53 protein-coding genes and 2 tRNA genes (1 of these 55 only partly in view) are annotated in these 56,721 nt (G+C 66.7%); 15 read left to right on the forward strand and 40 right to left on the reverse strand.

Annotated features, from left to right (window positions below; genetic code table 11):
* On the reverse strand, window positions 1–212 hold a 212-nt coding region (locus WC815_22270), incomplete at its 3' end, for a CDP-alcohol phosphatidyltransferase family protein (GenBank protein ID MFA5911513.1).
* Window positions 213–246: 34 nt separating this feature from the next.
* Between WC815_22270 and WC815_22275 the strand changes: the two genes are divergently transcribed.
* The 3 genes from WC815_22275 to WC815_22285 all read left to right on the forward strand — a co-directional run bounded on the left by WC815_22275 (window position 247) and on the right by WC815_22285 (window position 2,816).
* Window positions 247–1,305: an NDP-sugar synthase gene (locus WC815_22275; protein MFA5911514.1), complete on the forward strand. Its 1,059-nt coding sequence runs from the start codon at window positions 247–249 to the stop codon at window positions 1,303–1,305.
* On the forward strand, window positions 1,302–2,654 hold the full coding sequence (locus WC815_22280; GenBank protein ID MFA5911515.1) for a phosphomannomutase/phosphoglucomutase: 1,353 nt from the start codon (window positions 1,302–1,304) through the stop codon (window positions 2,652–2,654). Before WC815_22275 ends, WC815_22280 begins: the two co-directional genes overlap by 4 nt.
* Before the next feature lie 87 nt (window positions 2,655–2,741).
* Window positions 2,742–2,816: transfer RNA gene (locus WC815_22285), tRNA-Gly, on the forward strand.
* A 7-nt stretch (window positions 2,817–2,823) separates the two neighbouring features.
* On the opposite strand, the gene WC815_22290 is transcribed toward WC815_22285, so the two are convergent.
* Genes WC815_22290 through WC815_22300 form a run of 3 tightly spaced genes read right to left on the reverse strand, consistent with a single transcriptional unit; the run spans window position 2,824 to window position 4,981 of the window.
* Window positions 2,824–3,489 carry a hypothetical protein gene (locus tag WC815_22290; protein MFA5911516.1) on the reverse strand — a complete coding sequence of 222 codons (666 nt, stop codon included), beginning with the start codon at window positions 3,487–3,489 and terminating at the stop codon, window positions 2,824–2,826.
* The gene (gene deoC / locus WC815_22295) at window positions 3,489–4,355 is read right to left on the reverse strand and encodes a deoxyribose-phosphate aldolase (GenBank protein ID MFA5911517.1); all 867 of its coding nucleotides are present in this window, start codon (window positions 4,353–4,355) and stop codon (window positions 3,489–3,491) included. Before deoC ends, WC815_22290 begins: the two co-directional genes overlap by 1 nt.
* Window positions 4,352–4,981 carry an RpiB/LacA/LacB family sugar-phosphate isomerase gene (locus WC815_22300; protein ID MFA5911518.1) on the reverse strand — a complete coding sequence of 210 codons (630 nt, stop codon included), beginning with the start codon at window positions 4,979–4,981 and terminating at the stop codon, window positions 4,352–4,354. The genes deoC and WC815_22300 overlap by 4 nt, the downstream gene beginning before the upstream one ends.
* Window positions 4,982–5,053: 72 nt before the next feature.
* Here WC815_22300 and hpt point away from each other — a divergent pair, with 72 nt between their 5' ends.
* Complete coding sequence (gene hpt / locus WC815_22305) at window positions 5,054–5,575, forward strand: hypoxanthine phosphoribosyltransferase (GenBank protein MFA5911519.1); 522 nt, start codon at window positions 5,054–5,056, stop codon at window positions 5,573–5,575.
* A gap of 4 nt (window positions 5,576–5,579) precedes the next feature.
* On the opposite strand, the gene WC815_22310 is transcribed toward hpt, so the two are convergent.
* Window positions 5,580–6,986 carry an amidohydrolase gene (locus WC815_22310; GenBank protein ID MFA5911520.1) on the reverse strand — a complete coding sequence of 469 codons (1,407 nt, stop codon included), beginning with the start codon at window positions 6,984–6,986 and terminating at the stop codon, window positions 5,580–5,582.
* A gap of 51 nt (window positions 6,987–7,037) precedes the next feature.
* On the opposite strand from WC815_22310, the gene upp reads away from it, so the two are divergent.
* The 3 genes from upp to WC815_22325 all read left to right on the forward strand — a co-directional run bounded on the left by upp (window position 7,038) and on the right by WC815_22325 (window position 9,009).
* Window positions 7,038–7,658 carry a uracil phosphoribosyltransferase gene (gene upp, locus WC815_22315; protein ID MFA5911521.1) on the forward strand — a complete coding sequence of 207 codons (621 nt, stop codon included), beginning with the start codon at window positions 7,038–7,040 and terminating at the stop codon, window positions 7,656–7,658.
* Between the two features lie 56 nt (window positions 7,659–7,714).
* Window positions 7,715–7,789, forward strand: a tRNA-Val gene (locus WC815_22320).
* Window positions 7,790–7,803: 14 nt separating this feature from the next.
* Window positions 7,804–9,009, forward strand: coding sequence for a glycosyltransferase family 39 protein (locus tag WC815_22325; GenBank protein ID MFA5911522.1), 1,206 nt, complete (start codon window positions 7,804–7,806; stop codon window positions 9,007–9,009).
* A gap of 131 nt (window positions 9,010–9,140) precedes the next feature.
* Here WC815_22325 and WC815_22330 read toward each other — a convergent pair whose 3' ends face one another.
* From WC815_22330 to WC815_22375, 10 genes are all read right to left on the reverse strand, one after another.
* The gene (locus WC815_22330) at window positions 9,141–10,682 is read right to left on the reverse strand and encodes a glycosyltransferase family 39 protein (protein MFA5911523.1); all 1,542 of its coding nucleotides are present in this window, start codon (window positions 10,680–10,682) and stop codon (window positions 9,141–9,143) included.
* A gap of 2 nt (window positions 10,683–10,684) precedes the next feature.
* Window positions 10,685–12,067, reverse strand: coding sequence for a sigma-54 dependent transcriptional regulator (locus tag WC815_22335; GenBank protein ID MFA5911524.1), 1,383 nt, complete (start codon window positions 12,065–12,067; stop codon window positions 10,685–10,687).
* A gap of 98 nt (window positions 12,068–12,165) precedes the next feature.
* Complete coding sequence (locus tag WC815_22340) at window positions 12,166–12,723, reverse strand: hypothetical protein (GenBank protein ID MFA5911525.1); 558 nt, start codon at window positions 12,721–12,723, stop codon at window positions 12,166–12,168.
* 17 nt (window positions 12,724–12,740) lie between these two features.
* Complete coding sequence (locus WC815_22345) at window positions 12,741–13,178, reverse strand: DUF948 domain-containing protein (protein ID MFA5911526.1); 438 nt, start codon at window positions 13,176–13,178, stop codon at window positions 12,741–12,743.
* On the reverse strand, window positions 13,175–13,447 hold the full coding sequence (locus WC815_22350) for a YtxH domain-containing protein (protein MFA5911527.1): 273 nt from the start codon (window positions 13,445–13,447) through the stop codon (window positions 13,175–13,177). Before WC815_22350 ends, WC815_22345 begins: the two co-directional genes overlap by 4 nt.
* A 9-nt stretch (window positions 13,448–13,456) precedes the next feature.
* The gene (locus WC815_22355) at window positions 13,457–14,497 is read right to left on the reverse strand and encodes an MlaD family protein (protein ID MFA5911528.1); all 1,041 of its coding nucleotides are present in this window, start codon (window positions 14,495–14,497) and stop codon (window positions 13,457–13,459) included.
* A 15-nt stretch (window positions 14,498–14,512) separates the two neighbouring features.
* The gene (locus WC815_22360) at window positions 14,513–15,364 is read right to left on the reverse strand and encodes an ATP-binding cassette domain-containing protein (protein MFA5911529.1); all 852 of its coding nucleotides are present in this window, start codon (window positions 15,362–15,364) and stop codon (window positions 14,513–14,515) included.
* On the reverse strand, window positions 15,364–16,152 hold the full coding sequence (locus WC815_22365; protein MFA5911530.1) for an ABC transporter permease: 789 nt from the start codon (window positions 16,150–16,152) through the stop codon (window positions 15,364–15,366). Before WC815_22365 ends, WC815_22360 begins: the two co-directional genes overlap by 1 nt.
* Window positions 16,149–18,167 (reverse strand): excinuclease ABC subunit UvrB, encoded by a 2,019-nt coding sequence (gene uvrB, locus WC815_22370; protein ID MFA5911531.1) that lies wholly within the window; start codon window positions 18,165–18,167, stop codon window positions 16,149–16,151. Before uvrB ends, WC815_22365 begins: the two co-directional genes overlap by 4 nt.
* A 31-nt stretch (window positions 18,168–18,198) precedes the next feature.
* Window positions 18,199–19,104: a VWA domain-containing protein gene (locus WC815_22375; GenBank protein ID MFA5911532.1), complete on the reverse strand. Its 906-nt coding sequence runs from the start codon at window positions 19,102–19,104 to the stop codon at window positions 18,199–18,201.
* 43 nt (window positions 19,105–19,147) lie between these two features.
* Between WC815_22375 and WC815_22380 the strand changes: the two genes are divergently transcribed.
* The gene (locus WC815_22380) at window positions 19,148–20,551 is read left to right on the forward strand and encodes a DHH family phosphoesterase (protein MFA5911533.1); all 1,404 of its coding nucleotides are present in this window, start codon (window positions 19,148–19,150) and stop codon (window positions 20,549–20,551) included.
* 112 nt (window positions 20,552–20,663) lie between these two features.
* Here WC815_22380 and WC815_22385 read toward each other — a convergent pair whose 3' ends face one another.
* From WC815_22385 to greA, 3 genes are all read right to left on the reverse strand, one after another.
* A complete protein-coding gene (locus tag WC815_22385) occupies window positions 20,664–21,827 on the reverse strand; it encodes an aminotransferase class I/II-fold pyridoxal phosphate-dependent enzyme (protein ID MFA5911534.1) in 1,164 nt (387 codons plus the stop codon).
* Between the two features lie 144 nt (window positions 21,828–21,971).
* Entirely contained in the window at window positions 21,972–23,396 is a 1,425-nt protein-coding gene (locus tag WC815_22390) for a patatin-like phospholipase family protein (GenBank protein ID MFA5911535.1), read from the reverse strand.
* A 12-nt stretch (window positions 23,397–23,408) separates the two neighbouring features.
* A complete protein-coding gene (gene greA / locus WC815_22395) occupies window positions 23,409–23,867 on the reverse strand; it encodes a transcription elongation factor GreA (protein MFA5911536.1) in 459 nt (152 codons plus the stop codon).
* A 55-nt stretch (window positions 23,868–23,922) separates the two neighbouring features.
* Here greA and WC815_22400 point away from each other — a divergent pair, with 55 nt between their 5' ends.
* Entirely contained in the window at window positions 23,923–24,705 is a 783-nt protein-coding gene (locus WC815_22400; protein MFA5911537.1) for an RNA methyltransferase, read from the forward strand.
* Window positions 24,706–24,709: 4 nt separating this feature from the next.
* Here WC815_22400 and WC815_22405 read toward each other — a convergent pair whose 3' ends face one another.
* Window positions 24,710–25,612 carry a dienelactone hydrolase family protein gene (locus tag WC815_22405; protein ID MFA5911538.1) on the reverse strand — a complete coding sequence of 301 codons (903 nt, stop codon included), beginning with the start codon at window positions 25,610–25,612 and terminating at the stop codon, window positions 24,710–24,712.
* 82 nt (window positions 25,613–25,694) lie between these two features.
* Between WC815_22405 and WC815_22410 the strand changes: the two genes are divergently transcribed.
* Entirely contained in the window at window positions 25,695–27,026 is a 1,332-nt protein-coding gene (locus WC815_22410; GenBank protein ID MFA5911539.1) for a replication-associated recombination protein A, read from the forward strand.
* Between the two features lie 75 nt (window positions 27,027–27,101).
* Here the strand turns inward: WC815_22410 and WC815_22415 are convergent, their stop codons facing one another.
* The 13 genes from WC815_22415 to WC815_22475 all read right to left on the reverse strand — a co-directional run bounded on the left by WC815_22415 (window position 27,102) and on the right by WC815_22475 (window position 43,901).
* Window positions 27,102–28,817: a PQQ-dependent dehydrogenase, methanol/ethanol family gene (locus WC815_22415; GenBank protein MFA5911540.1), complete on the reverse strand. Its 1,716-nt coding sequence runs from the start codon at window positions 28,815–28,817 to the stop codon at window positions 27,102–27,104.
* A 20-nt stretch (window positions 28,818–28,837) separates the two neighbouring features.
* Complete coding sequence (locus WC815_22420; protein MFA5911541.1) at window positions 28,838–29,572, reverse strand: alpha/beta fold hydrolase; 735 nt, start codon at window positions 29,570–29,572, stop codon at window positions 28,838–28,840.
* The gene (gene mutL / locus WC815_22425; GenBank protein MFA5911542.1) at window positions 29,572–31,350 is read right to left on the reverse strand and encodes a DNA mismatch repair endonuclease MutL; all 1,779 of its coding nucleotides are present in this window, start codon (window positions 31,348–31,350) and stop codon (window positions 29,572–29,574) included. The genes WC815_22420 and mutL overlap by 1 nt, the downstream gene beginning before the upstream one ends.
* Window positions 31,350–32,315, reverse strand: a complete 966-nt coding sequence (locus tag WC815_22430) for a magnesium transporter CorA family protein (GenBank protein MFA5911543.1) — start codon at window positions 32,313–32,315, stop codon at window positions 31,350–31,352. Before WC815_22430 ends, mutL begins: the two co-directional genes overlap by 1 nt.
* Entirely contained in the window at window positions 32,312–35,116 is a 2,805-nt protein-coding gene (gene ppdK / locus WC815_22435) for a pyruvate, phosphate dikinase (protein ID MFA5911544.1), read from the reverse strand. The genes WC815_22430 and ppdK overlap by 4 nt, the downstream gene beginning before the upstream one ends.
* A 16-nt stretch (window positions 35,117–35,132) precedes the next feature.
* A complete protein-coding gene (gene glyS / locus WC815_22440) occupies window positions 35,133–37,307 on the reverse strand; it encodes a glycine--tRNA ligase subunit beta (GenBank protein MFA5911545.1) in 2,175 nt (724 codons plus the stop codon).
* A 1-nt stretch (window position 37,308) separates the two neighbouring features.
* Window positions 37,309–38,205: a glycine--tRNA ligase subunit alpha gene (locus WC815_22445; protein MFA5911546.1), complete on the reverse strand. Its 897-nt coding sequence runs from the start codon at window positions 38,203–38,205 to the stop codon at window positions 37,309–37,311.
* Entirely contained in the window at window positions 38,202–38,846 is a 645-nt protein-coding gene (gene recO / locus WC815_22450) for a DNA repair protein RecO (GenBank protein MFA5911547.1), read from the reverse strand. The genes WC815_22445 and recO overlap by 4 nt, the downstream gene beginning before the upstream one ends.
* A 70-nt stretch (window positions 38,847–38,916) precedes the next feature.
* On the reverse strand, window positions 38,917–40,284 hold the full coding sequence (gene mgtE / locus WC815_22455; protein ID MFA5911548.1) for a magnesium transporter: 1,368 nt from the start codon (window positions 40,282–40,284) through the stop codon (window positions 38,917–38,919).
* A 57-nt stretch (window positions 40,285–40,341) separates the two neighbouring features.
* Window positions 40,342–41,241, reverse strand: coding sequence for a GTPase Era (gene era, locus WC815_22460; protein MFA5911549.1), 900 nt, complete (start codon window positions 41,239–41,241; stop codon window positions 40,342–40,344).
* Window positions 41,238–42,485, reverse strand: a complete 1,248-nt coding sequence (locus tag WC815_22465) for a hemolysin family protein (protein ID MFA5911550.1) — start codon at window positions 42,483–42,485, stop codon at window positions 41,238–41,240. The genes era and WC815_22465 overlap by 4 nt, the downstream gene beginning before the upstream one ends.
* Window positions 42,482–42,967 (reverse strand): rRNA maturation RNase YbeY, encoded by a 486-nt coding sequence (ybeY, locus tag WC815_22470; GenBank protein MFA5911551.1) that lies wholly within the window; start codon window positions 42,965–42,967, stop codon window positions 42,482–42,484. Before ybeY ends, WC815_22465 begins: the two co-directional genes overlap by 4 nt.
* The gene (locus WC815_22475) at window positions 42,942–43,901 is read right to left on the reverse strand and encodes a PhoH family protein (GenBank protein ID MFA5911552.1); all 960 of its coding nucleotides are present in this window, start codon (window positions 43,899–43,901) and stop codon (window positions 42,942–42,944) included. The genes ybeY and WC815_22475 overlap by 26 nt, the downstream gene beginning before the upstream one ends.
* 336 nt (window positions 43,902–44,237) lie before the next feature.
* On the opposite strand from WC815_22475, the gene WC815_22480 reads away from it, so the two are divergent.
* The gene (locus WC815_22480) at window positions 44,238–44,405 is read left to right on the forward strand and encodes a hypothetical protein (GenBank protein ID MFA5911553.1); all 168 of its coding nucleotides are present in this window, start codon (window positions 44,238–44,240) and stop codon (window positions 44,403–44,405) included.
* A 16-nt stretch (window positions 44,406–44,421) separates the two neighbouring features.
* A complete protein-coding gene (locus WC815_22485; protein MFA5911554.1) occupies window positions 44,422–47,037 on the forward strand; it encodes a protein kinase in 2,616 nt (871 codons plus the stop codon).
* A 51-nt stretch (window positions 47,038–47,088) separates the two neighbouring features.
* Here WC815_22485 and aspS read toward each other — a convergent pair whose 3' ends face one another.
* The 6 genes from aspS to WC815_22515 form a co-directional block, all read right to left on the reverse strand.
* Window positions 47,089–48,855, reverse strand: coding sequence for an aspartate--tRNA ligase (gene aspS / locus WC815_22490; GenBank protein MFA5911555.1), 1,767 nt, complete (start codon window positions 48,853–48,855; stop codon window positions 47,089–47,091).
* Between the two features lie 53 nt (window positions 48,856–48,908).
* On the reverse strand, window positions 48,909–50,288 hold the full coding sequence (hisS, locus tag WC815_22495) for a histidine--tRNA ligase (GenBank protein MFA5911556.1): 1,380 nt from the start codon (window positions 50,286–50,288) through the stop codon (window positions 48,909–48,911).
* On the reverse strand, window positions 50,285–50,791 hold the full coding sequence (locus WC815_22500; GenBank protein ID MFA5911557.1) for a gamma carbonic anhydrase family protein: 507 nt from the start codon (window positions 50,789–50,791) through the stop codon (window positions 50,285–50,287). Before WC815_22500 ends, hisS begins: the two co-directional genes overlap by 4 nt.
* A gap of 23 nt (window positions 50,792–50,814) precedes the next feature.
* Complete coding sequence (gene dcd, locus WC815_22505) at window positions 50,815–51,369, reverse strand: dCTP deaminase (protein MFA5911558.1); 555 nt, start codon at window positions 51,367–51,369, stop codon at window positions 50,815–50,817.
* Between the two features lie 31 nt (window positions 51,370–51,400).
* Window positions 51,401–51,811, reverse strand: coding sequence for a nucleoside-diphosphate kinase (ndk, locus tag WC815_22510; protein MFA5911559.1), 411 nt, complete (start codon window positions 51,809–51,811; stop codon window positions 51,401–51,403).
* A gap of 93 nt (window positions 51,812–51,904) precedes the next feature.
* The gene (locus WC815_22515; protein MFA5911560.1) at window positions 51,905–53,032 is read right to left on the reverse strand and encodes a bifunctional chorismate mutase/prephenate dehydratase; all 1,128 of its coding nucleotides are present in this window, start codon (window positions 53,030–53,032) and stop codon (window positions 51,905–51,907) included.
* Window positions 53,033–53,328: 296 nt separating this feature from the next.
* Between WC815_22515 and WC815_22520 the strand changes: the two genes are divergently transcribed.
* On the forward strand, window positions 53,329–53,853 hold the full coding sequence (locus tag WC815_22520; protein MFA5911561.1) for a hypothetical protein: 525 nt from the start codon (window positions 53,329–53,331) through the stop codon (window positions 53,851–53,853).
* Between the two features lie 2 nt (window positions 53,854–53,855).
* Here the strand turns inward: WC815_22520 and sucD are convergent, their stop codons facing one another.
* Complete coding sequence (sucD, locus tag WC815_22525) at window positions 53,856–54,731, reverse strand: succinate--CoA ligase subunit alpha (GenBank protein MFA5911562.1); 876 nt, start codon at window positions 54,729–54,731, stop codon at window positions 53,856–53,858.
* Complete coding sequence (gene sucC / locus WC815_22530; GenBank protein ID MFA5911563.1) at window positions 54,731–55,897, reverse strand: ADP-forming succinate--CoA ligase subunit beta; 1,167 nt, start codon at window positions 55,895–55,897, stop codon at window positions 54,731–54,733. The genes sucD and sucC overlap by 1 nt, the downstream gene beginning before the upstream one ends.
* 98 nt (window positions 55,898–55,995) lie before the next feature.
* Here sucC and WC815_22535 point away from each other — a divergent pair, with 98 nt between their 5' ends.
* Entirely contained in the window at window positions 55,996–56,670 is a 675-nt protein-coding gene (locus WC815_22535) for a succinate dehydrogenase cytochrome b subunit (GenBank protein MFA5911564.1), read from the forward strand.
* 1 nt (window position 56,671) lies between these two features.
* A protein-coding gene (locus WC815_22540; GenBank protein ID MFA5911565.1) for a fumarate reductase/succinate dehydrogenase flavoprotein subunit crosses the window boundary here: on the forward strand, window positions 56,672–56,721 show its 5' end (the start). 1,864 nt of this gene lie beyond the right edge of the window; the window shows 50 of its 1,914 coding nt (coding positions 1–50); the start codon lies at window positions 56,672–56,674; its stop codon lies off the right edge, out of view.

Raw genomic sequence — 56,721 nt, forward strand, 5'->3', positions numbered from 1 at the left:
GTCGTGACCTGCTTGCGGTGCCGGGCGAGGTAGCCGTCGAGCCAGTCGGTCAGCGAAGCCAGGCCGAAGATCGCGGCGGCGACCAGCTCCACCGGCAGCCCGGCAACCAGCCGGCCCTCGAATTTCGTCAGGAGGACCGACACCAGCACCGGCACCAGGAATATGCGTGCGATGGTCAGGCTGTTCGGCAGGTTCATGTCGGCCGCCGTCATTCTACCCCTCGGTCGTGTAAGATGGAAGTTTGTCATGAAGGCTATCCTTCTCGCCGGGGGCAAGGGCACGCGGCTCCGCCCGCTGACCCTCCACACGCCCAAACCCGTGGTCCCGATCTTCGACCGCGCCTTTCTTCACTACCAGATCGACCTGCTCAAGCAGGTTCCCGAGATCGACGAGGTCATTCTCAGCCTCAATTACCAGCCTCGCCGCATCGAAGAGGTGTTTGGTGATGGCGCGGGTACCGGCGTGCGGTTGCGCTACGTGGTCGAGCCGGCCCCGCTGGGCACCGGCGGCGCCATTCGCTACGCGGCCCAGGGCGCGACCGACACGATTGTGGTGTTCAACGGCGACGTGATGACCAGCGTGGACGTCAACGCGGTCGTCAAGCTCCACCGCGATCGCCAGGCCAAGGCCACCATCGTGCTGACGCCGGTGGACAACCCGACGGCCTACGGGCTGGTTGAAACCGAGCCGGACGGCCGCGTCCGCCGCTTCCTGGAGAAGCCGAACCCGGACGAGATCACCTGCGACACGATCAACGCCGGCATCTACGTGCTCGAGCCGGACACGTTCGATCGCATTCCCAAGGACGTCTCCTACTCCATCGAACGCTCGTACTTCCCGTCGCTGATCGAGCGGCAGGAGATGTTCGTGGCCTACGTGGAACGCGGCTACTGGATCGACATCGGCACGCCCGAGAAGTACATCCAGGTGCACCGCGACATGTTCGACGGCAAGTTCTCCGGCGGCGTGTTCGCGACCGCGGACCCGGGCAAGCCGGTGGTCTCGCCCGACGCCCGAATTGAAGACGGCGTGGAGTTGCATACGCCGTGCTTCATCGACGCCGGCGCGCACGTGAAGAGCGGCGCGCGCATCGGCCCCTACACCGTGCTGGGCCGTTCCGTGATCGTCGAGGAATCGGCCAACCTCGAGAACACGATTGTGTGGCCGAACACCCGCATCGGCCAGAGCGCCATCGTCCATGGCCCGATCATCGGCCGCAACTGCCACATCGGCCGTAACGCGGTGATGAAGTCGGCGTCGGTGATTGGCGACAAGACCCTGCTGACCGACTACACGACCCTATGATCAACCCATCCGTCTTCAAGGCCTACGACGTGCGGGGGCTCTACCCGTCCGAGATCACCGAGGAGCTGTTTCATCAGCTCGGCCGCGCCTTCATCGCTTACCTCGGCCCCGGCAAGTACGCCATCACGCGCGACATGCGCGTGTCGTCGCCGTCGCTGACCAAGGCCTTCATCGATGGCGCGACGCTGCAGGGTGGAACCCTGTACGACTACGGCCTGCTCGGTACCGACCAGATGTACTACGCGGTGGCGGCCGACAAGCTGGACGGCGGCGCCCAGGTGACCGCCTCGCACAACCCAGGCGAGTACAACGGCTGCAAGATGGTGCGCGCCGAAGCCTTTCCGCTGAGCGGCGAGGCCGGCATCAAGGAAATGAAGGAGATGATCCTGGCCGGCGCCATTCCCGCGCCGCCGTCATCGCCTGGCACGGTCGAGACGCGCGAGATCATGGACCGCTACGTCGAGCACGTGATGTCGTTCATCGACGCCGCGTCGATCACGCCGTTCAAGGTCGTGCTGGACGCCGGGAGCGGCGTGGCCGGCTTCGTCGCGCCTCGCCTGTTCGATCGGCTCCCCTGCCAGACGACGCGGCTGTGCTTCGAGGTGGACGGCACCTTCCCGAACCACGAGGCCAACCCCCTGATCGAAGAGAACCGCCGGGACATCACCGAGCGCGTGATCGCCGAGAAGGCCGACATCGGCATTGCCTGGGACGGCGACGCCGACCGCTGCTTCTTCATCGACGGTAGCGGCGAGTTCATTGCCGGCGACTTCATCACGGCGCTGCTGGCCGAGGCGTTCCTGCTCAAGTCGCCAGGCCAGACCGTGATCTACGACGTGCGCGCGAGCTACGCGGTGAAGGACGTGGTCGCGAAGTACCAGGGCAAGGCCCTGATGAACCGCGTCGGCCACGCCTTCATCAAGCGCCGCATGCGCGAGGAGGACGCGGTGTTCGGCGGCGAGGTCACCGGGCACTACTACTTCCGCGACAACTTCTACGCCGACAACGGGTTCATCCCGGCGCTGATGATCCTGGACCTGATGTCGAAGAAGGGCATGTCGCTGCGCGACCTGCTGACACCGCTGCGCGAGAAGTACTTCATCTCCGGCGAGATCAACACCAAGGTGGCCAACATGGCCATCGCCGACCAGAAGATCCAGGAACTGGCGAAGATCTACGCCACCGGCAATGTCTACATGCTCGACGGCGTGTCGGCCGAGTTCGCCGACTGGCATTTCAACGTGCGCCAGTCGAACACCGAGCCGCTGCTCCGCCTGAACCTCGAGGGGCTGACGCCGGAGATCATGGAGAAGCGCCGCGACGAAGTGTTGGGGATTATCCGAGGGTAGCGCCGGCTGCCGCCGCCAGCCCTGCCGGGCGCCTCTTGACGAGATGCCGGGTTTCGGGCTCGCCCTCTGCTAGAATGGCCTGACTGAGCGGGAGTAACTCAGTGGTAGAGTCACAGCTTCCCAAGCTGTTGGTCGCGGGTTCGATCCCCGTCTCCCGCTCCAGCTTTTCCTACTGAATCGAAATCCCCACGCTCAGCGTGATCATCTGCGTCCGCCTGGCGGACGGCAGGAGGTCGGTGGCCCCGCGCGAGCTGAGCTTCGTGAAGCGCACGTCGAAGCTGGCGCCGAGATGCGGCTTCATGAACCACCTGGCTCCCCCGCCGAAATTAAGGGCGGCGTTCCACGCCTCGGGCACGGTGATGGCCGCCAGGCTGCCGAAGGCTTCCGAACTGCTGGCAACCTTGGTGCGGCCATAGCCGGCGCTCAAGTAGCTCCACCCCAACTTGTGCCCGAAGTTGATCGACAACTGCGGCAGCACGCTCGTGATCTGCGTGGTGACCGACGTCGTGGTCTGGGTGGTCTTCTCGGTCGAGCCCGAGCCGGTGGTCGACGTCAGCGGGTCGCTGCTGCCCTTGCCCGTGGCCAGGGACACCCCAAGGCCAAAGGTCGCGACTCCGAGCTTGAGCGGGTAGACCGTGGCGCCGCCGGCGAGGCCCCAGCCGCGTCCTGGGAGGGGCGTGGTGGCCGAGAGAGGCGGAACCCAGCCTTCAGCCGTGGGCAGGCCCACCCACGCTCCGTGCAGATCGACGGCGAACCAGGGAAGCCGTTCGGAGGTTTGAGCCGAGACCGGCGCCGCCGCGAGCAGGGCCAACGCCACCATTGCCGCCAGGCGCATCAGTAGCCGCCCGTCTTTCCTGCCGCCGCCTCGCCCCGCGATTCCTTCACGATGCGCACGCCAGCGCTCGCGCCAATGCGCGTGGCGCCGGCCGCAACCATGGCCTTCATCTGCTCAAGGTCGCGCACGCCGCCGGAAGCCTTCACGCCCATCTCGTCGCCGACAATGCGGCGCATCAGGGCGACATCGGCGGCGGTGGCGCCGCCGGGCCCGAAGCCGGTCGAGGTCTTGACGAAATCGGCGCCGGCGGCCTTGGCCAGCGTGCAGGCGGTGATCTTCTCCTCGTCGGTCAGCAGCGCGGTCTCGATGATCACCTTGCTGCCGGCGCCCGCGGCGTGACACGCCGAGACGACGCCGCGGATGTCGTCGGTGACCAGCCGCACGTCGCCGGACTTGAGCGCGCCGACGTTGATCACCATATCGATCTCCGCCGCCCCGTCGAAAATCGCGCGGCGCGCCTCGAACTGCTTGACGTCAGGCGTGGTCGCCCCCAACGGGAAGCCGACGACCGAGCAGACCGCGACGCCGCTGCCACGCAGTTGCCGGGCCGCCAGCGCGACCCACGTCGGGTTCACGCACACGGTGGCGAACTTCCACTCCGCCGCTTCCTTGCACAGCTGCTCGATCTCTTTCGCCGTCGCGTCGGGCTTGAGCAGCGTGTGATCGATCAGGCCCGACAGGCCTTGTGCACCGCCGTCGGCGGCGTGCAGGCCCAGGCGCGTGGCGCCGGCGTCGAGCACGTGCTGCACCCGGTCTGGACAGCAGTCGAAGGTAAAGCCGTGGCACGCGCACCGGGTCGGCGCCACCGCGCCGGCCCGCGCCAGTTCCTCCAGGATCAACGCGATGACCCGACGATAGTCGCTCACTGCGTCTTCTCCAACGCGCGAATCTTCGCCAGGCGGCGAAGGTGGCGGGCCTCGCCCATGGGGGTGCCGAGCCAGGTGTCCACAATCGCCTTGGCGTCGCCCACCGAGAGCAACGTCGCGCCGAGCGCCAGCACGTTGGCGCCGTTGTGCTCGCGGGAGTAGCGGGCCAGGGTCTTGTCGGTGCACATCGCCGCGCGGGCCCCGTCGATCTTGTTGGCGGCGATCGCCGAACCGATGCCGGCGCCGTCAATAACGATGGCGGCGTCCACTTCCCTGCGCGCCACCAGCCGGGCGGCCTGCGCCGCGATGTCGGGATAGTCCACCGGGTCGGGGCCGTCGGTGCCCACGTCGAGCACGCTCAGGCCCTTCTGCCGCAGGTAATCACGCAAGGCCGCCTTGAGCGCCACGCCCGAATGATCGCTGCCAATGGCCAGCGAGCGGATATCGGCCACCGGCGCCAGGCCGTCGAGGCTGGCGTCGGCGACCCCGCGCAACACGGTCACACGGCGGGCCTTCAGCGTGTCGGCGGCCAGCGGCGTGACGTGCCCGCCGGTCTTCAGCGTGACGCTGGAGCCGATCTCCAGGATCCGCGCGTCGGCCTCCGTAATGATGTCGAACGTCTTCATTGAACTCCCGTCGAGTAGTTCCGCCCCGTCAAGCCGTGCCGCCCCGTCTGTATCGTGCTAGTCTTTTCCGCCATGTCTGCCGCGAAACCTACCGTGCTCATCGACCAGGAAGAACTCCAGGCCCGCATTGCGGACCTGGCGCGCGAGATCCGCCGGGACTTCCCCGAGGACCAGCTGCACTTCGTCTGCGTCCTCAAGGGCGCCTTCCTGTTTCTCGGCGACCTCATTCGCAACCTCGACGGCCACGTCACCATCGACTTCATGTCCCTTTCCAGCTACGGATCTGGCACGTCGTCGTCCGGCGAAGTCCGCCTGTCGAAGGACCTCGACTCCGGCCTCGAGGGCCGCGATGTCATCATCGTCGAAGACATCGTCGACACCGGGCTGACCTTGCATTACCTGCAGGACATTCTCATGGCCCGCGGACCCAAGTCGCTGCGGACCGCCTGCCTGCTCAGCAAGCCATCACGCCGGAAGATCGAGGTCAAGGTCGACTACATCGGCTTCACCATCGAAGACCGCTTCGTCGTCGGCTACGGCCTCGACTACGCCGAGCAGTACCGCAACCTGCCCTTCATCGGCGTGCTCGAGTAGCCGCCTACTGCGGCACGGCCTTTCGGACCAGGTCGGCTGCGGCCCGGGCCTCGCGCAGCACCGCCGCTTCGTCCAGCGTCAGCACCTTGCGGTCGCGCATCAGCACCTGGCCGTTCACCACGGTCGTCTCGACGTCGTCTCCGCGAGACACGTAGACGACCTGCGACACGGGATCGAACAGCGGCGTCTGCCGCGCCCGAGACATCCCCACCACGATGAGGTCGGCGCGCTTGCCCGCTTCCAGGGACCCGATGCGGGCCTGCTGGCCAAGGACGCGGGCGCCGCCGATAGTGGCGAGTTCCAGCGCCTCCGGTGCGCTGATCACGCGCGGATCCATCGACACCAGCTTCTGCTGGAATGCCGCCTGGCGCATCGCCTCGAACATGTCGAGGTCGTTGTTGCTGGCGGCGCCGTCGGTGCCCAGGCCGACATTCACGCCGGCCCGGCGATAGGCCACCACCGGCGCCGTTCCGCTCGCCAGCTTCATGTTGCTTTCGGGGTTGTTCGAAATGCCGACGTTGCGCTGTTTCAGTACGGCGATCTCTTCGGGCGTGATCCACACGCCGTGCGCGCCCACGGTGATCGGCGCCCAGAACTTGAGGCGGTCGAGCAGCGCCACGGGCCGCTGCTGGTGGCGTGCTTGCGACAGCCCGATCTCATCGGCCGTTTCGGCGAGGTGGATTTGGATCGGGATGTTGTACTTCTTCGCCAGGTCGCTCACCGCGGTCAGCGTGGCGGCATCGAGCGTGTACACCGAGTGCGGCGCGATCGACGGCGTGATCAGGTCGTCTTGCGCGAACTCCTTCGCGAACGCCTCGGTGCGCTTCAAGGCCTCCGCCGGGGTCCTGGCGTCGGCCACCGGGAACTCGATCACCGTTTGCCCCAGCACGCCGCGCAGGCCCGCTGCCTTGGTGACACGGGCGACCTCTTCCTCGAAGTAGTACATGTCCGCGTAGGTGGTGGTCCCGGACTGGATCATCTCCAGGGCCGCCAGCCGGGTGCCGACGCGCACGAATTCCGGCGACACGGTCTTGGCCTCGGCCGGAAAGATGTACTTCTGCAGCCAGTCCATCAACGCCAGGTCGTTGCCCAGGCCGCGAAACATGACCATGGCGGCGTGGGTGTGGGTGTTAATGAGGCCGGGCATCACCACCTTGCCGGTGGCGTCGATGGTGTCGGTGCTCCGGTAGCGCGCCGCGATCGCGGCCGGCGTATCGACCGCGACGATCAGGGTGCCGTTGACGGCCACCGAGCCCGGATTCAGGATCCGCCGGCTGCCATCCACTGTGATGACAATGCCGTTGGCGACGATCAACGAGACCTCGGTGACCTGCCGGGCCACCAGGGCGGGCCGAAACACGGGCGCGGCCAGGACCAGCGCCAGCCCGATCGCCAGAATGCGGAAGCGCATGCAGGCTGAATTGTACGTGAATCCGGAATTGCGGTGTAAGCTCTCTGCGCCGTGCTGCGCCTGGTCACTCACCCGCTGGTCCATGACTGCCTCGCGGAACTCCGCGACGCCCGCACCAATCCGGAACGCTTTCGCGCGCTCGCCAATCGCATCAGCGTCCTGCTCGGCGCCGAGGCGCTCCGCGACGTGCCGATGGCCGATGGCACCGTTGACACGCCGCTCGGGCCGTCACCTTGCCGCCGCCTGGCCGCCGACGTGGTGATGGCGCCGGTCCTGCGGGCCGGGCTCGGCATGCTGCCGGGCATGCTGGAATTGGTGCCGAACGCCCGCGTCGGTCACCTCGGGCTGCAACGCGACGAGCGCACGGCGGTGGCCTCGCAGTACTACGCCAAGCTGCCGCCCAACATCGAAAGCAGCTATGTGTTGCTGATCGACCCGATGCTGGCCACCGGCGGCAGCGCCGTGGCCGCCCTGGACGTGCTGACCCGGGCCGGAGCGAAGCACATCCGCCTGGTCTGCATCGTCGCGGCGCCCGAGGGCGTGGCGGTCGTCGAGAAGGCCTACCCGGCCGTCCCGATCTTTACGCCCATCGTGGACCGGGAACTCAACGCTCACAAGTTCATCGTGCCGGGCCTCGGCGACTTCGGCGATCGGCTGTTCGGCACCATCTAACGCACTACGGCCCTCGCCAAATTGGCACGCCTGATGCTATGATCCATGCTCTGACCGCGCGCTTGGCTCAGCGGTAGAGCACCGCCTTCACACGGCGGGGGTCGGAGGTTCGAATCCTCCAGCGCGCACCATCAATCTTCTTACCTTGAGTAATCGCCTTCGGCCGATTGCGACGGCAGCACTGCTGGGCGCACTAGCGTTCCTGCTTTACGTGGTGCCGGCCGCCCCCTCCCCTCTCTCAGTTGACGAAGTCGCCCTCATGCGTCAGGCGCAGTCGGTGGCGACCAGCGGCCGCGACACCGACGGCCGTGCGGCGCAACTGTACTTCCGCGCGAGCGAGGAGCACTGGCTTCAGCCGGTGCCGGTGTACGCAACGGCGCTGGTGTCGGCCCTGGTATCCGGTTCGATGGCGGCGCGGCTGGCGTCGGCCATCGTCGGCGCGCTCAACGTCGGGCTGATCTACCTGCTCATGCGGCGGCTGTGCCCCAATCGATGGGGCCCGGTGGCCACCGCGGCGTTGCTGGCGATCACGCCCGCGCACCTGGCCTTTGCCCGAACCGGGGTGGACGCCATCTACTCCTTGCCCTTTGTCCTGGTCTGGCTGATCGGGCTCCGGGACTTCCTCGACCGGGGCGACCGGTGGCACCTCACCGCCGGTGTGTTCGCACTGGGGGTGGGTACCTATACGCAGCCGTCGGCGCCGCTGACCATGGGCTTTCTCTTCGCCATCACCTGCGCCGCGTTGTGGATCACGGGGGCTCGCGGCATTCGGGCCTACGCGGGCATCGTCACCGCCTTTGCGCTGCCGCTCAGCATCGCGGGCCTGTGGTTCGCGGCCCATCCGTCGAGCTATCCGGACACGTTCGGCCGGTGGGTCATTCATGCCGCGCACCTGCGCTATCCCATGGACGGCATGCGCGCCTTCCTCAACTGGACCACGCTCGGCACGCGCACGTCGCTGTACTGGGGATTCTTCGACCCATCCTGGCTCTTCTTCAATGCCCCTTACCTACCGGGCACGGTCCTGCGGGGGGCGGCCCCGTTCCTCTTGCCGGCATCGCTCTTCTCGCTGATGGGCGTGGCGCGCTGCGCGCGAGTCGGTCCGCCCGCGTGGACGATCGCCCTGGTTGCCGGGGCCGCCGCGTCGCCGCTGGCCGCATCGACGTTCGGACAGCCGCATGCCATTGGAGCGGCCCTGGCGGTTGTGCCATTCGTGACGGTACTGGCCGGATGCGGATTGGTGGACTGGAGCGAGCGGAAGGGCGCGGCCTGGCGTTGGCTGGGGTGGGCGGCGATTGCCGCCATTCCGCTTCAGTTCTTCGGCGCCTACGCACGCTACTTCCGCGCCTGAGCCCTCTCACACACCTCGAAGGACGTCTTCCAGTCCGGCTCGATGCGGGCGGTGACCCGCCGCCAATCGGCCGCGCCGGCCAGCGTGTTGCAGACCGCACCGGGCACGAGGGGCGGTCATTAGTTTAGGGGCTACCGTTTCTCAAGCAGCGCGAAGGACGGAGTGCCATCAAGGTCATCGATCGAACGAACGTGGCGCCAGCCAGCGTCGTGTAGAAGCGCCCCGCATTCGGCCGCGGCGAGCGGACATACGAGCGCCGCTCCAGGTAACGCCCCTGCGGGTGGATCGGGGCCGTAATACACGGCCCTATCAATCATGTCCGGGCGTTGTCCCGCCAGCGCATAGAAGCGCCAATAGCGCCCGGCAAATGGAATCGCCCGACTCAAGTACACGCGCCGCTGCGGGTCTGCCACGGCCGCATCGATCACGGCCGTCAGCGCCTCCCGGGTATTCCCGCCAAACCAGCGACCGGCTTCGACGCGGTATCGGCCCATGTAGTCCTGGTAGAAACCGGCGAACTGCAGCGGGACGGCCGCAATGAGCAGAACGGCGATCGTGCGCCACCCTCGCGAGTGCGACTTAAGGAGGGCGTCGGCACCGTAGCACGCGGCCAGTACGCCAAAGGGGATCGCGAACAGGATCCGGTTCATCTCGAGCGCGCCCGTGACGATGGCTGCGAGGGGCGCTGTCGCCAGGCCGACGAGCACCAACGTTGCCGGTGTACTGCGCGCGATGACCAACCGGTAGGCGCCAAGCGGCATGAACACCGCGAAGCTCAACGGGAACAAGCCGGCCTGTCGTGTGGAGTTGATGAGGCTGGAATCACCTGACAGGAACAGAAAGGCGGGGTTGAAGAACGACCAGAACAAGCCAATCCGTGTTTGCAGGGCCGACGACACCGCCCCAGGAGCCGGCGCGGCCGTGGTCCCCGCACTATAGAGCTGGTAGGCTTCCAGGATCTGGCGATAGCGCTCCGGATGCGTGGCATACCACCACGCCATCGGAATAAGGGGCGCCACGAACGCCGCGCCCGCAATCATGGCCGCCCTCTTCCCCCCCCACCGATACCCGAGCGCCACGGTCAGTAACAGGTAGACCGGCACCATGACCACCCACGCCAGATAGGTGTACGCGCCGAAGCCCAACCACAACGCACCAATGGCCAGCCGTCGCTCGCTCGGGCGGTCCGAAAACGCCGCCATGCTCAGCAGCCACGCCAGGATGATCGGGATCGAGGACTGCGGGCTCAGCACCAGGCGGCTGCGAATGAACAAGGCTGGCGTCAACGCCAGGAAGCCTGCGGCGATGCCCGCCATGCTGTCGCGCCCGAAGAGGCGCCGCGCCAACAGGAACATCAACGTGACGTCGAGCACACCGAGCAGCGCGGTTGGCAGCCGGACGGATGCCTCGGAGAACGGAAGCCAGGCGAGTGCCGCAGCCGTGACATAGATAATGGCCGGGTCGCGCCCGGCCGGAAACTCGGGCTCGGTGAAGAACACCGGCAGGAAGCGTCCGCTCAGGTCACGACCAGTGGACGCAATCGCCTTCGCCTGCAGCGAGAACTGTAACTCGTCGTGCATCAGGAACGCCGGCGCGTAATCAAGCCGGGTCCCATAGAGAACGCCCGACGCTGCCGTCAGCGCTCCGAGCAGAAGCCAGGTGCGGGGCGACATCTCTATTCGCTGGCGGGCGACACTGCGTATTTGTCGATCAGGCGATACAACGCGCGCCGGCTGATGCCAAGGCGGCGCGCGGCCAGCGACTTGTTGCCGCCGGTGGCGTCGAGCGCGGCCTGCACGGCGTCCGCCGTCGGCGGCGGCCCCGATGGCTCGTCATCGACAGCGACCGGACCCGGGCCGGGACGGACGGGCAACGACCGGGCGAGGTCGCCCTCGGTCAACAGGTGCCCTTCACAGAGCAGGCAGGCCCGTTCGATCACGTTTCGCAGTTCGCGGACGTTGCCGGGCCACGGCCACTGCACGAGCCGCTCTTCGGCGGACTCGGTCAGGCCGGTGATGGGCCTGTCGAACTCCCTGGCGAACCGGCGCACGAAGGCCGCGGTCAGGTACGGGATGTCTTCGGGACGTTCCCTGAGCGGCGGCACCGCGATTTCAACCACGTTGAGCCGGTAGTACAGGTCGCTGCGGAAGCGGCCCGCGGCCATCTCGGCGTCCAGGCGCCGGTTGGTGGCGGCGATCACGCGCACGTCCACCTTCTTCAGGTCCACCGACCCGACACGCTGCAGTTCGCCGTTCTCGAGCGTGCGCAGGAGCTTGGCCTGCGCGCCCGGCGGCAGTTCCCCGACCTCGTCCAGGAACACGGTGCCGCCAGTGGCGGATTCGAAGACGCCAATCTTGTCGGCCGTCGCCCCGGTGAACGCTCCGCGCACGTGGCCAAACAACTCCGACTCGAACAGCGTCTCGACAACGGCGGAACAGTTCACGGTGACGAGCTTCTTCGCCTTGCGCGGGCCGAGCGCGTGCAGCGCCCGCGCCACCAATTCCTTGCCGGTCCCGGTCTCGCCGGTCACCAGCACGGTCCGCGCGTGCGGCGCCAGCCGGTTGATGACGCTGAACAACTCGCGCATCGCCGGCGAGCGGCCGATCATGCCGCATACCTCGAGGCGCTCGGCGAGGGCGGCATCGCTGTCGAGCACCGTGTTGCGGTCTTCGAACTGCCGCCGCATCGCCTGCATGAGCGCCCGCACCCTCGGCAGGTCGAGGGGTTTCGAGAAGTACTCGGTGGCGCCCAGCTTGATGGCCTCCACGGCGTCTTCAACGCTCGCCGCGCCGCTCATCAGCGCAATCTGCGAGCTGGTGCCACCCGCGCGCACGGCGCGCAGCACGCCGAGGCCGTTGACCCGGGGCATGTGCAGGTCGAGGAGCACCAGGTCCATGTGCCGGCGATGCAGCATTTCGAGCGCCGCGGCGCCGTCAGCCGCTTCGAGCACCTCGAAGCCTTCGCGCGCCCCGACCTCTCGCAGCAGTTGCCGGATTTGCGGATCGTCGTCCACGAGGAGCAGGAGTGGATGGGGAGCGGTTGAGGTATCTGCGAGCATATGCGCCGGGCGATGGACCTGAGCCAGACCGACCGGCACGTCGCCGGTCGTCGAAGCATGCGGAAACGGGGGCTGGCTCGTGCTGACCGAGCGGCCGGCTAGCCGGCCTTCTTGACCTCGGCGATCAGCGCCAGGATGGCGCGCGTGTAGGCGGCATCCGCTTCGGCGTGGGCCTTCATGTAGTCGGCTTCCGACATCTTGTCTTCACGCCAGTTGCCGTCGAAGCGCATGGTCTTCGCGCCGAGGTCGTGGCTGTCGGAAGGCCCCTGCCTGGTGGCGGGCTTGGCCTTCAGGCCGTCGGGGCCCAGGTCGGTCACGAAGTGGCGGCTCTCCACCACCGACGCGCTGTTCAGGTCCATGTAGACCTCGCGGTACTCCTTCCGGATCAGCTTTTCATTGACCACGGCCGGCGCCGTCGTGCGCGCCCACACCACCATCAGCTGCCCCGGGAAGGCAATCGCCCCGACGAACTCCTCACGGTCGTCCGGCATGCGCGCGGCGATGCTGTCGAGCTTCTTGCCCGCGAGCAGCTCGGCGAGTTCCTTGGCGGGCGCCGCGGACTTGGGGTCTTGGGCGGCAGCGACCGACGAGAAGGCCGTGACGAACAGGATTGGAACCAGAAGGGTGGTGAACGAGGCGGAGGTCACAAATTTCATGCCCTCATTTAACACATTCAGCCGATGAAAAGCGACTCTTCCTCGTCAACCACGTTCCGGCTGGCCTGCCGGCGGCGGCCGGCTTCACGCAGGCCGCGGAACGAATCGATGAGCGCCGCGACCCCGGCGAAGATGGCCATGCCCTGGCGCGCGGGGCCCGTCACGAACTCCTGGGCGGCCGCCACGGTCTGATCGACCCGCTGCGTCAGCTCCGCGAAGATGGCGTCGAACCGCTCGACCTGCTTGGCCGCCAGCGCCGCGGTTCGCGCCGCCTCGCTGGTAAGCGCGGTGATGTTGGCGAGCAGGGGCTTGATGTCCTGGTCCAGTTGAGTGGCAATCTGATCCACCCGACGGGCAAGACGGATCCCGGCGATGATGGCGCCCACCTGGATGAGGGCCATGACCAGCACCGCAAAGGCGATGACGCCGAGAAACAGCTCGCCGGTTGCACTCACGCCTGGTCGCCCCGCTCGCGCGCCTGCTGGAACGCCTCGCGGCCGCGATCAACCGCGGTGACCAGGTTCTCGCGCTGGCGCGCATAGTACTCACGGCCCTGATCCATGGCTTCGCGGGCCTTGTCCTTGCCCTCGCGGGCTTTCTGGCCCAGGAACTCGCGGGTCTCTTCGCCCGAGGCCGGCGCAAACAGGAGCGCCACGGCCGCGCCGGTCAGGGCGCCGACCACGAACGCAATCATGATGCCGCCGCCGTTGCTGTCCTTGGACATCGTGGCTCCTTAGAAAATGCTGACCTTCACGTTCAGGTACTTCTTCGGGTCTTTCCTGATTTCGGTGATGAGCGACTTGACCTCGGCCACCGCCTGATTCATGTTCTCATATAACTGCTTGTCGTGCAGCAGTTGCCCCGCGGTGCCCTGGCCGGCGTTGAGCTGTTGCAGAACCGTGTCGAGACGGGCAGTCATGGTGTCGATCCGCTGGTAGAGCGCGTCATCGGTCAGCAGCTTCCCGGCGGTGCCCTCACCGCGATTCAGCTTCGCGGTCATGGTCTCGAGGTTCGACGTGGTCTGGTTCAGGCTCCTGGAAAACGACGGGTCGTTCATCAACTGGCCGAGGCTGCCCTCGCCCTTCCGCAGGCCGGTCGTAATCGCATTGAGATTGGCGAGCGCCGCCTCGAGCTCGTTATACGCTCTCGGATTGTTCGCCAGCTTGCCCATCGTGCCCTTACCCTCCGACACGGAGCGCGCCACCCGTTCGGCCGCCTTCACGAAACCGTCGACTTCCCGGTAGATCGAATCGTCGGTGAAGAGCTTGCCGACGGTGCCCTTGCCCGCGCGGATGTCTTCGATGAGCTGCTTCGCCTCGGTGAGCCCGGCCGTGGCCTGCGTGGTGAGCTGGGCGATGCTGCCCTCGGCGATGCCCGACGGCACGTAGCCCCACTCGGGAATGGGGGTGCCCCCCGGCCCCGCGGTGATGTCCACGGCGCCTTCGCCGAGCAGTGAAATCGAGCCCAGCACGGCAAACGACTTGTCGGTGACGAGCGGCCGCATGTCGTCCTTGACGCCGAACCACACCTCCACGCCACCGGCGGAGAGCACCACCTTGTCCACCGAACCCACCTCGACGCCCGCCACCCGGACCGGGGAGCCGGCCATCAACCCGGCCACGTTGGCGAACCTCACCTTCAGCGTGTAGTTCTGCCAGAAGAACCCCCCGCCCCCGCCGACGGCGAAGATCAGCAGGCCGGCCATGACCAGCGCGAAAACCGAGATGATGCCGAACTTGAGTTCGGCCCATGCGAGTGAGTGTGTGCGCGGCATGGTGCTTGGGTCCTCTTACGAAAGAAACGTGTTCAGGTACGGGTCGGTCGAAGCCCGCAATTCGTCGGCCGATCCCTCGAAGTGAATGCTGCCGTCCTTCAGCATCACGAAGTCGGCCTGCTCGATCTTCGCCGCGACGGCGGCGGCAATCTCCGGCTCCCCGGCTGCGTTCCTGGTGGCGGAATGCGTCGCCACGTAGAACGCGTCGCGGAGCTGGTGCGTGACGATCACGGAAGTCACCGCCTCGAGGTCGCGCAACTTGATGATCTCGGCGTCGATGGTCAGCGACGTAATCGGGTCGAGGCCCGTGGTCGGCTCGTCGTACAGCAGCAGCGTGGGCTTGGCGGCCATGGCGCGGGCGATCGCCACCCGGCGGCGCTGCCCGCCCGACAGCTCCGACGGCTGCTTGTCGATGTGCTCGCTCAGACCGACGAAGCCGAGGACTTCCTCGACGCGCTGACGCACCTCGGGCAACGGCAGCGTGGTTTCCTCGTAGAGCTTGTAGCCGACGTTCTCGCCCACGGTGAACGAGTCGAACAGCGCGCCTTCCTGGAAGACCATGCCCATGTGGTGGCGCACGCCCATGATTTGCCGCTCGGTCATCTGGTCCACCCGGTGGCCGAGCACCCAGATGGTGCCGGAGTCCGCCTTGAGCAGGCCGAGCATCAGCTTGAGGATGGTGGACTTGCCGGCGCCGCTGGCGCCGAGGAAGATCTTCGTGTGTCCGGCGCGCACGACGAAGGTGACGTCCTTGAGGATCACCTTCTCGTCGAACGCCAGGCACACTTTGTCGAACAGCACCACCGGGGCGTGGGGCTCCGCAAGCTCAACGGGCAGGCCGAATTCGGCAAGGCTCTTGTGGCGCATCAGAAAAAGATCGAAATAAGCAACCGGGTCACGAAGAAGTCCACGATCAGCACGGTGACGGAAGCGGCGACCACGGCGTTGGTCGTCGCCCGGCCCACGCCCTGCGTGCCGCCCGACGTCCTGAGGCCGACGTGGCAGCCGATGGTGACGATGATAAAGCCCAGGAAGAACGGCTTGATCAGGCCCATCCAGACATCCTGGATGTAGAGTCCCTCAACCACCGCGCTCCAGTAAATCCCGGACGACACGCGCAGCTGCGTCAGGGCGATGAGCCATCCGCCGGTGAGGCCCACCGCGTTGGCCACCACCGTCAGGATCGGACACATGATGATGCCCGCCAGCACGCGCGGCACCACCAGCTTGCGGATGGGATCCGTGCCGAGGGCGCGCAGCGCGCTGATTTGCTCGGTCACCACCATCGACCCGAGCTCGGCGGCGATGCCCGACCCGACGCGGCCGGCCAGCATCAGGGCGGTGAGCACCGGCCCCAGCTCCTTGATCATCGACGCGCTGATCAGGCGGCCGACGAACGGGCGGGCGCCGAACTGGTCGAGCGTCATGCCCGACTGCAGCGCCAGCACGGCGCCGGTGAAGAAGCCGGTCAGCAGCACCACGGTGAGGGAGCCGAGACCGATGATCTCGATCTGCTCCATCACGTCGCGCGCGTAAAACGGACGCGAGACCGCGCCCTGCGCCGCCGCGAAGCACAGCTTCACGTACTCTTGAACTTCGAGCAGGCCCTTCTTGACGGCTTCAATCAGCCAGCCTCCCTGGGCGGGAGCGCTCATCGGCGATCCTCCGGCCCGAGACCGAGCTCACGCGCGCGGAGCGCTCGAATCTGGTCGCGCCAGGACGCCGCCTTCTCGAAGTCGAGGTTGGCCGCGGCGCCCTTCATCTGTTCCTCGAGGGTCGCGATGTGCGCGTCGAGCTCGGCCTGGGTCCGGAACACCTGCCGGCCCTCGCGCGGGTCGATGATCGAGGAGTAGTCGCGGTCATAAACACTGGATAAGACGTCATCGATAGCCTTGACGATACTGGTCGGGGTGATGCCGTGCTCGGCGTTATAGGCCGCCTGCCGCGTCCGGCGGCGCTCGGTTTCGCTGATCGCGGCGCGCATCGAGTCGGTGTGACGGTCCGCATACATGATCACACGGCCGTGGACGTTGCGCGCGGCGCGTCCGGACGTCTGGATGAGCGCCCCGGCCGAGCGCAGGAAGCCCTCCTTGTCGGCGTCGAGGATGGCCACCAGCGACACTTCGGGCAGGTCGAGGCCTTCGCGGAGCAGGTTGATGCCGACCAGCACGTCGAACACGCCGCGGCGCAGGTCGCGCAGGATCTCCACGCGCTCGAGCGTGTCGATGTCGGAATGGAGGTAGCGGACCTTCACGCCCAGTTCCTGGTAATACGTCGTCAGGTCCTCCGCCATGCGCTTGGTCAGCGTCGTGACCAGCACCCGTTCCCTGTTCGCCGCCCGGTCGCGGATTTCCTTGAGGAGGTCGTCAACCTGGCCCTTGACCGGACGGACCTCGACCGGCGGATCCATCAAGCCGGTCGGGCGAATCACCTGCTCGACGAACACCCCGCCGGACTTCTGCAGCTCGTATGGCCCCGGCGTTGCCGACACGTAGACCAGCTGGCCGACGCGGGCCTCCCATTCCGCGAAGTTGAGCGGGCGGTTGTCGAGGGCCGACGGCAGGCGGAAGCCGTACTCGACCAGCACTTCCTTGCGCGAGCGGTCGCCGTGATACATGCCGCGGATCTGGGGCACGGTCTGGTGGCTCTCGTCCACCACCACCAGCGAATCCGCCGGCAGGTAATCGAGCAACGTCGGGGGCGGCTGCCCCGCCGTCCGCTGGGTCAGGTGGCGCGAGTAGTTCTCGATGCCGTGGCAGTAGCCAATCTCGCGGATCATCTCGAGGTCGAACATGGTCCGCTGGTGCAGGCGCTGCGCCTCCAGGACCTTGCCCTCGCGTTCGAGGTCGCCGCGGCGTTCCTCGAGTTCGGCCTTGATGGTGACGACCGCCTCGCGCAGGCGATCGCGGCCGGTCACGAAATGCGACTTGGGAAAGACGGTCGTGCGGTCATGCCGGCGAAGCGCCTTGCCGGTGAGGGGATCGAACGAGGTCAGCTCGTCGATCTCATCGCCGAACAGGCCGATGCGCAGGGCGAACTCCTCGTAGGACGGGTAGACCTCGATGATGTCGCCGCGCACGCGGAAGGTGCCGCGGCCGAAGTCGTGGTCGTTCCGCTCATACTGGATTTCGACGAGCTTGCGGAGGATCTGGTCTCGATCGATCCGCTGGCCCTTTTCGAGCGGCATCACCAGGCCGTAGTAGGCGTCGGGCGAGCCGAGGCCATAGATACACGAGACGCTGGCCACGATGATGACGTCGCGGCGCTCGAAGAGCGACCGCGTCGCCGACAGGCGCATGCGATCGATCTCCTCGTTGATGGTCGATTCCTTCTCGATGTAGGTGTCGCTGGAGGGCATGTACGCCTCCGGCTGGTAGTAGTCGTAGTAGCTGACGAAGTACTCGACGGCGTTGCCGGGGAAGAACCGCCGGAATTCCTGAAACAGCTGCGCGGCGAGGGTCTTGTTATGGGCCATCACCAGCGTCGGGCGGTTCACGCGGGCGATCACCTGCGCCATGGTGTAGGTCTTGCCCGAGCCGGTCACGCCCAGCAGGACCTGGTGCTTGTCGCCGCGGTTCAGGCCGTCGACCAGTTCAGGTACAGCATGGACCTGGTCGCCGGCGAGCTCGAAGTCTGACGCGAGGGTGAAGCGATCGGAGACGGAAGGCATGGACACGTGTGCCAGAACACAGCATCGTACCCTACTTCCGGGAGGTCTTGTAGGGGGCGAAATAGCCTTGGCGCGCGCGCACGCGCAGGTCGGGGCGCTTCGGCTTGACCTCGACCTTGCGCCAGGCGCCGTCGGTGGTGGTGTTGGCCGACTGGTAGCCGAGGTGGTACTGCCCCTTGATCTCGGCCAGCACCTTCTCGTAGGTCGCCTCGACGTCCTTCATCGTGGTCGGGAAAAAGGCCTGGCCACCGGTGGTCTCGGCGATCTGGCGCAGCGTCATCTGGAGCTGCTGGCGGGCCGAGCCGGTGTTGTCCACCAGCCCGATCGCGTAAACGGTGACCTGGGAGGCCTTGAGCAGCGTCAGCGTGTCGGGGAGGTTGAGCGCCGACCGCGTGTCACCGCCGTCGGTGTACATCACCATCACCTTGCGGCCGTCCTGCTGATCGGCGCCGTCGAGAAAGGTGCCCAGCGCGTCGTAGAGGGCCGTCCAGCCATCCGGCTTCCGCTGGCGGATGCGCTCGATCAGCCGGGGAAAGTCGCGCTGGGGATAGCGGGTGATGCGCACCTGCGTGTCGAAGTCCACCAACGTGATGTCTTCGGCGGCCGGCAGCAGGTTCAGGAACTTGATGGCCGCGCCCTGCGCCAGCTTCATGTCGGACTGCATGCTGCCGCTGGCGTCGAGCAGCAGGCCGAGGTGCATGGCCGGTGCGGCGTCGCCGTCGCCGGCGGCGAAATAGAGGATGTCCTGCCGCTTGCCGTCTTCGAGCACCTCGAAATCGCCCGCGCCGAGACCGGTAACCAGGTTGCCCTTGCGATCGACCACCGTCACGCCCATGGTGACCAGATCCACGCCGGCGCGAAACGTCTGCTGACCGCCCGCCGCGGCGGCACCAGCCGCGGCCAGCAGGACGAACACGGCCGTCGTCGCCCGCCTCACCGGGCCATCCTACCAAAGGTGACGGGGATATAATCCGGGGATAGTGCGTTGCCTTGCGGTCTGTCACAGCGAGCTGGTAGTCCGGCTCCTGGAGGCGGTCCTCGCTCCAACTGCGGAGCTCGACGTGTTGGTAGAGAGCCCGGCGCTCGCCCGGCGCTTCGAAGACTCGGAACTGCCGGTCACCGTCGCCGATACGGCGAAGGTCGACAGCTACGTCCGGGCCGGCCTGTCCCCCGCCACTCCCGTGTTTGTCGAAGACAACGGCCGTCGCGGCCTGCGCAAGGTGCTCGAAGCGCTGCGCGGAGCCGGCGGCACGCTCATCTACGTGCTGGGTACCAGCCTGGCCGACGTGCGCCGCGCCGAAGCGCTACGCGACGACTTTCCGGAAGTCACCACGCTCACCCTCGCCGAGCTGACCGGGCCCCCGCTCCTCACCGAACTGGGGCGGTCGGTGACCCGGCAGCGCGTCCAGCAGTACCAGCGCTACATGGCCGACGCCGACCGCGTCCTGATCCTGACCCACAACGATCCGGATCCGGATGCGATGGCGAGCGGCCTGGCCCTGCGCACCATCCTCCGCCGCACGCGCCAGACCGCCGTGATCGGGTGCCTCGCGCCGGTGACGCGCCCCGAGAACCTGCGAATGGTGAAGCTGCTCGACCTGAAGATCGAGACGGTCACGGCGGACCACTTCAAGGACTTCGACAAGATCGCCCTGGTTGACGTGCAGCCGCACTACTTCCCCGGCCTGCTGCCCCACGTCGACCTGGTCATCGACCACCACCCCGCGCAGTCGGGCTACAACGCGATCTTCACCGACATCCGCCCCGACTACGGCTCCACCTCAACGATCCTCACCGAGCACCTGCGCGCCGTGGACATGGACATCTCCGAGCGCACCGCCACGGCGATGCTCTACGCGATCAAGTCCGACACGCTGTTCTTCAACCGCCACGCCAACCGCGCCGACCTCGATGCGTTCTCGCATCTGTATCCGCTGTCGGACGCGACCATGATCCGGAAGATGGAGGGCGCGGAAATCACCGCCGAGCGCCTCGACTACCTGATCAAGGGCTGGCAGCAGGGCCGCATGATGGAGCACGTCTTCTGCGCGTTCCTGGGCGAGCCGCCGCGCGACGACTTCATTCCCTATGTCGCCGACTTCTATCTGCAGCTCGAGAACGTGCAGTGGACCGTGATCAGCGGCGTCGTCAACGACACGTTCGTGGTATCGGTGCGCAACCTCGGCTACTCGCGCAATGCCGGCGACTTCGTCCGCCGCTGGTTCAACGACATCGGCAGCGCCGGCGGCCACCGCACCATGGCCAAGGCGGTGGTGCCGCTCGAGGCGTTTCAGAAGAAGTTCGGCACCTACGAAGGCAGCCGCATCAACCAGCGGATGCTTGATCTCGTGCTGGAGTTCCTGCACGAGACCCGCGACAAGTAGTGCCAGAAGGCCAGCACTTTAGTGCTGGCTAAGCGAGAGTGCCAGAAGGCCAGCACTTTAGTGCTGGCTAAGCGAGAGTGCCAGAAGCCCGGCACTTCAGTGCCGGGCCGTACTACGCCAACGCCTGTTCGAGATCCGCAATCAGGTCCGACGCGTCCTCGAGACCGATCGAAATCCTGATCATCCCTTTCGACACGCCGGCCGCCACCAACTCCTCGTCGGTCAGTCCGTACTGCGACGTCAGGATCGGCAGGCTGCAGATGCTCTCCACACCGCCGAGACTGGCGGCGCGCTTGATCACCTTCAGCTTGTCGAACACGCGGAACGCGCCGTCCTTGCCGCCGGTCACGTCAATCGTGACGACGCCGCCAAAGCCGCTCATCTGGCGCTTCGCGATCTCGTGGTCGGGGTGCGAGGCGAGCCCCGGGTAATACACCCGTTCGATGGCGCGGTGGTGCTCGAGGTGCTGCGCCACCGTCATCGCGTTGGCGTTGTGCTGCGCCACGCGCAGCGGCATGGTCTTCATGCCGCGCCCGAGCGCGAAGGCCGGGATCGGATCCATGATGCCGCCCAGCAGGCGTCGCGCTTTTGCCAGCGGGTTGATGACCGCCTTCGACCCCGACAGCGCGCCACCGGTCACGTCGCTGTGGCCGTTGAGGTACTTGGTGGCGCTCTGCATCGACAGGTCGATGCCCATCGCCAGCACCGGCTGGTTGATCGCGCTCGCGAAGGTATTGTCGATCACCGACAGCACGCCGGCCGCCGTGCAGGCCGCGGCCACCTTGCGGACGTCCACGCAGCGCAGCGTGGGATTGATCGGCGACTCGAACCACACCATCTTCGTCTTCGGCCCAATCACGCGCGCGAGGTCGGCCAGGTCGTCGAGCGTGATGAAGCGCCGCTCGACCCCGAACTTGGCCATCAGGTCTTCGATGATGTGGAAGGTCCCGCCGTAGATCGCCGCGCTGCAGAGAATCTCGTCGCCGGGCTTGAGCAGCGTCAGCAGGGCGGTCGAAATCGCCGCCATGCCCGAGCTGAAGAGAATCGCCGCCTCCGCGCCGTCCACCGCCGCCAGCTTCTGCTCCACCGCCACCACGGTCGGGTTCTCATACCGGGAGTAGAGATAGCCGTTGAGCTTCCCTTCCTGGTACTTGATGACGTCGGCGACCGAGTCGAAGATGAAGGTGCTGGTCTCGTAGATCGGAACCGTGAGCGAGGGCGTCGCGCCGGTATCGATCCGCTCGCCGGCGTGGATGAGTTCGGTGGCTGGCTTCATGCTGAGAATATTAGCCACAGAGGGCACAGAGGACACAGAGAATACTTATTTCAAATGCAAATACCGGCTGAGTCAGGCTTCTTGCATTTCGAAAGAACTACTCGGTGCCCTCGGTGTCCTCCGTGGCCAATGTTCGTAAGGGCCTCACTCGTCGAAGTCGCGCGTGACCTGCGTCATGCGGTCGCCGGAGGCGCCGACCACCGGCTCGATGAACTGGCGGTAGGCGTCTTCATAGCCACGTTCCATCAACTCGTCCAGCGTCTGCACGCGGTCCGACTTCTCGTCGTAGGCGCCGGTGAAATCGAGTGGGCGGGTCGGGTTGTGCGACGGGCGGATCAGGTAGACGCCCTGGAAGCGGTGATGCAGGTGGCGCACGGCGTCGTTGAGCACGGCGGTCTCCGCCGAGGCCAGCTGTTCGCCGATGCGCCCGAATCCATCGAGACGCGGCGGCCGCAGTTCGTGAGGGCCCGGCGGATCGGGCGTGGCGGCGATGATCACGACCTGCTCGGCTCCGGCGGCGGCCGCTTCCTCGAGCAGGCGCGCCAGGCACGCGGGCCGGTCCACCAGCCGGTGGGTTTCGCCGCGCCAGTAGCTGTCGGGCGCGAACTGGACCAGGCGCGGATCGCTCACCCCGGGCAGGCTCAGCGCCGCGGCCAGGACATCCGCGGTAAACGCCTGCGTGCCGCTCGAGAGATCGTGCGCCTCGGCCCGCCGCGACGACACGCCGCCCGGAGGGGGAAACAGCGCCTTGCGAAACGGATCCCGGACCAGGCCGAAGACCAGGTCCCGGTGCGCATCCATGTCGTGGACCACCAGCAGCAACTCGCGAAAGCCCGGCTGGCCGAGATTCTCGCCGAGCAGTTCCGCATAGCGGCGGCTGAGATCCTTGGCGTCAGGCGTCTTGATGGCCGCTCCGCCCTTGAGCAGGCGCCACACCGTTTCGGTGGCGTGCTGGATCGCCGCGCCGGCGTCGATCGGCGAGCCAAGCAGCGCCCAGGCACGTCCGCCGGCCGTCCGCCGATGCAGCGGCGCGCGCCACCAGGCCAGCCATGCCCCAACCGCGAGGGTGAGCACCGCGGCGCCCGACAGCAGCGCCGCCAGCCGCGGAATCCACGTCGGCAAGGCGCCCGGCGAAAAGGCCAGCGTCAGCGTTTCCAGAAACGATTGCACGAACCGCGCGCCGGCATCGAGGCCCGACATGCCGAGCACCAGCGCGATCGGATACACCACCAGGCCGAGCAGGATCACCGCGGCGGGAATGGCGAGCACGGCGATCAGGCCCAGGCCCAGCCATCGCAACAGGCGGAACGGCCAGCGCCAGCGATACAGCGTGGCCACCGGCTCGGCGCGCCAGAATCCGCCCGCCTCCCACAGTTGCGCGCTGCCGTCAACCGCCGCCAGCACGGCGGCGATCGCGCCAATGCCGCGGCCGCCGACGATGTCGAGCTTGACGCCGGCTTCCTGGAGGGCCCGCATGGCGCCGGCGTGGTACGCGCCATCGGCGCCCGTTCCGGTGAACAGGAGCGCGGTCCGGCGTTCTGGGGAATACGAGTCGCGGGGCTCGGTCACAGCCGTCGCCAGCTATTCGTGGATGGTGACGAGCTTGAGGATCTCGAACTTGCGCGTGCCACTGGGCGTGGACACGACGATCTCGTCGCCTTCCTCTTTGTTGAGGATGGCGCGGCCGATCGGAGACGACGTGGAGATGAGGCCCTTTTCGGCCTCCGCGTCTTCCGGCATCACGAGCTGATAGACCAGCTCCTGGTCCTTCTCGCGAATCGTCACGGTGGATCCGAACCCGGCCTTGCCGTGCGGGATGCGGTCCATGTTCATGAGCGCAATCTCGCTCATCCGGCGCTTGAGCATGGCGATGCGTGCGTTGACGTAGGTCTGGCGCTCTTTCGCGGCCTGGTACTCCGCGTTCTCGCGCAGGTCGCCGAGTTCGCGCGCGCGCTGGATCTCCTTGGGGAGTTCCTTGTGCAGCTCGCGCTCGAGGGCGTTCAGCTCGTCTTCAAAACGCTTAATGAGTCTTTCTTTCATCGCTCAAACATCGGAGTGTAGCACAATTGCCACGGGCGCCCGGGCGCGCTCGGCCATGACCACCATCACCAGCCGCCACCACGCCATCGTCAAGGAATTCCGCGAGCTGGCTCGCGGCGGCGGCCCCATGATGCTGCTCGACGGGTGGCACTTACTCACCGAGGCCGTCACTGCCGGCATGGTAATCGAGACGGTCGCCGTGTGCGGTCCGCCGACCGCTGACGAACAGAATGTGATCGATCGCGCCCGCCGCGCCGGCGCGCACGTCGTCGAGGTGTCGAGCGCCGCCCTCAACGCGATGTCGCCCGTCAACTCGCCCACCGGGGTCGTCGCGTCGGCGCGAAAGCCGGCGGCTGACGCCGCCGCCATGCTGGCGCCGCCGCCCGCGCTGGTGCTGGCGGCATTCGGCATCCAGGACCCGGGCAACGCCGGTGCGGTGATTCGTTCAGCGGCCGCGGCCGGCGCCACCGGGGTGCTCGTCAACGAGGCGACCGCCGATCCGTGGGGCTGGAAGGCGCTGCGCGCCTCGATGGGCAGCGTGTTTCACCTGCCGGTGATCCGGACCCGCGCCCCCATGGCGTCGATCGAGAGTTGGCAGGCGGCCGGCCTGACGGTGGCCGCCGCGGTTCCCCGCGGCGGCGTGTCGATGTACGACATGGACTTGAGTCAGCCAGTCGCGATCCTGATGGGTGGCGAAGGCCCCGGCCTGCCTGCCGACGTGATCGAGGCAGCCGACACCCGCGTCAGCATCCCCATGAGCGCGCCGATCGAATCACTCAACGTCGCCGTCGCCGCCGCGCTGTTGTTGTACGAAGCGCGACGGCAGCGGCGTCGATGACCGGTTACGCCAGCGCCGACTTGTAGAGCGCCAGCAGCTTCGCCCACGCCTTCTCGGCATCGGGCTTGTTGTAGATCGGGCTGCCGGCCTGGGCCGGCATGTCGGGCACGCACCACCCGTGCAACCCACCGTACACCTCAATCTCCGCGGGCACCTTGGCGTCGGCGAACGCCTGCTTCAACTGGTCTTTCGCATCCGGCTGCCGCGAGTCGTCGTTCGAGGCAATGCCGATGTAGAGCTGCGCCTGCATTTGCGGAATCAACATATGCGGGCTGGTGGGGCTGGTGGTGACGAGGCCGCCGCCATGGAAGGACGCGCCGGCGCCGATGCGAGCGGGAACCGCCGCCGCCGTCCTGAACACCAGCGGGCCGCCCATGCAGTAGCCCTGCGTGCCGACCTTCTTCGCCTTGTTGACCTGCGGCTGGGCGTCGAGGAAGCCGACCAGTGCCACGGCGTCGCGCTCCGCCGCGCCCGCGGCGTTGATGCCGCCCATGAAGCTCTGCAGCCGCGTCATGTCTTCCTTGCTCTGGAAGCTGAACGTCTTGGTGTCGAGGCCCGGTACTGGCGCCTTGGCCATGCGATAGAACGGGTTGGGCACCAACACCGAATACCCGTCGGCCGCCAGGCGCTTCGCCATGTCGCGCATGGCCGGCCGAAGGCCGAAGGCGTCGGGCCAGATGATCACGGCGGGATGCGAACCCGAGGCGGGATGAATGAACGCGGCGTCGCAGGTGCCGTCGGGGGTCTTGATCTCGACGTCCCTCTCCGTGATCGCCATCTGGGCGTGGGCGCCGGCGCCCGTGGCGGCGGCGAGGCCGGCCGCCAGGGACAACGCCACGAAGTCGCGGCGCGAGAGGTCATTGAGCGATGCGTCCTGCTTCCCGGGATTCTTCCTGTCGTCTGACATGCGGACTCCTCCGGCGCCATCCTACCTCAGAGCTCGCCACGCCGAGACCTTTGGCGGAGGCGGGGCCACGCTATGATCAGGCATGAGCTTGTTCGACGACGAGCCGGTGCCCGTCGATCCCAGGACGGTGCCGCTGGCCGAGCGGATGCGTCCCCGCACCATCGACGAAATCGTCGGCCAGGATGAGCTGGTGGCGCCCGGCCGCCCGCTGCGCGAGATGATCGATCGCGACCTGCTGCAGTCGATCATCCTGTGGGGCCCGCCCGGAACGGGCAAGACCACCGTGGCCCGGCTGATTGCCGACCTGACGAAGGCGGAATTCGTGGCCTTCAGTGCCGTGCTCGCCGGCATCAAGGAGGTCAAGGACGTGATGGCCACCGCCGTGCAGCGCCGGCGCCTGACCGGCAAGCGCACCATCGTGTTCATCGACGAGATCCACCGCTTCAACAAGGCGCAGCAGGACGCGTTTCTGCCGCGCGTCGAAAGCGGCGACATCGTGCTGATTGGCGCGACCACCGAGAACCCGTCGTTCGAAGTCAACGCGGCGCTGCTGTCGCGATCCAAGGTCTTCGTCCTCACGCCGCTGGACGAAGGCGCCATCGTCACCATCCTCCGCAAGGCGCTGACCGACGTGGAGCACGGGTTGGGGCGCCAGAAACCGGAGGCCGACGATGAGGCGCTGCGCGCGATTGCGAGGTTCGCGAACGGCGACGCGCGGTCGGCGCTGAACCTGCTGCAGCTCACCGTGTCGTCGGCGAACAACCCGGCTGGGCGTCCACGCATCGACAAGGCCCTGCTCGAGAAGACGCTGCAGAACCGGACGCTGCTCTACGACAAGAGCGGCGAGGAGCACTACAACCTGATGTCGGCCCTGCACAAGTCGATGCGCAACAGCGACGCCGACGCCTCCATCTACTGGCTGGCGCGCATGGTGGAGGCCGGCGAAGATCCCAAGTACATCGCGCGGCGGCTGATTCGGTTCGCGTCGGAGGACATCGGCAACGCCGATCCGCAGGCCATGACCATCGCCGTCTCGGCCAAGGATGCCGTGCACTTCATCGGCATGCCCGAGGGCAACACCGCGCTCGCGCAGTGCGTCCTGTACCTCGCCACGGCGCCGAAGAGCAACGCGGTCTACACCGCCTACGGCGCCGCCGCCGAGGCCGCGAAGAACGACGTCGCCTCCCCGGTGCCGCTGCACCTGCGGAACGCACCGACGAAGCTGATGAAGCAATTGGACTACGGCAAGGGCTACCAGTACGCCCACGACGAGCCGGACGCCGTGGCGAGCATGGATTGCCTGCCGGAGAACCTGAAGGGGCGGGAGTTCTACAAGCCGACGGACTACGGGTTTGAGAAAGAGATCAGGAAGCGCCTGGCCTGGTGGAAATCCAAGCGGACAGGGTCCGGCTAAAGCCGGACGCCACATCGATGTAGCATCCGGCTTCAGTAGCCACATCGACGTAGCATCCGGCTTTAGCCGGATTGATTACGGCAGGGCGAAGAAGTACACGCGCCCTTTGCTGATCCCCGACATCACGGCGATGTACTGCTTGCCATCCAGCTCGTAGCTGATCGGCGTGGCCACGCCCGGCAGCATCTGCGCTTCCCACAAGGTCTTGCCGGTCGTGGGCTCCATCGCGAACAGCTTGCCGGCGGAGTTGCCCGCGAAGATCAACTGCCCCGCCGTGGAGAGCGCACCGCCGCTCGCGAGGAACGGAATCTTCCACGCCGCCTTCTGCGCGACCGGGTCCCATGCCACGAAGAACCCGCCGGCTGGCGGCGCCTTCGGATCGGGCGGCGGGGGCGGCACCGGCTTGGTTCCCGGTGGTGTCCCGCGGCGAATCCCGAGGTTCCACTGCCCTTCCTTGAACTCGAACTTCTCTTCCATCGCGAACACCGAGCTGGTTTCCTGGCCCGGGTAATACACGAGGCCCGTGGCCGGGTTGAACGCCATGGGCGGCCAGTGATGGGCACCCACCGGTGACGGGGACAAGCGGACCGGGGTGTAGCGGTAGCGCGCGGCTTCGGTCTCGATCGGCCGTCCCGTCTGCTGGTCGATGCCGGTGGCCCACGAAGTGAACACGTAGGGCGCGCCGGAGATCAACTTGCCGGTCGCGCGATCGAGGACGTAGAAGAACCCGTTCTTCGGCGCCTGCATCAGCACCTTACGGACCTGGTTACCGATGGTGACGTCGGCGAGGATCATCGGCTGGGCCGAGTTGTAGTCCCAGTTGTCGCTGGGGGTCGTCTGGTAGTGCCACACGTACTTGCCGGTGTCGGCATTGAGCGCCACGATCGACGCCAGGTACAGGTTGTCGCCGCCGCCGGGGCTGCGGTGGTTGGCGTTCCACGGCGAGCCGTTGCCGGTGCCGACGTAGACCAGGTTCAGTTCAGGGTCGTAGGCAATGCCGTCCCACGGCGTGCCGCCGCCGCCGTACTTCCACCACTGGCCGTTCCAGGTCTTGGCCGCGCGCGCGAGGGCCTCGTCTTCAAATGGCTTCGAGGGGTCGCCGGGAATCACGTAGAACTTCCACGCCAGCTTGCCGGTGGCGGCATCAAAGGCGGCCAGGAAGCCGCGCACGCCGTATTCGGCGCCGCCCTGCCCAATCACGACCTTGCCCTTGACGATGCGCGGCGCGCCCGTGATCGTGTAGTCGGTCCCGGGAGGCGTGGTCTGCACCGACCACACCGGCACACCGGTCTCGGCGTCGAGCGCCAGCAGGCGGCCGTCGAGCAGGCCGACATAGACGCGGCCGTCATACAACGCCACGCCGCGGTTCACCGGACCGCAGCAGGGCCGCGGCCCCATGGCTTCGGTGCCGCCGCGCACCAGCGCCGGGTCGAACTGCCACTTCACCTTCTTCGTCCGCAGGTCAACGGCGTAGATCTCGCTCCAGGTGGAGGTGCCGTAGAGCACGCCGTCGAAGACCAGCGGCGTGGTTTCCAGCTTGCCGTCGGAGCCGACTTCCACCGACCACGCCTCGGCCAGCCGGCTGACGTTGCCCTGGTCGATCTGCTTGAGCGGGCTATGGTGCGTTTCCGCGTAGTCGCGTCCGTAGGTGACCCAGTCGCCGTCGGCCGGTTTCAGCAACGTCGCCTCGTCCACTTTGCGCGCGGCCTGCTGCCCGTTGAGGGCCACCACTGCGACGCATCCAACCAGGCCGGCTGCCACCCAGCCCGCCCAACGCCTTGTCACGATCATGAGGAAGTCTCCCGAGAGGATTATAGGGGTGAGAGCCCGATTTTCAAACGAGCCAGAAAGGTGTTCATCGCCTGGATGACAACGTCCGGAATGTCGTGTCCGCCATCGAAGGGGAACCACGTGACGTCCAGACCGGCCGCCCGGGTGCGCGCCTGGAACCGCTCCATGGCCGCAAACGACAGCACCCCGTCGTTTCGCCCGTGCGCAATGAAGATCGGCAGCTGCCGGCGGCCCGGGAACCGTTCCACCCACGCCGCTTCGTTCACGGGGGTTCCGGAAAGCAGAATGAGGGCGGCCAGCTTCTGGTCTGTTTGAAACGCAATCTCCGCACTCAGCATCGCGCCCTGGGAGAAACCGCCCAGCACGATGGGCTCATGCACGTCCTTCAGGAGGTTGCGCACGAGTTGTGACGCCACCTTGATCCCGGCGGGCCTGCTCGACGACAGGTCGGGCAGGCCGTCGCCATCGCGCGGCATATAGCCCTCGAGCTGCAGCCACCACCATCCCCGCTGGCCGGTGGGGCTGCGCAGGGGGCCTTGGGGAAACATCAGCCGGGCATGTGCGGGAGCCTGGATCTTCCCGACGAACTGCAGCCACTCCTCGGCCCGCGACCCGTAGCCGTGCAGCAAGACGAGCGACGGCGGCCCCGGCCCGCCGCGGACGATGGCCGAGAGGGCGAACACCTGGATCCACAGCCAGAACACGGCCAGCGCCATCAAGGTCACCAGGCCGGCGGTGAAGGTCCAGCGCTTCATCAGATGCGGTCGAAGTTCTTTTCGATTTCGCGCCGGGTGATGCGCAACATCACCGGACGGCCGTGCGGGCACACCGTGGAGTACGCGGTGGCGCGCAGCTCCTCGAGAATGTGGTGCATCTTCTCCAGGGTCAGCGGGTAGTTCGCCTTGACCGCGGCGTGGCAGGCGGTGGTGGCCGCGATCTGCTTGAGCGAGTCCTCGAGCCGCAGTCCGCGGTCGAGGCCTTCGAGATCGTCGGCGAGGGCGCGCAGCGCCGCGTCGCATTCATCGCGCGGGAGCAGCGCCGGCATCGCCGTCACCTTGATGCTGTCGCCGCCGAACTCTTCCACTTCGAACCCGAATTTCGCCAGCGCGTCGGCGCGCGAGATCAACGCGTTGCGCTCCGCCGACGGCAACTCGAGCACCATCGGCACCAGCATGCCTTGGCTCTCGAGAGACTGGGTGGTGAGCCGCTGCATGATCCGCTCGAACAGCACGCGCTCGTGGGCCACGTGCTGATCGATGATGCACAGCCCTTCATCGTCCATGGCAATGATGAAGGTGTCGCGAAACTGGCCGAGGGCAATCATCGGACGGACCGTCGGCAGTGTGTCCGCGGTGGGCGGCGCGACGGCCGCCACTGCTTCGGTCGAGGCCGGCGGCGGTTCGTAGCGAGGCACCGGGTTGTACGAGGGCGCCGGCCCCGGTGGTGCCCAGCGGCTCGTGAAACTGGCGCCGGCCAGCGCTCCGGGGATGGATGGCTGCAGCGGCCGGCCGGGCAACACGTCCGCCGTGTGCAGTGTCAACTCGGGCGCGGGTCCCTTGCCCAGCGCATCGCCAAGCGCGCGGCGGACCATCTCGTGCACGAGCGACTGCTCGCGGAACCGCACCTCCGCCTTGGTCGGGTGGACGTTCACGTCCACGCGGTCCGGCGGCACATCGAGGAACAGGTGCACCTCGGGGCTGCGCTCCTTGTTGGTCGCCACGCTGTAGGAATCGAGAATGGCGTGCGCGATGGTCTTGTCCTTGACGATGCGGCGGTTCACGAACACATGCTGCAGCCCGCGCACCGGGCCCTGTTCCGCCAGCGCGGCGATGAAGCCGTGCAGGCGCAGGCCGCCGAACTCGCGATCGACCGCCACCAGGTCCTGGCGATCGCCATAGAGCTGGTAGATGCGGTCCCACAGGCTCGCCACCGGCGGCACGGCCAGCACCTTGCGGCCGGTGCTGATCAGCGTGAATCCCACCTCGGGGTAACAGAGCGCCAGCTGGGTCACGAAGCGCGAGACCTGGGCGGCCTCGGCGGCGTCGGACTTCAGGAACTTCCTGCGGGCCGGCAGGTTGTAGAAGACGTCGGCCACTTCCACCATCGTGCCTTCGGGGCCGCCAGACTCGACCACCGACTCGATGATGCCGGCATTAACGCGGATCTCGGTGCCGCTGTCACTCCCCCGCGCCCGCGTGCGCAGCCGGAAGTGCGAGACCGACGCAATCGACGGCAGCGCTTCGCCGCGAAACCCCAGCGTGACGATGGCGCCGAGGTCGTCGGCGCGCTTGATCTTACTGGTGGCGTGGCGCTCCAGGCACAATCGCGCGTCATCGGGGTCCATCCCCATGCCGTCGTCTTCGACGCGGATCAACTTCTTGCCGCCGTACTCGACGGTGATGGTGACGCGCGTCGCCTTGGCGTCGATGGCGTTCTCGACCAGTTCCTTCACGACGGAGGCGGGACGTTCCACCACTTCGCCGGCGGCGATCTGGTTGGCGAGGTCGTCGGGCAGACGCGTGATGCGGCCCATTACCACCACCCCGACTTGCGAAACCAGACGAACAGGCCCAGGCTCGAGAGCACCATCACGGCAACGATTTCCCAGAACTGGTACGCGGGGTTGCCAACCAGGCTGGGGATCGGCACGTTCATGCCGAACAGGCCGGTGATCACCGTCATCGGGCCAAACAGGGTCGCGATGACGGCCAGCACCTTGGAGACGTCAGCGAGGCGGTTCGAGACGCTGGCCAGGTGCGCGTCGAGGATGCCGGTGACCCGATCGTGGAACATGATGCCATCGTCGGCCATGCGGGCGAACTGGTCGTAGACGTCGCGGAACCGGTACGCCATCTCCTGGTTGATGATGTCGAACTCGCGCCGGGCCAGGCGGCCCACCGCGTCGCGCTGCGGCACCAGGATGCGCCGGAGCATGGTGATGTCCCGCTTGACCGCGAGGATATCGCCGACCGTCGATTCCGCGGGGTCTTCAATCACGCGATCTTCGATGACGTCGAGCCGCTCCTCGACCTCGTCCACCTCGGGGCGGTAGTGGTCCACCATGGTGTCCACGATCCGGTGAAACAGCGCGATCGGGCCTTCGGCCAGGATGTGGTCGGTGCGCCCGCACAACTCGCTGACGTGGGCGATGCTGCGGCGCTGGCCGTCGTGAACCGTGACCAGGAAACCGGTGGACAGGAAGAAGTCGGTCTCCGTGGTCTCGAACTTATGCTCCTCGGCGTGGAAGTTGATGCCGTGCAGCACGACGTAGAGATACTTGCCGTAGCTCTCCACCTTCGGGTTGGCCTCGCGCTGCACCGCGGCTTCGACGGCCAGTTCGTGCAGGCCGAAGCCGTCTCGCAGGACGGCGGCGTCGGCCTCGGTCGGTTCCACCACGTCCGCCCACACCACGACCCCGCTGTCGGGCGACAGCCAGGCCGGGTCGAGGCGGTCCACCAACTCGGTGCGACCGCCCCTGTGGACGAAGTAGCGAATCAATCCCCGACCTTGACGCTCAGGGCCGCCTGCGCCGCCGCCAGCCGCGCCACCGGCACGCGATACGGCGAGCAGCTCACGTAGTCGAGCCCGACCTTGTGGAAGAAGTGCACCGACGCCGGATCGCCGCCGTGCTCTCCGCAGATACCGAGCTTGAGGTCGGGCCGCGCGACGCGCCCCTTCGCCACGGCCATCGCGACCAGCTGGCCGGTGCCCATGGCGTCGAAGGTCGCGAACGGATCGCGGTCGAGGATCTTCTTGTCCTGGTAGACGCGCAGGAACTTGCCGACGTCATCGCGGGAGAACCCGAACGTCATCTGCGTGAGGTCGTTGGTGCCGAAGGAGAAGAACTGCGCTTCCTTCGCCACTTCGTCGGCGGTCAGCGCCCCGCGCGGCACCTCGATCATGGTGCCGACGAGGTACTTGATCTTGATCCCCTGCTCCTTGATGACGGCGGCGGCCACCCGATCCACCACCACCTTCTGGTTGCGGAACTCGCGCACGTCGCCGACCAGCGGAATCATGATCTCGGGGACGACCTTGAGGCCTTCTTTGTTGAGCCGGCACGCGGCCTCCATGATCGCCCGCGTCTGCATCTCGGTGATCTCGGGATACGTGATCCCGAGCCGCACGCCGCGGTGGCCGAGCATGGGGTTGAACTCGTGGAGCTGCTCCACGCGCGCGAGCAGCGCCTTCTTGTCGTCGAGCGCCTGGCCCTTGACGCCCTTGGCCTCCATGACGGCCACTTCCACCATCAGGTCTTCGCGCTTGGGCAGGAACTCATGGAGCGGCGGATCGATGGTGCGGATCGTGACCGGGGTGCCCTTCATCCCCTTGAACACGCCGTAGAAGTCTTCGCGCTGAAGCGGCAGCAGCTCGTCGAGCGCCGCCCGGCGGTCGGCCTCGTTGTCGGCCAGGATCATGCGCTGGACGATGGGAATGCGGCCTTCGCCGAAGAACATGTGCTCGGTCCGGCACAGACCGATGCCGCGGGCGCCAAAGGCGTAGGCGAGCTCGGCCTGGTCCGGCTGGTCGGCGTTGGCGCGCACGCCCAGCCGGCGGAACCGGTCGGCCCATTCGAGAATGGTGTTGAAGCGCTGGTAAATCTGCGAGGCGGCCGGCTTCATCTTGCCGGCCACGACCTGCAGGATCTCGCTCGGCTGCGACGCCACCTTGGCCAGCTTGACCTCGCCGGTGAGGCCGTCGAAGGCGATGTAGTCGCCTTCCTTCACGGTGTGGCCGTTCACCGTGAAGGTCTTGCCGTGCTCGTCAATGCGCAGCTCGCCGGCGCCGACGATCGAGGGCTTGCCCATCTGGCGTCCGACCACCGCGGCGTGCGAAGTCATGCCGCCGGTGGCGGTGAGAATGCCCTGCGACACCCACATGCCGTGGATGTCGTCGGGCGCCGTCTCGCGGCGGACCAGGACGACCGCTTCGCCCTTGTCCGACCACGCCACCGCGGTCTCCGACGAGAACACCGCCTTGCCGCACGCCGCGCCGGGCGACGCCGGCAGGCCGCGGGTCACGGTCTCGATGCCCTTCCATTCCTTTTGGTCGAACCCGGGCGCCAGCAGTTGCGACAGCGCTTCGGGGTCCACGAGCAGGATCGCTTCCTTGGGCGTGACCAGCCGCTCCTTCGCCATGTCGGTCGCGATCACGACCGCGGCGTAGCCGGTGCGTTTGCCGCTGCGCGTCTGCAGCATGTAGAGCTTCTCGTCCTGGATGGTGAACTCGAAGTCCTGGATGTCCTTGTAGTGGCGCTCGAGCCGCGTCGTGATCTCGCGCAGCTGCTTGTAGGCCCTGGGCATCACCCGCTCGAGCTCCTTGATCGGCTGCGGCGTGCGGATGCCGGCCACCACGTCTTCGCCCTGCGCATTGATCAGGAACTCGCCGAAAAACTCCTTGACGCCGGTGGCCGGGTTGCGCGTGAAGCCGACGCCGGTGCCCGAGCGGTCGCCGGTGTTGCCGAACACCATCATCTGGATGTTGACGGCGGTGCCGATCGAATCCGGGATGTCGTAGATGCGGCGATATTCCCTGGCGCGGGCGTTATTCCACGAGCGGAACACGGCGTTGCGCGCCATCTTCAACTGGTCCATCGGATCCTGCGGGAACACCTTGTGGGTCTTCTTCTTGACGACGGCCTTGAACGCTTCGACGACTTCGCGCAGCGCGGCTTCGTCGAGGTCGGTGTCGAGCTGCGCGCCCCTGGCGTGCTTGATGGCCTCGAACTCGTGCTCGAACTCCGGCTTCGGGATCTCGAGCACCACGCTGCCGAACATCTGCATGAAGCGGCGGTAGCTGTCGAAGGCGAAGCGGCCGTTCTGGGTCCGCGCCTTCAAGCCCTCGACGGCGACATCGTTGAGGCCAAGGTTGAGGATGGTGTCCATCATACCGGGCATCGAGAACTTCGCGCCCGAGCGCACTGACACCAAGAGCGGGTTCTTCGGCGAGCCGAGCGTGGCGCCGGCGGCTTTCTCCAGCTTGCGGAGGTTGGCGACGATCTCCGCCTCGACGCGGTCGGGCAGCTTGTTGTGCTCCTGGTAGTAGATGTTGCAGGCGTCGGTGGAGATCGTGAAGCCCGCGGGCACCGGCAGGCCGGCGTTGGTCATCTCGGCGAGGCCGGAGCCCTTGCCGCCCAGCGTGTCCTTCATGTAGCGGTCGCCGTCGGCCTTCCCGTTGCCGAAGAAGTACACGAACTTCGTGGGCTTTGAAGCAGTGGTCTTCTTCGCCACCTTCGTGGTTCGCTTCTTGGTGGCCGTCTTGGTGGCCGTTGCCTTCTTCTTGCCGCTCTTCTTCGCCATTGCGCCTCTACTCCTGCTAGTCCGATTCGGAAACGAGTTCGGAAACATCCGCGAGCTGGAGGATCAATCCTTCCAGCCGTTTCAACAGCCGCAGCCGCGCGTCGCGCAGCGTCACGTCATCGGCCATCACCATCACATCATCGAAAAACTTCGCGACCGCCGGCCCGGCCTTGGCCGCCTCGGCAAACGCCTGGCGGTAGCCACTGCCCGACGCCACCGCCCGATCGATCACCGGTTGCAGGCGGTCGATCTCCACTGCCAGTGCGAGCTCGGAGGCGTCGGTCAGCGTGCCGCCGAGGTCTGGCGCCGCCTGGTCCAGGTTCCTGGCGATGTTCTTCACGCGCTTGAACAACACGGCGAGCTGCTTGAAGTCCGGTGACTCGGTGAACTCGGGCAGCGTTTCCAGCTTGCGCCGGGCCAGCAGCGGGCTGACCTGCGCCGGCGATCCGTGCGTGACTGCCCGCACGTTGCGGGTGTCGGACCCGCGCTGCTCGAGCACGAACCGGACGCGATCGATCATGAACGACCAGAAGGCATCGTCCAGGCCGCTGGCTGTGACCAGTTGCCCAAGCGTGAGCCGCAGGTCCAGTCCGGTGAACTCGGGCAGGTCCACGAGAATGCGGACAATGCCCTGCGCGGCACGGCGCAGCCCGTAGGGATCGCGGGAGCCGGTGGGACGCTCCCCCGCCGCGAACATGCCGGTCACGGTGTCGAGCTTGTCGGCCAGCGCGACGGCGGCCCAGGTAATCGCGGCCTTGCCGAGCTGGTCCTTCGTGGGCGGCGCGGTCGCTTCCACGCCGACCGGCAGGTAGTGGAAGTAGATGGCCTTCCACACCTCTTCGGGGCGGCCGTCTTCGCGGGCATAAATGCCGCCCATGGTGCCCTGCAGTTCGGTGAGCTCGCGCACCATGTCGGTGGCGAGATCGGCCTTGCAGAGGAGACCCGCCTCCGCGGCGTGGTCCGCCAGGTCGGCGCGGCCGAACACGTCGGCGCAAATCCATCGCGCGAGCTTCTGCACGCGAATGGCCTTCTCCTGGTAGCTGCCCAGCTTCTTGTGGAACAGCACGGTACCGAGCCGATCGATGTACGACGCGAGCGGCTTGTCGCGATCCGCGTCGAAAAAGAAACGGGCGTCGCGCAGCCGCGCGGTCAGTACGCGCTCCATGTTGCGCGCGATCACCTCCGGCTGCTCCGGCTCCATGTTGAGCACAGCCAGGAACACCGGCAGCAGCTGCCCGTGGTCGTTGTTCACCGGGAAGAAATGCTGATGGTGAATCATGGTCGTGGTCAGCACTTCTTTAGGCAGCGTGAGGAACTCGTCGGCGAACCCGCCCGAGACCACGACGGGGTACTCGACCAGGTCCGGCACCTCATCGAGGATGCCCTGCCCGACCAGCGCGCTGGCGATGCGGCCGCCGCGCCGCCGCGCCTCGGCGTCGAGTTCGCGGGCGATGCGATCGTGACGTTCGCCACGCTCGAGCACGACGAAGTTCTCGGCGAGGCGCTTGTGGTAGTCGTCGAAGTGCTTGACCCTGATGGCGCGGCCGGCCCGGCCGCTGGTCGTCAGGAAGCGATGGCCGTAGGTCGCGGGACCGGAATTCACCTCCAGCACGCGCGAGCTGCGGGCCGCCGCCGAGCGGCCGATGGTGACCGGGACGACGCGGCCGCCGTAGAGGCACAGCAGCCAGCGGATGGGGCGGCCAAACGGCAACTCGCCCTTGCCGTCGTCGAGCACCGCGTCCCAGCGCATCTGCTTCGGGAACGACATCGAGCGCAGGACCCCGGCCACCACGCCGGGCAGCACGTCCACCGCGGCCTTGCCGCGCTGGTGCTTCCGCACGCCGATGTATTCGCCCTTGGGCGTCGTGATGCGCTCGATCTGGCCTTCGGGCACGCCCTGCTTCTTGGCGAAGCCGGCGCCCGCGGGCGTCAGCTTGCCGTCGGCGCCAAAGGCCGCCGAGACCGGCGGGCCGGTGACGAGCTCTTCCAGGTCGGTCTGGCGCTCGCCGATCTTCCCGGCGTGCGCGACCAGGCGCCTCGGCGTGCTGTAGGTCTGCACGGGCTCATCGATCGACAGCCGCGCCTCCTTGAGCTTCGCTTCCAGCGCCTGCCCGATCTGCGTCGTCAGGCCCGGCAGCCAGCTGGCGGGGATCTCTTCGGTGCCAATTTCCAACAGCAGTTCGCGGTCCACGTCAGGCTCCGGGCTTCGCGTCCGCGGGCATCTGCTGTGCCGCGTACTCTTTGCAAATGGCAATGGCGAGCTGGCGCACCCGCAGGATGTAGGCGGTGCGCTCGGTAACGCCGACGCTGCCGCTGGAGTCGAGCAGGTTGAACAGGTGCGAGCACTTCAGGCAGTACTCGAGCGCCGGCAGCAACAGCCCGCCCTTGAACAGCTCCTCGCCGAACGTGTAGTTCTCGTCGAACTGGTGGCGATGGAAGGACGAGAAGCGCTCGCGCTCGATGCCGGTGTCCCGGTTGAACGCGTACTTCGACTGCTCGACCTCTTCGCGCAAGCGGACGTCGCCGTACGACTTGCCGCCGCCCCATTCCAGGTCGTACACGTTGTCGACCTTCTGCAGGAACATGGCGATGCGCTCGAGGCCGTAAGTAATCTCGGCCGCGATCGGCGACAGGTCCATGCCGCCCACCTGCTGGAAGTAGGTGAACTGCGTGATCTCCATGCCGTCGAGCATCACCTGCCAGCCGATGCCCCAGGCGCCGAGCGTCGGCGACTCCCAGTTGTCTTCCTCGAACCGGATGTCGTGCTGCCGCGGGTTGATGCCGACCGCCTCGAGGCTGTCGAGGTAGATCTGCTGGATCTCGTCGGGGGCCGGCTTGAGGATCACCTGCAGCTGGTGGTGCTTGAACAGCCGATTCGGGTTCTGGCCGAAGCGCCCGTCGTCGGGCCGCCGCGACGGCTGCACGTAGGCCACGTGCCATGGTGCCGGGCCCAGCACGCGCAGCAGCGTTTCGGGATGCGAGGTGCCCGCGCCCACTTCGAGGTCGAGCGGCTGCTGGATCAAGCAGCCCTGCGAGGCCCAGAAGTGCTGGAGCTTGAGGATGAGGTCCTGGAATGTCACGCGGTTCACGAACGCCGCAGTTCGTTCAGCACGCGAACGGACCGGGGCTCCCTGTCGAGGTGCATCGTAATCAGCTTCCGATGAATCAGTTCAATTTCCCGCAGTACCCGGCTGGAGGCGCCCAGCGACTCCACGTCGCGCGGCGCGGTGCGCCGCACCCCGTCGAGAAACAACGCGGCCCCGCTCGACAGCGTCAGGTCTTCCGGATACACACCCTGCAACCGCAACAACCAACACTCGAAGTACCGGGCCAACGCCTCCACCGGCGTCCCCGTGACCAAGGCCTCGAGCGCGGACGTGCCCAGCCGATACAACCGCTCGTCGACGTCGGCGTCAGCCGCCCACTCGTCGATCAACTCGGCAAAGTAGTGGCTGTAGCCGAGCGCTTCCGGGCTCGGCGCCGACAGCGGTGACCGCACCGGCTCGGCGTAGTTCAACCCCACCAACTCGCGCCGCTCCTTCTCGAAGTACGACACCCGCACTTCGGTCAGCGGCTCGAGCGCGGCGCCAAACCGTTTGCGCGACTTTCCCGCATTGGGTGCAACGCCCCGCTTCTTGCCGCGGTCGCGGGTCAAAAACACCACGATGCGGTCCGCTTCGCCCAGTTTGTAAGTGCGAAGAACGAGGGCTTCGGCCGTGTACAGCGGCATTCCGTAGGCGCCATTGTACTTGCTTGGCACCCCTAAAGGGGTGCCCTACCGACCTACCGAACGAGGTGCCCTACCGAACGAGGTAGCGCAGGAAGATCGTGGCCAGCCCGAGGAACGAGGCGAACCCCACCACGTCGGTAAACGTGGTGATGAATACCGAGGAGCCCAGCGCCGGGTCCACCTTCAGGGCCTTCAACCCGAGCGGCACCAGGGTGCCGGCGGTGGCCGCCACGAACATGTTGCAGACCATGGCCATGCCGAGCAGCAGGGCCAGCACCGGGTCGGCCTTGGTCGCCCACGCGACGCCGGCGGCGACCAGGCCCAGGGCAAAGCCGTTGGCGAGCCCGACCAGGGCCTCCTTGGCCAGCGCCTTCTTGCCGTTCGTCCAGCTCAACTCGCCGAGGGCCAGGCCGCGGACAATGACGGTCAGGGTCTGGGTGCCGGCGTTGCCGCCCATGCCGGCGACGATGGGCATGAAGATCGCCAGCGCCGTGACCTGCTGGATGGTGCCTTCAAACAGCGCCACCACCGACGCCGCGACGAAGGCCGTAACCAGGTTGGCCAGCAGCCACGGCAGGCGCTTGCGGAAGGCCTCGCCCGCCGGAGTCGTGACCCGTTCATCACCCGACACGCCGGCCAGGCGCAGCAGGTCTTCCGAGGCCTCGTCCTTGATGACGTCGATGACGTCGTCCACGGTGACGACGCCGACGAGCTTGTTCTCCTCGTCGACCACCGGCACGGCCAGCAGGTTGTACGACGCCACCTGGCGCGCCACTTCTTCCTGGTCGGTGTCGACGCGGACGCTGGTGACCTCCGCCGTCATGATCCGCTTGAGCGGCGTTTCAGGAGAGACGAGCAGCAACCGGCGCAACGAGGTGACGCCCACCAGGTGGCGGCGCGCGTCCACCACGTAGAGGTAGAACACCATCTCGACGTCGCGCGAGCCCTGCAGCGCCGTGATGGCCTCGCCCACCGTCAGGTCTTCGCTCAGGGCAAAGACCTGCGGGTTCATGATGCGGCCCGCCGTCTGCTCGCCGTACTCGAGCAGGCTCTCGACCTGGCCCGACTCGCGGCGCCGCATCAACTCCAGCACTTCGCTGGACAACTCGTCCGGCAGGTAATCGATCAGCGCGGCGGCGTCGTCTGATGGAATTTCCTGCAACAACCGGGCAATCTCTTCGGCCGACCGGCCGGTCAGCAGCTTGGCGCCCTCTTCGGGCCCCATCTCGCTGACGCTTTCCATCGCCAGGCGGCCGCTGCGTTCGACCAGCAGCGAAAACACCGCCTGCCGCTCGGTGTCGAGCAGCGATCCGAACACCGACGCCAGGTCCGCGGGGTGTTGTTTCTGGAGGAGGTTCAGCAGATTGGCCGTCGCGCCAATGCGGAGCAACCGCTTGACCGAGTCGAGGACGACGTCAATTCTGCGTGGCGGAGCCATGGTGACGGAGCAAGTTTACACGCGAGGTCGCAGATTTGGCCGCACTAAAGTGCGGCCCTACGATCGTTTCTTTCGTGATGGCAGCCCGAGTGAGTCGAGCATGCGCTCGTCCTCGCGCCAGCCCTCGCGCACCTTGACGTGCAGGTCGAGGAACACGCGCGCGTCGAAGAACTTTTCGAGCTCCTTCCGCGCCGCCGTGCCGATCTCCTTGATGCGCGAGCCCGCCCGCCCCACGAGGATCGGCTTCTGGCTGTCGCGGTCCACGAGGATGGTGCAGAAGAATCGCATCAGCCCCTTGGCGTCCGCCTCCTCGAACTTGTCCACGACCACGGCGGTGGAGAACGGCAGCTCGTCGCGCGTTTGTTGCAGGACCTGCTCGCGGACCAGTTCGGCGACAAAGAACCGCTCGGGCTGGTCGGTGAGGTAGTCCTCGGGATAGATGGGCTCGCCCTCCGGCAAGTGCGTCAGCAACACCTGTTCGAGCCGGTCAACATTCTCGCCGGTCAGTGCCGACACCGGCACCAGGTCTGCAAAGCCGACTTCTTTCTCGTATTCAGCCAGGCGCGGGAGCAGCGATCCTTTGTCGGCGATGTCAACCTTGTTGAGCACCAGGACCCGCGGCACCTTCGACTTGCGGATCACATCCATCAGATAGTCATCGCCGGCCCCACCCGGTTCGCTGCCATCGACGACGACGGCAATGACGTCAACTTCCTTGAGGGTCTCGAGCGCGGCGTCGACCATGCGAACATTCAGGCGATGGAGCGGCTTGTGCACGCCCGGTGTGTCGAGGAAGACAATCTGCCCTTCTGGATACTGGCGGACGCCGACGATCCGGTTCCGGGTGGTCTGGGGCTTGTCGGACACAATCGCGATCTTCTGGCCGACCAGGCGATTGAGCAGCGTGGACTTGCCGGCGTTGGGGCGGCCGATCAGGGCGACAAATCCGGCTTTCATCGTGGCCCCTGGCTGCCGTTGGCCGTCGCCTCGTCATGCCGGCTCATGCGGACCCGCGTGATGCGGCGCTGCTCGGTCTCAAGGATCTCCACGTCGAGGCCGTCCAGGTCGAAGCGCTCGCCCACCGCGGGCACGCGGCCCAGGCGTGAGAGCAGGTAGCCTCCGACCGTCTCGAAGCCGTGCCCTTCGATCGTCACTTTCAGCAGGTTGGCCATCTCTTCCACGTGCACGCTGCCGCTGAACACGAATCGCCCCTGCCCTTCGTCGATAATCCGCTCGACTTCCACGTCGTACTCATCCCGGATCTCGCCGACGATTTCCTCCAGCAGGTCCTCGACGGTGATGATGCCGGCGGTGCCGCCGTACTCATCCACGACGATGGCGCTCTGGATGCGCTTGCGCTGGAACTCCTTGAGCAGTTCCGGCACGCGCTTGGTCTCCGGCACGAAGTGCGCGGGCCGGATCAGCGGCGTGATCGGCCCCGAGGTGGGCGCCCCGCGCATGATCAGGTCTTTCACGAACACGAACCCCACCACGTTGTCGAGCGTCTCTTGGTAGACGGGGATGCGCGAGTACTGCTGCTCCCGGAACAACGCCTGGAGTTGTTCGATGGTGGAAGTCTGGTCGAGGCCGATGATGTCGGGCCGCGGCGTCATCACTTCACGGACCATGGTTTCGCGGAAGTCCGCCAGGTTGCGAAGCAGCTGGCGGGCCTGGCCGTCCTGCGCGGCTTCCACCTCGGCCTGGACCGGCGTCGTGTCCTCGCTCGGTGGCGGCGCGGCGTGTCCGTTGCCGTTGGTGGCCCGTTCCTTCCGCCGGCTGGTGCCCATGCGCAGGAAGGCCGCGGTCAGCGGACGCAGCGTCTTGGCGACCACGTCGAACGATGGCAGCAGCACGTCGAGCACGCGCTCGGGGTCGCGCCGCACGACCAGCAACGGGATGAAATGCTCGCAGGTCACCATGATGCCGATCACCGACAGCACCAGCACCGGGAAGCCGGCCGGGTCCACGCCGGTCAGGCGCGCCACCAGCGCCGTGGACAGCACCGTGATAATCGAGAAGAGGATGCGGACCGGGATGAACAGCCGGCGCGGGTCGTCCAGGTACCACCCGAGCGCGTCATCGCGATCGGTGCGTTCGGCGTGGATGCGCAGCGACAGCCGCATCAGCGCGTTGAAACCGGCCGATACCGTGCCCAGGTAGGTGGCGGCGCACCCCAGGAGAAACAGCAGCAGCGGTGTCATCGGGTCCTGGGCGCACGTCTCCCAGTCGAAGGGCGGCTCCGTTCGATCAGCCCTTCGCGCAGGCCGGCCTTCTGGCGCAGCCGCGTTTCGGCGCGCGCCATCTTGCCGGCATCGGTCTCGTGGTCGTAGCCCATCAGGTGCAACAGGCCGTGGAGCGCCAGGATCTTGAGTTCCGTGCTGAGCGGATGCCCCGCGTCACGGGCCTGGCGGGCGGCCACGCCCGCCGCAATCACGATGTCGCCGAGGAACGAAGTAACGCCCGGCATGTGCGTGGCCGGAAACGACAGCACGTCCGTGGCGATGTCTTTCCCGCGGAACTGCCGGTTAAGGGCGCGCATGCGGCGGTCCGAGACCACCGCGATGCTGACGTCGCCGCGCGCCACGGCCGGCGCCGCGCGCTGGAGCCAGGCGGCCAGCCCGCGCGTGGACGGAGCCGAGGTGTCGGGAGTCGCAACGCTAACGTGTAGACGGGCCGCTGCCATATGCGTCGTACGCTTTCACAATTGCCTGCACGAGCTTGTGCCGGACGACGTCGCGCTCGTCAAAGTAGATGAAGGAGATGCCGTCTACCTTCCCCACCACTTCCATCGCCTGCACCAGGCCGGAGGTCTTGCCCATTGGCAGGTCAATCTGCGTGACGTCGCCCGTGACGACGGCCTTCGAGCCGAAGCCGAGGCGGGTCAGGAACATCTTCATCTGCTCGCTCGTGGTGTTCTGGGCTTCATCCAGGATCACGAACGCGTCGTTGAGCGTGCGGCCGCGCATGAATGCCAGCGGCGCCACCTCAATGGTGCCCCGCTCGAGCATGCGCTCCGCCTTCTCGACGTCGAGCATGTCGTAGAGCGCGTCGTAGAGGGGGCGCAGGTACGGGTTGACCTTTTCCTGCAGGTCGCCAGGCAGGAACCCGAGCTTCTCGCCGGCCTCGACCGCCGGGCGGGCGAGCACGATGCGGCTGACCTTCTTCGCCAGCAGGTAGCTGACCGCCTGCGCCATCGCGAGATAGGTCTTGCCGGTGCCGGCGGGCCCGATGCCGAACACGATGTCGTGTTGTTCGATGGCGTCGAGATAGCGGCGCTGGTTGACCGACTTCGGCGCAATCCGCTTCTTGCCGGCCTGGCGGAGCTGGCCGTCCTTGAGAAAGTGGTCGCGCAGATCGACGGCGCCGTCGTCGACCAGCAGTTGCGACGCGGTCTTCACGTCGCGATCGGAAATGGAGTGGCCTTCGCTGATCAGGGCGCCCAGTTGCTCGACCAGGCGCGCCACCTTTGCAGTGTCCGCCGGCATGCCCTCGACCAGCAGTTCGTGGCCCTGGGTCCGGATGCGGACGTTGAGGAGGTCTTCGAGTTGCCGGAGGTTCACGTCGTAGGCCCCAAACAGGGTCGACATGCCCGCCTCGGGCACCGCTACCTTACGCATCGACGCGGTACTGATTCGCCTATCTCCTTGTGTAACAAATAGTTAACGGTGCGATGTCGAGCGTAGCACCGCCGCCGGAACGGGTCAAGGTTATCACTGTCGCTGTTGGCTCGGCGCGGAGCGGAGCTACCCGCCGTTCGTTGAGCCGGTGCTGCAGCATCGGCCCAGCGACGAGCCATCGCGACAATGTCGTCCCTGTACTACGGCCGATGCGCTGTTGGCTGCCGTCATCAAACCGGAGGGCCAACGTATACGGGCCGACGATCTCGAAGTGCTCGACGCAACGGCTCGATCTTGACGGGAGGCTTACCGGATTGCAAGTCCACGGAGAAGGGCGTGCGCAACGTAATCCGTGTGGAAGCCGAGGCCGACACCGTGAGCTTTCTGGTGAACGGCACGAAGGTGCTGGACGTGCCGCGCGCGGCGGCCGGCGCGCAAGCAGCCCTGACGAAAGCCAGAGGAATCGCCCCCTGCGGCGGTGACGAAGGGAGCCGGCGGCAGTAGAATGCGGGCTGACCGCATGAGCCTGCCGAAGGGAACCCGCCTCGGTCCGTACGAAATCCAGTCGTTGCTCGGTGCGGGCGGCATGGGACAGGTGTACCGCGCGCGCGATACACGGCTCGACCGCGCCGTGGCGGTGAAGGTGCTCCGCGCCGACGCGGCGCCGACGGCGGCCACGCGCGAACGCTTCGAGCGGGAGGCTCGCGCCATCTCGCGTCTCTCGCATCCCCGCGTCTGCGCGCTCTTCGACGTCGGAAATGCCGACGGCATCGAGTACCTCGTAATGGAACTGATCGAAGGCGAGACCTTGGCGGCGCACCTCGCCAAGGGGCCGCTGCCGCTGGACGAACTCCACCGCTACGGCGTTCAGATCGCCCAGGCGATTGCGGCCGCCCATCGCGAAGGCATCGTGCACCGGGACCTCAAGCCTGGCAACGTGATGCTCACGTCATCGGGCGTGAAGCTGCTGGATTTCGGCCTGGCCAAGGCCCTGCAGCCGGCGCCGACCGCCGCCGATGCCCCCACCGTCACCCCGCTCACCTCGCAGGGCACATGGCTCGGCACCGCGCCGTACATGGCGCCCGAGGTGCTCCAGGGCCGGCCCGCCGACACGCGCAGCGACCTGTTCGCGCTCGGCGCCGTGCTCCACGAAATGGCCACCGGCACGCGAGCCTTCACCGGCGACAACGCCGCCACCATCACCGGGGCCATCCTCCACCAGGACCCGCCACCGGTGTCGTCGATCAGGCCCGAGGTGGGGCCCGCCTTTGATCGCCTCGTGCGCGAGTGCCTGGCCAAGGACCCCGACACGCGCTGGCAGTCGGCGCACGACGTGGCGCTGCAACTGGCGGCGGACGATGTCGCCGCGCGGCCCGTCGATGCGCAGCCGCGCGGGGCGCGCAGCCCGTGGCTCGGCTGGACCCTGGCAGCCATCGCGATGGTCATCGCCGTCGCCAGCCTCCTCACGCGCGATTCGACACGGTCCGGCATCCCGGAGCGGCTCGACCTGCACGTCAACCCGCCGACCCGCGCCTTTGCGTACAACGCCGATATGGTCACGTTTGCCATCTCGCCCGATGGCCGCGACCTGGCGTTTGTCGCCACCGATGGCGACGGAGTCCGTCGCGCATGGCTGCGACGCCTGACGGCGGTCGACGCGAAGCCCCTGCCGGGCACGGAAGGAGCCGAGTCGGTGTTCTGGTCGCCCGATGGCAGCGCCCTCGCGTTCTTCGCCGGCGGGATGTTGAGGCGGCTCGACCTGACCACGGGCGTGGCACTTCCCCTCGCCGAGGTACCTCGGGGAAGCGGGCTTTCTGGCACCTGGGGCGCCAACGGAGAAATCCTCTTCGCCAGCTCGGAAGGCCAGGCCATCTACCGCGTGACCACCGCCGGCGGGCCCGCGACGGTGCTCGTCAAGCCAGATCCGGCTCGCGGCGAGACGAAGGTGCAGTTCCCGCACCACCTGCCGGATGGCCGGTCGTATCTGTACTTGCTGAACACGGCTGATGGCCGGTGGCTTCAACGGGCGGCGCCCGGCGAGGCGGCTGTGCGTGTCGGGCCGATTGAGTCAAACGTGGCGTATCTCGACAGCGGACACCTGGTGTTCGCCAAGCACGGCACGCTGATGGCCCAGCGGTTCGACGCAGCAACCGGCCAGCTGGCTGGCGAGCCGATCGCAATGGCCCCCCAGGTCCGCTTCTTCCTGACCACGGGCGCCGCCGCCTTTGCGGCCTCGCGAAGCGGGTCGATCGTGTACCAAGCCCAGCGTGACCGCTCGCGGCTGGCCTGGGTCGACCGGGCCGGGCACGAGGGCGGCTCGGTGGGATCACCGGGAGACGACATCAGCCTTCGCATCACACCGTCGGGCCAGGCGGCGCTGCTGAGCCGCGCCCTGCCAAGCACCGGGACCTTCGACGTGTGGTCGGTCGATCTCAGCCGCGGCACCGAATCGCGGCTCACGCCGGAAGATGTGCGCACGGAAGTGTATCCGGTCCCAGTGCCCGGGACCGACGACGTGATCTACGGCGTCCCCGTCGGGAACGCGCCGCGGCTCAACCGTCACAACCTGGCGACCAGCAAGACCGAGGTGCTGTTGCCGGGCACCCGATTTCAGATTGCCAGCGATGTATCTCCAGACGGAACGCGGCTGGCATACTCGGAGCGCGGGGACAACGGCAACTTCGTTCTCTGGACACTCCCGCTGGCGGAACCGTCGAAGGCCACGGTGCTGCGCCGCTCCAGGGCCAACGAAGGAAGCCTGCGCTACTCCCCTGACGGACGGCACTACACCTTCACCTCCACCGAGTCAGGCCGCCAGGAGATCTACGTAGCGGCGGTGGCGGGCGGCGCGGCCGTGCCCGTGTCGGTCGGCGGAGCCGTGATGGCGAGGTGGCCGCCCGACGGCCGGGAGATCATCTACCTGTCGCTTGATCGCCGGCTCGTCTCGGTACCGTTCCGATCGGCGCCGGCCATCACCCTGGGGGTGGCTGTCACGCTGTTCGGCGTTGGGGAGAAGGGCTGGATCGACTTCGACCTCGCCCCCGATGGCAAACGGTTCCTGGCCATCGTCCCTGACCTGGTGGCCGACGAGCAGCCGCTCACGGCGATCCTGAATTGGCGCGGCGCTCCGCGCTAGATCCTGAGTCCTTACGATCCTACCTATGAAGGCATTCCAGTAGGCACCCACTCAGGCGATGGGCTTGATATGCAGCTCACGCATCTGGCGCGGATCTACGGAGGACGGCGCGTCGCACATCAAATCCACGGCCTGCGTGGTCTTCGGGAACGGGATGACCTCGCGGATCGACGTCTCGCCCGCCAGCAGCGCGCAAATGCGGTCGAGGCCGAGGGCCAGGCCGCCGTGCGGCGGCGTGCCGTACTCCAGGGATTCGAGGAAGAAGCCGAACCGGTTCTTCGCATCCTCGTCCGACAGCCCCAGCAGGCGGAACACGTTGGCCTGGGTTTCGCGGTCGTGGATACGGATGCTGCCGCCCCCCAACTCCCATCCGTTGAGGATGACGTCGTAGGCCTTGGCCATCACCTTGCCGGGATCCGACTGCAGCAGGTGCAGGTCTTCCTCGCGCGGCGCGGTGAAAGGATGGTTTACCGAATCCCAGCGCTTCTCGCCGGCGTTCCAGTCGAACAGCGGGAAGTCCGTGACCCAGGTCAGCTCCCACTTGCCGGCCGGGATCAGGTTCTGTTTTTTCGCAACCTGCAGGCGGAGTTGGCCGAGCACCTTCGACGCCGCGTCGGGGGCGCCCGAGGCCAGCACCAGCAGGTCCTCCTTCGATGCGCCTGACGCCTCGAGCACCGTGCGCGTGCCCTCCTCGCCAATCGCCTTCGCCGACGCCTGCACGCCCTCGGCGGTGTGGCGCGCGTAAATGAGTCCGGCGGCGCCCAACTGCTTCGCCTGTTCGACCAGTTCATCGACCTCGCGCCGCGAGAACTTCGCCGCGCCGGGAATCACGAAGCCGCGGATGGTGCCGCCATGGGCGACGGCTTCGCGGAAGATGCCGAACGGCGACTCGGCGAAGAGCGGCCCGAAGTCCTGGATCTCGAGGCCGAACCGCAGGTCCGGCTTGTCGGAGCCGTACTTCGCCATGGCCTCGGCATACGCCATGCGACGGAAGGGGCGCGGGATGTCCACGCCGATCTCCTTGAAGCACGCCGCCAGCGCGCCCTCGACGATCTCGTACACCATCGGCGGCGTCGCGAACGACATCTCGAGGTCCACCTGCGTGAACTCGAGCTGCCGATCGGCACGCAGCGCCTCGTCGCGGAAACAGCGGGCGATCTGCACGTAGCGATCGAAGCCGGCGATCATCAGGATCTGCTTGAAGATCTGCGGCGACTGCGGCAGCGCGTAGAACTCGCCCGGGTGCACGCGGCTTGGCACCAGGAAGTCGCGCGCGCCCTCGGGCGTTGACTTGGTCAGGATCGGCGTTTCGATCTCGTAGAAGCCGTGTTCGTCGAAGTACTTGCGCAGCGCGATCGTGATGCGGTGCCGCAGGGCCAGGTTGTGCTGCAACTGCGGGCGCCGCAGGTCGAGATAGCGATACTTCAGCCGGGTCTCTTCCGAGACGTTCTGGTCTTCCGCAATCGAGAACGGCGGCGTCTTGGCCTCGTTGAGAATGCGCACTTCTTTCGCGCGCACCTCGACCTCGCCGGTGGGCAGCGACAGGTTGATGGTCTCGGGCGATCGCCGCTCGGCCTCGCCAAGAATCGCGACCACGAACTCGGAGCGGATGCGCTTGACGCGCTCGAGCAGCGCCTCGTCGCCTTCGACAATGACCTGGGTCAGGCCGTGGCGATCGCGCACGTCGAGAAACAACAGCGACCCGAGGTCGCGGACACGGTGCACCCACCCCAGCAGGACGACGTCCTGGCCGACGTCAACGGGGCGCAGGGCGCCACAAGTGTGCGTGCGAGCGAGCGATCCGAGCTGTTCAGCCATTGTCTCTTCTGTAGCCTCCGGCTTCCGCCGGCTTCGTAATGTAGCCTCCGGCTTTAGCCGGAGATCAAGGTCTTCAGATACGCGGCCACATCGGCCCGCGGTCGTTGTTCGTCCTGGCGCGTCGCGAGAGTGCGAACAGTCACAGTACCTGCTTCCAGCTCGGGTTTTCCAATGACCGCTGCAAATGGAATACCCCTCGCCTGCGCATACTGGAACTGCTTGACGATGACGCCCTTCTGATTATCTTCGGCCGGCGCCTCAGGATAGAGCTCGACGCGCAGGCCCGCCGCCCGCAGCTCGGTGGCCAGCGCCAGGTAGAGCTCGGTGCGCCCGGCGAACCACTGCACGACCATGACGTCAGCGGGCGTGGCCACCAGGGACGGCGGGAACATGTTGCGCTCCCCCATCACTACCAGGATGCGTTCGAGCCCCAGCGAAATGCCGCAGGCGGGCACGTCCTCGCCCGAGAACATGCCGATCAGGTTGTCGTAGCGGCCGCCGCCACCGAGGCTGCCGGCGAGGTCGGGCACGGCAATCTCGAAGATCGACCCGGTGTAGTACGACAGGCCACGGGCCAGGCTGGGATCGATCCGGATGCGGGAGGCCGCGCCCGTGGCGCCGCTCAACCGGACAATCTCCTGCAGCTCCGCCACGCCGGCGGCGCCGTCAGCCGAGACCAGGCCGGTCAGGCGCGCGAGGGTCTCGCGATTAAAGCGCGCCGGGTCCTGGTCGGCATCGGCCGCGGCCGCCTGGACGGCGGTGAAGAACTCGAGAATGAGCGAGGCGCCGCTGAACGGAATGCCACGGGCCTCGAACTCGGCGGCGACGCCGTCGCGCCCGATCTTGTCCAGCTTGTCGATGGCCACCAGCGCGTCGTTGTGCAGGTGCGACGGCACGCCGCCCGCGTCCAGCATGCCGGTGAGCACGCGCCGGTGATTCAGGCGGATGGTGAAGTTGGCAAAGCCCAGCCGCGTCAGCACATCGTTCGCCGCTGCCAGCAGTTCGGCTTCGACGACCATCGCCTTCGAGCCGATGGCGTCGACATCGCACTGATAGAACTCGCGGAAGCGGCCCTTCTGCGGGCGGTCGGCGCGCCACACCGGTTGCACTTGATAGCGCTTGAAGAACTTCGGCAGCCTGGCGCGATACTCCGCGACGACGCGGGCCAGTGGCACCGTCAGGTCGTAGCGCAGCGCCAGGTCGGCCTGCCCGGTTTCCGCGCCCTCGCCGCGCTTGAGAATCTTGAAGATGAGGCGGTCGCCCTCTTCGCCGTATTTCCCCTGGAGCGTTTCGAGGTTTTCGACCGACGGGGTCTCGAGCGGCTCGAACCCGTACTGCTGGTAGACGTCGGCGATCACGCCGATCACATGGCGGCGCTTGCGCACGTCTTCCGGCAGGAAGTCGCGCATGCCGCGGGCAGGTCCGGTGTTCATGCCAGGTAATCCAGGCGATAGTTCACGTAGTTGTCCGCATACCAGCGAATCTCGGCGACTTCTTCGTCGGTGAGCTGGCGCTTCACCTTCCCCGGCCGGCCCATCACCAGCGAGCGGGCGGGAATGCGCGTGCCCTCGGTCAGCAGCGTGCCGGCGGCGATCACGCAGTCCGACTCGACATGCACGCCGTTGAGCAGCACCGCCGCCATGCCCACCAGGACGCGATCCTCGATCGTGGTCCCGTGCACCACCGCCGAGTGCCCGATCGTCACCTCGTTGCCGATGATCGTCGGATGCGTGTCGCGCATCACGTGGATCATCGTCAGGTCCTGGATGTTGGTGCGGGCGCCGATGCGGATGCGGTTGACGTCGCCGCGAATGACGACGTTCATCCAGACCGAAGACTCGGCGCCAATCTCGACGTCGCCAATCACCTGGGCGCTCTGGTCAACGTAGCTGCCGGCCGCCACGAGCGGAGTCCGGCCCTTGAATGAACGAATCACGAGATCACCAGCTCACCAAATCACTAAATCTTGGGAAGCGTAACCCCGCGCTGCGCCTGGTACTTGCCCTTCTTGTCCTTGTAGGAGATCTCGCACGGCTCGTCACTCTGGAAGAACAGCACCTGCGCGATGCCCTCGTTGGCGTAGATCTTCGCCGGGAGCGGGGTCGTGTTCGAAATCTCGATCGTGACGTGCCCTTCCCACTCCGGCTCGAAGGGCGTGACGTTGACGATGATGCCGCAGCGCGCGTAGGTGGACTTGCCGAGGCAGATCGTCAGCACGTCACGGGGAATCCGGAAGTACTCCACCGTCGACGCCAGCGCGAAGGAATTCGGCGGGACGATGCATTCATCGCCGGTGATGTCGACAAACGACTTGGGGTCGAAGTTCTTCGGGTCCACCACCGTGTTGTAGACGTTGGTGAACACCTTGAACTCGTTGCCGACGCGGCAGTCGTAGCCGTACGACGAGACGCCGTACGACACCACGCCCGCGCGCACCTGCCGATCCTCGAACGGCTCGATCATGCCGTGCTCGAGGGCCATCTTGCGAATCCACCGGTCCGGCTTAATCGACATGCGCCTCACCCGGCACCCCTAAAGGGGTGCCCTACAGTTCCATTCCGCGGAAGAAATAGCCGAGTTCGAAGGCGGCGGTGTCCGGCGCGTCCGAGCCGTGCGTCGCGTTGTTGTCGATCGACGCGCCGAAGTCCTTGCGCATCGTGCCGGCCTCGGCCTTGGCCGGGTCGGTCGCGCCCATCAGGTCGCGCCACTTCTTGATCGCGTCCGGAGCCTCGCGGCACAGCACGACGCACCGGCCCGACGACATGAAGTCGGTGAGGCCGCCGAAGAACGGCCGCGCCTGGTGCACGTGGTAGAAGCCCTCGGCCTCGGCCTTGCTCATGTGGATCATGCGCATGCCGACAACGCGGAACCCGGCCCCTTCGATGCGAGCGAGAATCTGTCCGGCGACGCCCTTCTTGACGGCGTCCGGCTTAATGATGGCAAACGTTCTTTCCATATCCGCACAATTATATCCGCCTACGCTTGGGTTTGATCAGCCAAGCTTCGGCGAGACCTCGCCGTAGCGGCCGAAGGCCGCGGAGGCGGGTCTTCATCGCGGCAGCTCGCGGGACGGATAGCACCCCAACACCTTGAGAAACACCGTCCTCGCCGCCAGGCCGGCCAGGGCCGCCTGCACCCGGGGCTCGCCGAGGTGGCCTTCCACGTCGATGTAGAAGACGTACTCCCAGGGCGTGCCGGGCCGCGGCCGCGACTCGAGCTTGGTCAGGTTCAGGCCCTCGTTCGCGATGATGTTGAGGCAGCGGACCAGGGCGCCGTGCTCATGGCGGGTCGAGAACACCATCGACACCTTGGCGGCAATGCGCGGGTCGCAATCGATCGGGCTGGCGGCAACCACCACGAACCGGGTGTAGTTGACGGCCTGATTGGCGATGTCGCGCCGCAGGACGTGCAGCCCGAAGTGCGCCCCCGCCTCCTCGCTGGCAATGGCGGCCTCCGTCGGATCCTTCAGGTCCCGCACGTGCTGGGCCGCCAGGGCGGTGTTGCCGGCGGCGACGCCTTCGCAACCCGGCAGCCCGGCCAGGAACTCGCTGCACTGGGCCAGCGCCTGCGGATGCGAGTGAATGCGGCGGATCGACTCCACCGGGACGTCGGCGACGCCGAGCAGGCAGTGCCGGACGTCGACGATCTCCTCGCCCACCAGCGACAGGTTGTAGCGCAGGAGCAGGTCGTAGGCCTCGTAGACCGAGCCGGCCGTGGTGTTCTCAATCGGGAGCATCCCGCGATCGACGTGGCCTTCGATCACCGCCTCCAGCATCTCCTTGAACGTCGGATAGGCCTTGAGCCCGACGGCCCGGCTGGTGACGCCGAAGTGCTGCAGCGCCGCCTGGTGCCCGTAGGCGCCCTCGGTTCCCTGGAACGCCACGCGCAGCTCCGGCTGGGCGGTGTCGGGCGCCGTCTGCAGCATGTCGTGCTGCCGGCGCAGGGAGTCGTCCAGGATCTCGCGGAAGATACGCCGGACGAACGCCGGGTCGAGCCCGAGCCGCTCGCCAACCGCCGATCGGTGCTGCAGCAGCGCGGTTTCGCGATCGGCGTCGCGCACCGGGCCGTCGCCATCCGCCTTCACGCGGGCAATGTCGCGCGCCAACCGGGCGCGCTCGCCGAGCGCCGACACGAGCACGGCGTCGATGTCATCAAGGCTCTTCCGAAGCGAAGCCAAATCCTGACTGGTCATCACGTCCTCCACACCTTCCCCAAAAAAGAAAACCGCCGCCCCAGCGTGAACTGGGGCGGCGGCTTCAGGTCCTTGTGAATTGCCTAACTGGCTGCTTGCGGCCCGGACCCTACACGCCTCCCCTGGCGGCCGTAAAGCCGCCGGTGGTAAAGGACGTAAAGGACTGCGAGCCGCGAATCACTTGGCGCAGTATAGCCGAGGTCGGGGTGGCCATGCTTATGCAACTTGGTTCGGTGGCGCCGCCCGATGTTCGGGCTGTTTGCCAATAAATGAGGGTGAACATGACGAACTTTCGCTTTTCCGGTTGGGCCCTGGTGGTCGTTGGCCTGGCCGCCGGAGGGTCACACGTTTCCGCACAAGGGAACGTGGACGGCCATAAGTATGACAAGGGCGCCACGGTCACACTGCAGGGTTGCGTGATCGCCGGCCAGAAGAAAGACACCTACCTGCTCAGCCAGGTCAAGGAATGGCCGGCCGGTCTCTCCCGCATGGGCAAGCACGGCGCGCGCATGTACTGGATCGACAAGCGCGGCGACGACATGAAGGCCCACCTCGGCCACACCATCCAACTGACCGGCAAGATTACAGACGTGGAAAAATCAGAGATCGAGCTGGAACCGGGCGAGGACGGCACCGGTTTGCTGGTCGAGATCGAAGGCCCCGGCCGCGACGTGGTGACACCGGCCATCAATGCCGGTGTGAACCCGGCCACGTCGCCCAACGCCCACGACATCCCGATCACGCTGCTCAAGCTGAAGGTCGAGGAGCTCAAGATGATCTCGAGCTCCTGCCCCAGCACGAGGTAGCGCTACTTCTTCATTACGTCGACAAGCGCCTGGCCCATGTCGGCCGGGCTCTTGACGACGCGGACGCCCGCGGCGGTGAGGGCCGCCATCTTCTCGGCTGCCGTGCCCTTGCCGCCCGCGATAATCGCGCCGGCGTGGCCCATGCGGCGGCCTTCAGGCGCGGTCTGGCCGGCAATGAAGGCCACGATCGGCTTCGTGAAGTGGTCCTTGATCCAGGCCGCCGCTTCTTCCTCGGCCGAGCCGCCGATCTCGCCAATCATGATCACCGCGTCGGTTTCCGGATCGTCCTGGAACAGCCCCAACGCGTCGATGTGCGTCGTCCCGATCATCGGGTCGCCGCCGATGCCAATGCAGGTGCTCTGCCCCAACCCCTGGCGCGTCAGCTGATCGATCGCCTCGTAGGTGAGCGTGCCGCTCTTCGAGACGATGCCGATGCGGCCTTCCTTGCAGATATTGGCGGGAATGATGCCGGCCTTGCCCTTGCCCGGCGAGATGATGCCCGGGCAGTTCGGACCAATCAGGCGGGTGCCGGGATAGTCCTTCAGGAACGTCATGGCCTTCAGCATGTCCATGACCGGAATACCCTCGGTGATGCAGACCACGAGGCCCACGCCTGACTCGGCCGCCTCCATGATCGCGTCGGCGGCAAACGGCGGCGGCACGAAGATCACCGACGCGTTGGCGCCGGTCTCCTTCACCGCATCGGCGACGGTGTTGAACACCGGCCAGCCTTCGTGGGTGGTGCCGCCCTTGCCGGGCGTCACGCCGCCGACGACCTTGGTGTGATACGCGGCGGCGGCCTTGGCGTGGAACGTGCCCTCGCGCCCCGTGATGCCTTGCACGATCAGCCGCGTGTTCTTGTCGAGCAGAACTGCCATTAACGACCCCCCGCGAGTGCAACGACCTTGTCGGCCGCCTCGCCCATCGTGTCGGCGGTCGCAAAGTTCAGCCCGCTCTCGGCAAGCATCTTCTTTCCTTCCTCGACGTTGGTTCCCTTCATGCGAATCACGATCGGCACCGGCACGCCGAGTTCCTTCACCGCCGCAATCACGCCGGCGGCGAGCACGTCACAGCGCAGGATGCCGCCGAAGATGTTGATCAGCACGGCCTTCACGTTCTTGTCGGACATCAGGATCTTGAACGCGTTGCGGATCTGCTCGGCGTTGGCGCCGCCGCCCACGTCGAGGAAGTTGGCGGGCGACCCGCCGGCCAGCTTGATGATGTCCATGGTCGCCATGGCCAGGCCGGCACCGTTGACCATGCAGCCGATGGTGCCGTCGAGGCGGATGTAGTTGAGCGAGAACTTCGAGGCCTCGACCTCCAGCGGGTCCTCTTCGCTGACGTCGCGCAGCTCGCGAATGTCCGGGTGGCGGTACATCGCGTTGTCGTCGAAGTTCATCTTGGCGTCGAGCGCCAGCAGGTCGCCGCTCTTGGTCACAATCAGCGGGTTGATTTCGAGGATCGACGCGTCGGTCGCGATGAAGGCCTGGTAGAGGGCCATCATCATCTTGACGCCCTTCTTGAGGGAGTCGCCCGTGAGGCCCAGCGCAAACCCGAGTTGCTGCGCCTGGAACGGCTGCAGGCCGACGCCCGGGTGGATGAACACTTTGTGAATCTTCTCCGGCGACTCCTCGGCGATCTTCTCAATCTCAACGCCGCCCTCACGGCTGACCATGAGGACGATGCGCTGGGTGGAGCGATCGACCACCAGGCCGAGGTAGAGCTCGCGGTCAATGGCGAGGCCCTCTTCGACGAGCAGCCGCGAGATCTTCTGGCCGTCGGGGCCGGTCTGGTAGGTCACGAGCGTCTTGCCCAGCAGCTCGCGCGCCACGGCCTCGGCTTCTTCGGCCGACTTGGTGAGCTTGACGCCGCCGGCCTTGCCGCGGCCGCCGGCGTGAATCTGTGCCTTCACCACCGCGATGGGGCCGCCGAGGCGCTTGGCGATGTCGTGCACTTCTTCGGGCGTGAACGCCACTTCCCCGCGGGGAACCGGCACGCCGTACTTGGAGAGGACAGCTTTGGCTTGGTACTCGTGAATTTTCATGTGGAGGCGATTAGTTTATTACACGGCGCCCCATAAAGGGGGACGACCAGCGTCACGCGCCTTCGGGATGATAATATCAACCGTTGAGCACCTCCTTAATGACACCGCTGAAAGCGTTTTCCTCATCCATCGGCTCCAAGTTCCTCATCGCGTTCACCGGGCTATCTCTGTTCGTCTTCCTGATTGCCCACCTGGCGGGCAACCTGCTGTTCATCGCCGGACCGGACGCGTTCAATCACTACTCGCACTCGCTGATCAGCAACCCGCTGATTCTCGGCGCCGAAGCCGGCCTGGTGGCCATCTTCGCGCTCCACATCTTCAAGACGGTCGGGATGGTCGTGGCCAACCGCGGCGCCCGGCCCGAGCGGTACGCGACGCACAAGTGGGCCAAGGGCAAGAACGACCGCAGCCGCAAGAGCCTGTCGTCCACCACGATGATCCTGACCGGGACGATCACGCTCTTGTTCGTCGTGACGCACCTGATCACCTTCAAGTACGGGCCCTATTACGAGACCGCGGAAGGCATTCGCGACCTGTATCGGCTGCAACTGGCGGTGTTTAGCGATCCGACCTACGTCGCCTTCTATCTGGTGTGCATGAGCGTGATTGGCTTTCACCTCTGGCACGGCATTTCGAGCGCCGCGCAGTCGTTCGGCGTGGACAGCCCGCAGTGGACGCCGCGTATTGTCTGGACCGGCCGGCTGCTGACCGCCGTGATTACCGCGGGCTTCGCCCTGCTGCCGGTGTTTACCTTCGTCGTGGGGCGTAACTGACATGACTCTCGATTCACGAACGCCCAGCGGCCCGATTGGCGACAAGTGGGA

The sequence above is a fragment of the Vicinamibacterales bacterium genome (genome assembly GCA_041659285.1).
Taxonomy (GTDB): Bacteria; Acidobacteriota; Vicinamibacteria; order Vicinamibacterales; family UBA2999; genus 12-FULL-67-14b.

Excerpts from the sequence above, each read along its gene's own strand:
- WC815_22275 (MFA5911514.1), top strand. The coding sequence starts at position 247 with ATGAAGGCTATCCTTCTCGCCGGGGGCAAGGGCACGCGGCTCCGCCCG.
- WC815_22280 (MFA5911515.1), top strand. The coding sequence starts at position 1,302 with ATGATCAACCCATCCGTCTTCAAGGCCTACGACGTGCGGGGGCTCTAC.
- WC815_22290 (MFA5911516.1), bottom strand. The coding sequence starts at position 3,489 with ATGCGCCTGGCGGCAATGGTGGCGTTGGCCCTGCTCGCGGCGGCGCCG.
- WC815_22300 (MFA5911518.1), bottom strand. The coding sequence starts at position 4,981 with ATGAAGACGTTCGACATCATTACGGAGGCCGACGCGCGGATCCTGGAG.
- hpt (MFA5911519.1), top strand. The coding sequence starts at position 5,054 with ATGTCTGCCGCGAAACCTACCGTGCTCATCGACCAGGAAGAACTCCAG.
- WC815_22310 (MFA5911520.1), bottom strand. The coding sequence starts at position 6,986 with ATGCGCTTCCGCATTCTGGCGATCGGGCTGGCGCTGGTCCTGGCCGCG.
- WC815_22330 (MFA5911523.1), bottom strand. The coding sequence starts at position 10,682 with ATGTCGCCCCGCACCTGGCTTCTGCTCGGAGCGCTGACGGCAGCGTCG.
- WC815_22335 (MFA5911524.1), bottom strand. The coding sequence starts at position 12,067 with ATGCTCGCAGATACCTCAACCGCTCCCCATCCACTCCTGCTCCTCGTG.
- WC815_22340 (MFA5911525.1), bottom strand. The coding sequence starts at position 12,723 with ATGAAATTTGTGACCTCCGCCTCGTTCACCACCCTTCTGGTTCCAATC.
- WC815_22350 (MFA5911527.1), bottom strand. The coding sequence starts at position 13,447 with ATGTCCAAGGACAGCAACGGCGGCGGCATCATGATTGCGTTCGTGGTC.
- WC815_22355 (MFA5911528.1), bottom strand. The coding sequence starts at position 14,497 with ATGCCGCGCACACACTCACTCGCATGGGCCGAACTCAAGTTCGGCATC.
- WC815_22360 (MFA5911529.1), bottom strand. The coding sequence starts at position 15,364 with ATGCGCCACAAGAGCCTTGCCGAATTCGGCCTGCCCGTTGAGCTTGCG.
- WC815_22365 (MFA5911530.1), bottom strand. The coding sequence starts at position 16,152 with ATGAGCGCTCCCGCCCAGGGAGGCTGGCTGATTGAAGCCGTCAAGAAG.
- uvrB (MFA5911531.1), bottom strand. The coding sequence starts at position 18,167 with ATGCCTTCCGTCTCCGATCGCTTCACCCTCGCGTCAGACTTCGAGCTC.
- WC815_22385 (MFA5911534.1), bottom strand. The coding sequence starts at position 21,827 with ATGAAGCCAGCCACCGAACTCATCCACGCCGGCGAGCGGATCGATACC.
- greA (MFA5911536.1), bottom strand. The coding sequence starts at position 23,867 with ATGAAAGAAAGACTCATTAAGCGTTTTGAAGACGAGCTGAACGCCCTC.
- WC815_22400 (MFA5911537.1), top strand. The coding sequence starts at position 23,923 with ATGACCACCATCACCAGCCGCCACCACGCCATCGTCAAGGAATTCCGC.
- WC815_22405 (MFA5911538.1), bottom strand. The coding sequence starts at position 25,612 with ATGTCAGACGACAGGAAGAATCCCGGGAAGCAGGACGCATCGCTCAAT.
- WC815_22410 (MFA5911539.1), top strand. The coding sequence starts at position 25,695 with ATGAGCTTGTTCGACGACGAGCCGGTGCCCGTCGATCCCAGGACGGTG.
- WC815_22415 (MFA5911540.1), bottom strand. The coding sequence starts at position 28,817 with ATGATCGTGACAAGGCGTTGGGCGGGCTGGGTGGCAGCCGGCCTGGTT.
- WC815_22420 (MFA5911541.1), bottom strand. The coding sequence starts at position 29,572 with ATGAAGCGCTGGACCTTCACCGCCGGCCTGGTGACCTTGATGGCGCTG.
- mutL (MFA5911542.1), bottom strand. The coding sequence starts at position 31,350 with ATGGGCCGCATCACGCGTCTGCCCGACGACCTCGCCAACCAGATCGCC.
- ppdK (MFA5911544.1), bottom strand. The coding sequence starts at position 35,116 with ATGGCGAAGAAGAGCGGCAAGAAGAAGGCAACGGCCACCAAGACGGCC.
- recO (MFA5911547.1), bottom strand. The coding sequence starts at position 38,846 with ATGCCGCTGTACACGGCCGAAGCCCTCGTTCTTCGCACTTACAAACTG.
- mgtE (MFA5911548.1), bottom strand. The coding sequence starts at position 40,284 with ATGGCTCCGCCACGCAGAATTGACGTCGTCCTCGACTCGGTCAAGCGG.
- era (MFA5911549.1), bottom strand. The coding sequence starts at position 41,241 with ATGAAAGCCGGATTTGTCGCCCTGATCGGCCGCCCCAACGCCGGCAAG.
- WC815_22465 (MFA5911550.1), bottom strand. The coding sequence starts at position 42,485 with ATGACACCGCTGCTGCTGTTTCTCCTGGGGTGCGCCGCCACCTACCTG.
- ybeY (MFA5911551.1), bottom strand. The coding sequence starts at position 42,967 with ATGGCAGCGGCCCGTCTACACGTTAGCGTTGCGACTCCCGACACCTCG.
- WC815_22475 (MFA5911552.1), bottom strand. The coding sequence starts at position 43,901 with ATGCGTAAGGTAGCGGTGCCCGAGGCGGGCATGTCGACCCTGTTTGGG.
- WC815_22485 (MFA5911554.1), top strand. The coding sequence starts at position 44,422 with ATGAGCCTGCCGAAGGGAACCCGCCTCGGTCCGTACGAAATCCAGTCG.
- aspS (MFA5911555.1), bottom strand. The coding sequence starts at position 48,855 with ATGGCTGAACAGCTCGGATCGCTCGCTCGCACGCACACTTGTGGCGCC.
- hisS (MFA5911556.1), bottom strand. The coding sequence starts at position 50,288 with ATGAACACCGGACCTGCCCGCGGCATGCGCGACTTCCTGCCGGAAGAC.
- dcd (MFA5911558.1), bottom strand. The coding sequence starts at position 51,369 with ATGTCGATTAAGCCGGACCGGTGGATTCGCAAGATGGCCCTCGAGCAC.
- ndk (MFA5911559.1), bottom strand. The coding sequence starts at position 51,811 with ATGGAAAGAACGTTTGCCATCATTAAGCCGGACGCCGTCAAGAAGGGC.
- WC815_22520 (MFA5911561.1), top strand. The coding sequence starts at position 53,329 with ATGACGAACTTTCGCTTTTCCGGTTGGGCCCTGGTGGTCGTTGGCCTG.
- sucD (MFA5911562.1), bottom strand. The coding sequence starts at position 54,731 with ATGGCAGTTCTGCTCGACAAGAACACGCGGCTGATCGTGCAAGGCATC.
- sucC (MFA5911563.1), bottom strand. The coding sequence starts at position 55,897 with ATGAAAATTCACGAGTACCAAGCCAAAGCTGTCCTCTCCAAGTACGGC.
- WC815_22535 (MFA5911564.1), top strand. The coding sequence starts at position 55,996 with ATGACACCGCTGAAAGCGTTTTCCTCATCCATCGGCTCCAAGTTCCTC.